The organism is Pseudomonas sp. 05N432, from assembly GCF_056396945.1.
The window spans coordinates 109,821-166,339 of the sequence record NZ_JBFTMM010000009.1 but is presented as its reverse complement, the minus strand read 5'-3'; the positions used below and the strand labels follow the sequence as shown (position 1 = coordinate 166,339).

The following is a 56,519-nucleotide window of genomic DNA, read 5'->3' as shown; positions in this document are numbered from 1 at the left end:
ATGCACCAGTACATCCCGCCGTTCTATGCGGTTCACCGCACCGAGCTGTTGCGTGACTGGTACGCGCTCATGCCAGAGAACACCATCTTCGAATGGCAGGAAATCGGCCATGCGTACTACATGCTGGCCATGGCCAAGGCGCGCATTCTGCCGATCCCGTATGTGGTGCGAGAGGTCAATTACCTTGAGTCGGAGCACAACACCGAGATCTACAGCACCCTGACTCTCGCCGATGCCAAGTCGGTAGCGGATCGTGAAGCGTTCGCCCAATTGCTGGCGACGTTGCCGAGTAGCCGCACCGGTCTTGACGCGGAGCAGGCCAGGCAGTTGGCACTGGACAGCTTCGAGGCGCTGGCCGACAGCCTGCGCAACCGTCGGGCGTTGACTGCCGAGCCGATTTTCGAATCGCGCTGGAACAATGTGCAGAAGGGGCCAGACCGCCAATTCGGGCTTTTGCAATATGTCGAAATGCCTTTCTACAATCAAAAGTTCTTCGACCTGTTGAGCCAGTTCGAATTTCTGCTTCACGCCATGCCGGCCGGCCGCGTTCAGCTTCAGGGGCTCGAAGGTATCTGGACGATGCAGGCTGATATGATGCGGCCCCGCAACAACGACACCCCTGAAAGCGTTATCGAGCGACTGGGGCACGCGTACGGCAGCAACCCGTTCAACCGTCAGGTGGTCAAGCGCCTGGCGCAGCAGTTGGAGCTTCTGGGCGAAGCGGACGACGCGCGGGACATGTTTGCCTGGGCCGAGCGCCTGGACGCGGTGACGACCCAGGGCAACGACGAGGTGTTCGGTGCCATGCGCTCCGGCCGCCTGCTCAAGTGGCTGGCGGCGCGTAGTCCGGACGCTGACGAAGTGGCGGCGACGTCACGTTATCTGACCGCCCACAACGGCGGTCCACAGTTTGGCATTCTGGTGCTGGACCTCGACAACGACGCGGCCAAGCTGCAGATCACCCTCGACAGTTTGCTGGAAGGTCATAACCACGCCTTCAAGATCGTGGTGTTCACCACCGGTGAGCCGCTGGCGGCAACGACGGTGCACAACACGCTGCATTTCGTTCGCGTAACCCCGGCCAACCATGTCGACAAGCTCAATCAGATCGCGCGTCAATCGCCGTGCGACTGGTTGTTGCTGACCGAGGCCGGTGATGAGTTCACCGTCGGCGGTCTGCTGCGCGCCGGTCTGGAATTGCACGCCGCGCCCGACTGCCGAGCGGTTGCAGCGGACGAGATCCAGCGTGACACCTCTGGTGCGCTGATCGATGTGTTCCGCCCAGGTTTCAACCTTGATTTGCTGCAAAGCCTGCCAGCATTGATGGCCCGGCACTGGCTGATCCGCAGGGATGTGCTGTTGGAGGCGGGCGGTTACCAGGCCGACTTCAGCAAGGCGCTGGAGTTCGACCTGCTGCTGCGCATCATCGAGCAGGGCGGCCTGGCCTGGCTGGCTCATCTGGACGAACCGTTGCTGATCGCCCGGGCACCGGTGCTGGAAGAAAATGCCCACGAACGTCAGGCGTTGATCCGTCACCTTGCGACCCGTGGCTACAAGGCGCAAATCAGCTCCGCCGAACCCGGTACCTATCAAATTGATTACCGTCATACCGAGCGTCCGCTGGTGTCGATCATCGTGGCTAGCCAGGACAACCTGGCACAGCTGCAACGTTGCCTGACCGGCATTGTGCAACGAACCCGCTACACCCGTTACGAAGTGCTGATCGCCGATAACGCGAGCCAGTCACCGGACATCCTGCAATGGCTGGACGGCCTCGGGCAGCCGGGCGACAAGGTTCAAGTCCTGCGGGCGCACGAGCGTCTCAGCCTGTCGGCGTTGTACAACGAGGCCAGTCAGAAGGCCCAGGGTGAATACCTGGTGCTACTGGCGGCGGACAGTGAAGTGGTCAACCCGAACTGGCTCGAATCCCTGCTCAACCAGGCCCAGCGACCGGAAGTCGGGGTGGTTGGCGCCAAACTGCTGGATCACGACGGCAAGGTGACTCAGGCCGGGCTGATTCTGGGCATGAACGATGGCGTCGGTTCGGCGTTCGTTGGCGAGTCCAAGGATGCCAAAGGCTATATGAACCGTCTGGTGCTGGAGCAGAACTATTCGGCCGTTTCGGCCGTATGCCTGATGATCCGCAAAGCGCTGTTCGACGAGGTTGGCGGGCTGGACGAACAGGCATTTGCCAACGCCTACGGCGATGTCGACCTGTGCCTCAAGGCTGGTCAGGCCGGCTATCTGGTGGTGTGGACACCGCAAGTGCAGGTTATCCATCCTGGCACCTTGCCCGATGCACCGCAGGCGCTTGCGGCCTTGCGCGAAAAATGGGCCGGGCCGTTCCAGCACGATCTGGCGTACAACAAGAACCTCGCCCTGACCGGCAAGGGTTTCACCCTTGGCAATCCGACCAGCGTGGATTGGGCGCGGTTGCTGGTTTAAGTCTGGCGTAACGGTAGCGGGGCACTACACATGTTCAATGGCAAATTGATTTCCAGCCCGGGCAGCCGTCGGGGATGTCTGGATGGGGTATGGATGATCGGGTTCCGGTCATGCTGACCTATCAGATTCCTTATGGTTGCCAGAGTATCGAACAAGCGGATATCGATGCAGTGGTGCAAGTGCTTCAATCGCCCTGGTTGACCCAGGGCCCAACCATTGCGCGTTTCGAGAGCGCGATGGCCGAGCATTGCCAGGCGGATTTTGCGGTGGCCGTGTGCAATGCCACGGCGGCGTTGCACATTGCCTGCCTGGCGGCAGGGTTAGGGCCGGGGGATCGGTTATGGACCAGTCCGAATACCTTCGTCGCGTCCGCTAACTGTGGGCGCTACTGCGGCGCCGAGGTGGACTTTGTCGACATCGATCCGTTGACCTTGAACCTCGACGCCCGGTTGCTGGCAGCGAAACTTGAAGTTGCCGAGGCCGCTGGGAAGTTGCCCAAGGTTGTCGTGGCGGTGGCCTTTGCCGGTCAAAGCTGTGACATGCGCACCTTGGCCGCGCTGGCTGAGCGTTACGGCTTTATCTTGATTGAAGATGCTTCCCATGCGGTGGGTGCGTCCTATCTCGGGCGGCCGGTGGGCTGTGGCGAGTTTGCGGCAATGACGATTTTCAGCTTTCATCCGGTGAAGATCATCACCACGGCCGAAGGCGGGATGGTTTTGACCAATCGACCGGAGTTGGCCGAGCACCTGCGGCGCCTGCGCAGTCATGGGATCACCGGCGATCCGGCACAGATGGACGTGCCTGATCACGGGTTGTGGTATTACCAGCAACTGGAACTCGGCTTCAATTACCGGATGACCGACCTGCACGCGGCATTGGGGTTGTCACAGATGGCCAGGCTTGACAGCTTCGTCGCCAAGCGACGTCAATTGGCCGCCCGTTATGATCGTTTGCTGGCGGATTTGCCGCTGGTATTGCCGGTCGCCCAGGCTGGCACGCAATCGGCGTGGCATCTGTACGTGGTGCGTTTGCGGCTTGACGAGATCAGCGTCACGCAACGCGAAGTATTCGATACGCTGAGGGCTGCCGGGATCGGTGTAAACCTGCACTATATCCCCGTGCACCTGCAGCCGTATTACCGCAAGTTGGGCTTTGAAGACGGTGATTTCCCAGAAGCCGAACGTTATTTCAGTGAGGCAGTCAGCTTGCCACTGTTCCCGCTTCTGAGCGATGAGCAGCAGGACTATGTGGTTGAACAACTTCGAAGTGTCGTCGGTTAAACGACGTTCCGTGACCCGATGACGAGTGAGAAACATGCGTGAGTTAAGCGAGCAAGAAGTTTTCTGGCAGGGCGAGTTTGGCGATGAGTATGTGGCTCGCAACCAGGGACAGGCATTGATCGCTGCCAACCTGGCGTTGTTTTCCAAGGCGCTGGCGAGAACCACGCGCCTTGACAGTCTGCTGGAGTTGGGCACCAATACCGGCAACAACCTGCGCGCCTTGCATCAGCTGTTGCCTGGCTGTGCCTTGCAGGGCGTCGAGATCAACGCCAAGGCCTGCGAGCAGGTGCGGGCCCTGGGAATTGCGGAAGTCTGGCAGGGGTCGCTGTTTGACTTTCCTCGCGAGCGGTCTTTCGAGTTGACCTTGAGCAAAGGCGTGTTGATTCATCTGGCGCCGGAGTTATTGCCGGCGGCCTATGCACAGCTCTATGAGCTGAGCCGACGGTATATCCTGATTGCCGAGTATTACAACCCGGTACCGGTAGAGGTGTCGTATCGCGGCAACAGCGGCAAGTTGTTCAAACGCGATTTTGCCGGTGAAATGCTTGATCGCTATGATGACTTGCAACTGCTGGATTACGGGTTTGGTTACCACCGCGACCCGCAATTCCCGGTGGACGACATCACCTGGTTTCTTCTGGAAAAACGCCGTTGAGCAACGTCGCCATCATCCCGGCCCGCGGTGGCAGCAAACGCATACCGCGCAAGAACCTCAAGCTGTTCGACGGCGTGCCGATGATCGTCCGTTCGATTAAAACTGCTCTCGATTCGGGGTTGTTCGCCCAGGTGGTGGTCAGCACTGACGATGATGAAATCGCCGACCTGGCCCGCGCCAGTGGTGCGCAGGTGCCGTTCATGCGTCCGGCAACCCTGGCCGATGATTTCACCGGCACGGCGGCGGTGATTGTCCATGCACTGGAAGAATTGCATCGACAGGGCCGCAACTTTGATTACGCCTGTTGTATTTACGCCACCGCGCCACTGCTGCAAACGCGGTTTTTGCAACAGGGTTTGCAGCAACTGGAACTGCACCCGGACAAGTCGTTCGCGTTCTCGGTGTGCGACTTCGGTTTCCCGGTGCAGCGTGCCCTGACCCTTGACGATCAGGGCGCCTTGAGTGCGCTGTATCCGGAATTCCGTAACACGCGTTCCCAGGATTTGCCGCCGGCCTATCAGGACGCCGGGCAGTTCTATTGGGGGCGCAGCAGTGCCTGGTTGCGCGGCGATGTGTTGTATTCAACCCGGAGCCTGCCGGTGATCCTGCCGCGCTATCTGGTGCAGGACATCGACACCCTCGAAGACTGGAAGCGCGCCGAGTACTTGTACACTGCACTGAAGGCTGGCGGTGAATTGCAATGAGAGTGCTGATCCGCGCCGATGCCTCTCCGACCATTGGCAGCGGCCACATCGCCCGCTGCCTGACCTTGGCCAGAGCCTTGCGCCGGATGCGAGTGCACGTGGCATTCGCCTGTCGCCGGTTGCCGGGGCATCGGCTCGACAGTCTTGCCGCTGAAGGCTTTGAAACTTTCGCGCTGCCGGAGCGCTATCCCGACGAAGACCCGCAGCAAGCCATCGAGAGCATGCTGCCGTGGCAGGCGGACATTGCCGCGCTGGGGCAAGCTCTGGAGCAGCAGGCGGCGTTCGACTGGATCATTGCCGACCATTACGGCCTCGATCACCACTGGCAGACCGCCGCCCGTCGCTGGGCACCACGGATCGGTGCAGTGGATGATCTGGCGACGCGCACCTACAGTGTCGATCTGCTGCTCAACCAGAATCTTTCCGGCACGCCAGAGGCCTATGCCTCGCTGCTTGCCCCCGGATGCCAGACGTTGCTGGGTCCGCGCTTCGCAATGTTGCGCGATGAATTCTGCTGCCCGGCGATTGAAATCAAGCCCCGGGCCAAACGCGTATTGGTGAACTTCGGAGGCTTCGATGCGGCGAAGCAGACTCACCATGCAATGCTCGCGTTGAGCGATTTCCCTGAGCTGGAAGTCGATTTCGTCGCCGGTGCCGACAACCCGGCGTGGGAGCAGATGCAGGCGCTGGCGGCCAGTCGCCCGAACTGGCGTCTACAGCGTTTTGTCAGCGACTTTTACCGGCTGATGACCGAAGCCGACCTGTTTATCGGTGCCGGTGGTGGCACCAGTTGGGAACGGGCGGCCATGGGGCTACCGACGATTTGTATTGCGGTGTCGAATAATCAACAGGCCAATGGCGAGGTCATGGCGACTTCGGGCGCCCATGTGTTCCTGGGTACGCGAGAGCAGGTCAGTGTCGAGCAGCTGCGCCAGGCCATCGGTTTTGTCGCAGGCAATCGGGGCCTGCGTCAGAGTCTGGCCGAACACTCACGGCGATTGGTCGATGGCCGAGGTGCACAGCGGGTCGCGGCAGCGCTGGTCGGTGCGGTGCTGCCGGTGCGCAAGGCGACGCAAAATGATGCGCGCCTGTTGTTTGACGGACGTAATGCCGAGGCGGTACGGCGCTGGTCGCTGGACAACCGCAGCATCGACTGGCAAGCACACCAGGCCTGGCTGGCGGCGAGTTTGAGCAATGAGCAGCGCTTGCTGTTGATTGCCGAGGCCGGTGATGGCCCGGTTGGCGTGTTGCGCTATGACCTTGAAGGGGGGAGCGCCGAAGTCTCGATTTATTTGTTCGAAGGCCGCTTCGGTCTGGGCTGGGGCAGGGCGCTGCTGGCCCGCGGCGAAGCCTTCGTGACGGCCCATTGGCCGCAAGTAGGCGCCATCACCGCACAGGTGTTGCCTGCCAACCGGCCGTCGCTGAGCCTGTTTCGCGAAGCAGGATTTACCCAGAGCGCTTGCGTGTTCACGCGCGTATTGAAGGAACACTGACATGACTAGCTTCAAGATTGGCGACCGCATGATCGGTGCCGATGCGCCGCCATTCATCATCGCCGAGATGAGCGGCAACCATAATCAGTCGCTGGAAGTCGCATTGCAGATCGTCGAAGCGGCGGCCAAGGCCGGTGCGCATGCCTTGAAATTGCAAACCTACACCGCCGATACCATGACCCTGGACCTGGATGAAGGTGAGTTTTTCATCAAGGACCCCAACAGCCTGTGGGCCGGCACTTCGCTGTATGCGCTGTATGAGAAGGCGCAAACGCCGTGGGAATGGCATGCACCGATCTTTGCCCGAGCCAAAGAGTTGGGCATGTTGGCATTTTCGACGCCGTTCGATGACACCGCCGTGGACTTTCTCGAAAGTCTCGACGTGCCAGCCTACAAGATCGCCAGTTTCGAGAACACCGATCTGCCCCTGATACGTCGGGTCGCCGCCACTGGCAAGCCGCTGATTATTTCTACCGGCATGGCCAGCATCGCCGAGCTGGATGAAACGGTGCGTGCGGCACGTGCGGCCGGCTGCAAGGACCTGGTGTTGCTCAAATGCACCAGCACCTACCCGGCCACGCCTGCCAACAGCAATGTGCGAACCATCCCGCACCTGCGCGAGCTGTTCGGTTGCGAAGTGGGGCTGTCCGATCATTCTATGGGCGTCGGTGTCTCGGTGGCGGCCGTGGCCCTTGGGGCGACGGTGGTGGAAAAACACTTCACCCTGGACCGGGCTGCCGGAGGCGTCGACGCGAGTTTCTCGCTGGAACCGGCCGAACTGGCCAGCCTGGTGGTCGAGACCGAGCGCGCCTGGCAGGCCATGGGCCAGGTGCATTATGGCGTCACGGAGGCCGAGCAGAAGTCGCTGGTGTATCGTCGTTCGCTGTACGTTGCCCAGGACATGGCCGCCGGTGAAGTGTTCACGTCAGAGAATCTGCGAGCCATTCGCCCGGGGCTGGGGCTGGCCCCCAAACACGCTGAAAGCATTATCGGACGACGTGCACGCGGGCCTTTAAAGCGCGGCACAGCGCTGACCTGGTCGCTGATCGAATGAGCGCTTGTGTGGCTGATTGCGGAAAATAGCGTGACCTGCGAGTCATAACGGGCATCTTCACTGTATTGTATTGATCGGAAAGATGGCGCCTGGCCGGTAACCGGCTCAGTGATAGCCCTTTAGGCTTTCCGTGGTTGCCCGTTGCGGGCAACGCAAAATCTATGTGTCGGCGCCCCTCGATTCGTGCGAACGGGGGTATTCAGCTGTTTATTATTGGGAAGCCGTAATGATTGGCATAAAGAGCATTGCGAGCTACGTACCTGTAGCCGGCGTGGACAATTACGCACAAGGTGCAAAATTCGAAAAGGATGAGGAATTCATCCTGGGCAAGATCGGTTCCGCTTTCCTGCCGCGTAAAGACGTCGGGCAGGAAACTTCGGACCTGTGTGTCGAAGCGGTCAATACGTTGTTTGCCAACAACCCTGAACTCAAGCGCGAATCGATCGATGTGCTGATCGTCGTCACCCAGAACGGCGACGAAGAAGGTCTGCCGCACACCGCAGCGATCGTTCAGGACAAGCTCGGCCTGCCCACCACCGTTGCCGCTTTCGATATCTCCCTGGGCTGCTCCGGCTACGTGTACGGCATCTACGCGATCAAGGGCTTCATGGAAGCCGCGGGCCTGAAGAACGGCCTGTTGGTGACCGCCGACCCTTACTCGAAGATCGTCGACCCCGAAGACCGCAATACCACCATGCTGTTCGGTGATGCCGCCACCGCGACCTGGATGGGCGAAGATGCTGCGTGGCAGTTGGGCAAGGCCAAGTTCGGCACCGACGGTTCTGGTGCACCGCACTTGAAAGTCACTGACGGGGTGTTCTTCATGAACGGTCGTCAAGTGTTCAACTTTGCCTTGCTGAAAGTCCCGGCGCATTTGCACGAGTTGCTCGACGAGTCCGGTCTGCACGCCGACGATATCGATGCGTTCTGCATCCACCAGGGCAGTGCGGCGATTGTTGACGCCGTGGCGCGGCGTTTTGAAGGTGATCCGGAGAAATTCATCAAGGACATGGTCGAGACCGGTAATACCGTGTCGTCGAGCATTCCGTTGCTGCTGGAAAAACACGTACTCGACGCCAAATGGAAGCGCGTAGCGCTGAGCGGTTTTGGTGTAGGGCTCTCGTGGGGTTCGGCAATTATTTATCGCCCATGAACTAGAACCTGTGGCATAAAAAATAGCGTTCAAGGTGTAACCTTGAACGCTATTTTTTTGCCTGAATGAATATCGAGGCCGCATGAGCGACAGCGTTGAAGACAATTTCCAGGTAATAGAGCGTCGCTGGCCGGCGCTGCATGTACGGTTGATGACTGAAGACAGCGCGGCGGTTCAGGCTGAGCTGGTGGAGGGATTGGGCTCGACCCTGAGCATTGCCGGCATCCAGCTGACCAGTCGCCATGACCGTACGCGCGAGGCTCGGCTGCAAGCGGCCAGCCTGCCGCCGGCGAGCCCTGTGGTGCATGTCTACGGCACGGGGCTGGGTGACTTGCCATGTGTATTGCTTGAAAGTACCGAGCTTCAACGTTTGTACGTACATATCCTCAATGGCGCGATTTTCTCGTTGACGCTGCAGTTGCTCGATCAGCGGCAGTGGCTGAGTGATCCTCGGGTCGAGTTGATCTATGCCGGCGACTTGTCGGACATCCACCTGCCGTTTTTTGCATTACCGTCCGAGATGCTGCTGGCAGATGATTTCAATGCCAAGATTCGGGATCGGCTGATCAGCGAAGTGCACCTTGCCTTCAATAATCGTGAGTTCGATCCGCAGTCTCCAGCGATCATTGAGCGGCTGGAAGATAGTCGTGAGCTCGTCAGCCGTGATCGCGATGTGGCCGAGTTGTTCGGTACCTGTGCAGGTCGGGAAGTCTATGTGATTGGCACAGGGCCAAGTCTCGAGCTGCATTTCGATCAGCTCCGGGCGATACGCGAGCGTGATCAGCGGCCGTTGTTCATCAGTGTCGATACGGCGTACCGCCCATTGCGCGAGCATGGCATCCGACCGGATCTGGTGGTCAGTATCGACCGACGCATCAGCTTCAGGCACTTGCCGCCCGAGGACACCGGCAACATCCCCTTGATCTACCTGCCAATGAGCGACCCGCAGGTGTTGAAGGCCTGGCAGGGTACGCGTTACGTCGGCTATTCCGCCAGCCCGGTCTATGCCGCTATACGCCAGGAAATCAGCAAGGCTGAACTGTATGTCGGTGGCAGCGTGATTCATCCTGCCGTGGATCTGGCGGTGAAGATGGGGGCCGACCGGATTACCCTGTTCGGTGCCGACTTTGCGTTCCCGATGAACAAAACCCATGCCGGCTGGAGCGATGGCGATCTGGGGCCAGGAGTGAACCAGGCCAAACACTGGGTGCTTGATGGGCATGGAGTGCGGGTCAGGACGCAGTTGAACTTTCGCAGTTATCTGTGTGAGCTGGAGCGCTACATCGCCGGACATCCGCAGGTGCGATTTTTTAACAGCAGCCGGGCAGGGGCGATGATCGTGGGAACGACGTTCAACCAGGAGTTCGTGCAATGAGCGGGCTTGCACAATGCATTATCGATTGCCGGCAGTGCGCCGGGTTGTTTCGTCTGGGACGTGATGTCGAGGCCGCGCTGACCATGGTCGATGTGTTCGACAAGGTGCAAGGCCTCTTGAGTCAGGCCCCTGAAGATATCCAGTTGCAATGGGCGCAATTGCTCATGTCGATGCTGGCTTCCCAGGAAGCGCAGGACTGGTTGGGGCTGGCCGACACCATGGAGTATGAATTGATCGACTTGCTGGAGGCGAGTCACGCTCACCTCTGAACCGTTTTTGCCGGCCAGGCGATCTCCTCGCTCCTCTGTCGCCGGCATTTCCCTGACGTCATTTTTCTCTCGTGGGTCTCGTGCAAGCCTTTGTTTCCGAGGGGATGGCAGTGTGATGGCAATTATTTTTAAAAAAGCCCTCAAGCAACCTGCAATCGCGACGATAACTACTACGAAGGTTCTCTAGGCCACACCCGGCGGTTGCCAGGGCCGGAAGCCGCAGTACCCAACCAACGAGGAATTCACCATGTCTTTAGGCGTAAACACTAACGTCGCTTCTCTGTCTGTTCAGAAGAACCTGAACAATGCCGCTAACGCTCTGCAGACCTCCATGACTCGTCTGTCTTCCGGCCTGAAAATCAACAGCGCCAAAGACGACGCTGCCGGCCTGCAGATCGCTACCCGTATGAGCAGCCAGATCCGCGGTCAGACCGTAGCTATCAAAAACGCCAACGACGGCATCTCGATGGCTCAGACTGCTGAAGGCGCTCTGCAAGAGACCACCAACATTCTGCAACGTATGCGTGAACTGGCTGTCCAGGCACGTAACGGCACCAACGGCACAGCTGACCAGGCCGCGACCAACGCGGAATTCACTCAGATGTCCGACGAGCTGACTCGTATTTCCCAGGCTACTAACCTGAACGGCAAAAACCTGCTGGACGGTTCCGCTGGCAGCATGACCCTGCAAGTGGGCTCCAACACCGGTACTGCCAACCAGATCACCCTGACCCTGAGCACCAAGTTCGACGCCGTCAGCCTGTCGGTAGGTAGTGGTACTACTGTTCTGACCGGTGCTACCAGCGCTGCTGCTGGTTCCGCCATCGACGGCGCGATCACCGCAATCGACGCTGCAATCGCCTCCGTTGGTGCTGTTCGTGCAAACCTCGGTGCTGCACAGAACCGTCTGACCAGCACCATCTCCAACCTGCAGAACGTCAACGAAAACGCCACCGCTGCACTGGGTCGCGTACAAGACACCGACTTCGCAGCAGAAACTGCTCAGCTGACCAAGCAGCAAACCCTGCAGCAAGCTTCCACCTCGGTTCTGGCTCAAGCCAACCAACTGCCTTCCGCTGTACTGAAGCTGCTTCAGTAATTTCGGAATGAGTTTTAGCGGGGGAGTGTGCTGGTCACGCTCTCTCGCTTTTTACGTTTAGAGGTGATGGATATGGACATGAGCGTGAAGCTGAACTTGTCTTACCCGACTGCTCAGCCGGCAAGTACGACGGTCGATAAAGCGGCTGCAGCACCTCGTAGCAGCAGTGACAGTGTTCAGGCTGTGGCTGGAAGTAAGGACGCGGACGCGCAGAAGCTGAAACTGGCCGTGCAAGAGATCGAGAAGTTCGTACAGTCAATCAAGCGCAACCTGGAGTTCTCTATCGATGAGGCTTCCGGCAGGGTGGTTGTGAAGGTGATTGCCACTGAGTCGGGTGAAGTGGTGCGACAAATCCCTTCCGAAGAAGCATTGAAGCTGGCGGACAGTTTGAATTCGGCGAGCAACGTACTGTTCGACGCAAAAGCCTGACAACTGGCATGAATAGTGGTTGCACGTTCATTTGACGGCGTGAGTGGTCAAAAGACTGGCGACAGACAGAAAGGGAGAAGCACATGGCAAGTCCAATTTTACCGGGTACAGGTCTGGGTTCCGGCCTGGATATCGGTTCGATCGTTACGGCCTTGGTCAACAGCGACAAGTCGGCCAAGCAGACTCAGATCACCACTCAAACCTCGCTCAATACCTCGAAAATTTCCGGTGTGGGTTCGCTCAAAAGTGCTTTGGCCGCTTATCAGGCCGCCATGGACAAGCTCAATAGCTCGACAAGCCCTGCGTTTGGCGGGTTTGCGGCTACCTCGTCGACGCCGGCGACCTTGACCGTGACTTCTGATAACACCGCCGTCAACGGTACTTACAATATTAAAGTCAACAACCTGGCTACCGGTTCCAAAGTTGCCAGTGCTTCATTTGCAGGCGGTGCTACCAGTGCCATTCCGACTGGTACTTTGCAAATCAGTCAAAATGGCACTGCCTATAACGTCGCTATCCCGTCCGGTGCGACGCTGCAGTCTACTCGTGATGCGATTAACACCACGCTGACAGCCAAAGGCATCACGGCCAACATCGTCACTGACAGCAACGGTTCGCGTCTGGTGATCGGGTCGACCACAACGGGTGCAGGCTCGGATCTGACCGTCAGCGGTATTGCCGGTCTGGCAATCGACGGCACCCAGGTGATGGGTGCGAACCCTTCTGCTTCCAGTTCCGGTACGATCGGTGCGCTGGCAACTGATGCGAGCCTGACAATTGATGGCCTGACAGTGACCAGCAAAACCAACACCGTCAGTCAGGCCGTGGGCGGCTTGAGCATGACGCTGGTTGCGCCAGGTACCTCGACGGTAACTGTGGCGACCAACACCAGCGGTTTGCAGACGTCGATACAGTCGTTTGTCGACGCCTATAACACACTGGTGAAGACGGTGACCTCTCTGACCCAGGCCTCGGCCGATGCCAATGGCAAACTGACCGTCGCTGCCGCGCTGACCGGTGACTCGGTGCCTCGTTCAATAATTGCCGATATTCGCGGTCAGTTGGTGACGCCTGGGCCGGGGGGGCAATTGGCGGTGTTGTCGCAATTGGGTATCACGACCGATCAGAAGCTCGGTACGCTGAACTTTGACTCAACCAAGTTCACCGCTGCGATGACTACCCAGGGCTTGAGTAGTCAGGTTCAGACGCTGTTCACCGGCACCAACAGCACCAATGGCCTGCTGGCCCGGATGGGTGCGGCGATCAAGCCTTACTTGCAGACCGGTGGCATTCTTGATCAGCGCACTACCAGCCTGAACAAGCAGAAAAGCGATCTGGCCAATCAGCAGACGGCGCTGGACTTGCGCGTTACCACACTGACCGCAACGCTGACGGCCAAGTACAACGCCATGGACCTGTTGGTCGGGCAGATGAAGGCGACGTCGACCAGTATCACCTCGTTCTTCACCTCCTTGAACGCACAGAAGTCCGGCGGCTAATCTTTAGCCAGCGCCAAAAACCCGGCTGCGTTTTTAACGCGCCGGGTTTTTGCCTTTTGAATTTAAAGTTTTTTGACTCGTAGACGATACATTGGTTATACGAGCCCTTGAGTTGTGATGAGGTAGAGCATGAATCCGATGTTAGCCCTTCGGCAATATCAGAAAATTGGAGCACAGGCGCAAACCTCCGAAGCCAGTCCGCACCGCTTGGTGCAGATGTTGATGGAGGGTGGGCTGGATCGTATTGCTCAGGCCAAAGGCGCCATGGAGCGAAAGGATATTCCGGGCAAAGGTGTATTCATCAGCAAGGCCATCGGCATCATTGGCGGCCTGCGTGAAGGTCTGGACCTTGAGAACAAGGCGGATGAAGTAGGCGAGCTGGATAATCTCTACGTCTACATGATGAAGCGTCTGGCGGAGGCCAATATCAAGAGCGATCCGAAGATCCTCGACGAAGTCGCCAGTTTGCTGGGGACGGTCAAGGAAGGCTGGGATGCCATCGCAGCGCCAGGTCCGCAGTTTTAAGGAGATCACCATGAGTCTTGTACTGCAGCGTATCGAACAAACCCGTGAAGCCCTGGTCGATGCATTGGCCGAGCGTAACTGGGAAGCTATCGGTCAATTGGACCTGGATTGCCGTTCCTGCATGGAAGACGTTTTGAGTGAGGCTTCGCTGGATGAGGTGGCGTTGCGCGATAATCTCGAGGAGTTGCTGGGGGTCTATCGACAGTTGCTGGAGGCGGCGACGGGAGAGCGTCAGGCAATATTCGATGAGATGTCGCAGATCCATCAAGCACAGAACGCGGCAAAGGTTTACCATCTGTTCGGTTAATGCTCAGTTAATCCGACCGTAGTGCGCCATAAATTTGACTGTGCACGGTTTTTTGACTTAACTAGTGGCTGTTTGAAGATTTCAGGCGTCTATCAGGCTTAACGTGCCTGCAAGCGTCTAGCTTGCCCACTCATTTCGGGCATTGAGTTGACTAGGGAAGTTGCTATTGCATGTGGCGTGAAACCAAAATTCTGCTGATTGATGACGATAGCGTCCGCCGCCGTGATTTGGCGGTGATTTTAAATTTTCTGGGCGAAGAAAATTTACCCTGCGGTAGCCATGACTGGCAGCAGGCAGTCGGCTCTTTGTCATCAAGTCGTGAAGTCATTTGCGTCCTTATCGGGACGGTAAATGCACCTGGCTCTCTTCCGGGCTTGTTAAAGACACTCGCTACCTGGGATGAGTTCCTTCCGGTTTTGTTAATGGGCGATAATTCTTCCATTGACCTGCCGGAAGACCAGCGTCGCCGGGTACTTTCCACACTGGAAATGCCGCCCAGCTACAGCAAGTTGCTCGACTCCCTGCACCGCGCCCAGGTTTATCGCGAGATGTACGACCAGGCCCGTGAGCGTGGTCGTCACCGTGAGCCCAATCTGTTTCGTAGCCTTGTCGGCACCAGCCGGGCGATTCAACACGTCCGCCAGATGATGCAGCAAGTGGCCGACACCGATGCCAGCGTGCTGATCCTCGGTGAGTCCGGTACGGGCAAGGAAGTGGTCGCGCGCAACCTGCACTATCACTCCAAGCGGCGTGACGCGCCGTTCGTTCCGGTCAACTGTGGTGCGATTCCGGCCGAGCTGCTGGAAAGCGAACTGTTCGGCCATGAGAAAGGCGCCTTTACCGGGGCCATCACCAGCCGCGCCGGGCGCTTTGAGCTGGCCAACGGCGGTACGCTGTTTCTCGATGAGATCGGCGACATGCCATTGCCGATGCAGGTCAAGCTGCTGCGGGTATTGCAGGAGCGCACCTTTGAGCGCGTGGGGAGCAACAAGACCCAGAGCGTCGATGTGCGGATCATTGCCGCGACCCACAAAAATCTCGAAAGCATGATCGAGGTTGGCAGCTTCCGTGAGGACCTGTACTACCGCCTCAATGTTTTCCCGATCGAGATGGCGCCGCTGCGTGAGCGTGTCGAAGATATTCCGTTGCTGATGAACGAGTTGATCTCGCGCATGGAGCACGAGAAGCGCGGTTCCATTCGCTTCAACTCGGCAGCGATCATGTCGCTGTGCCGTCATGGCTGGCCGGGCAACGTCCGTGAGCTGGCCAACCTGGTCGAGCGCATGGCGATCATGCACCCGTACGGCGTGATCGGTGTGGTCGAATTGCCGAAGAAATTCCGTTATGTCGATGACGAAGACGAACAATTGGTCGATAGCTTGCGCAGTGATCTTGAAGAGCGGGTAGCCATCAATGGCCATACCCCGGACTTCAGCGCTAACGCCATGCTGCCGCCAGAAGGTCTGGACCTCAAGGACTACCTCGGTGGTCTGGAGCAGGGCCTGATTCAGCAGGCGCTGGATGATGCCAATGGCATCGTGGCGCGTGCTGCCGAACGCCTGCGCATTCGCCGTACCACTCTGGTCGAGAAGATGCGCAAGTACGGCATGAGCCGTCGCGAAGGTGATGAGCAGGCGGATGATTGACGCCTGTTTTTCAACTCACTGAATAATGGGCGGTTTTTTTTAGGCACGGGTATTGCTACGTCCCTCGCAACGTTCCGTTTAACTGACGGTCAGCCAAGCGAGAGAGCACGATGCCCCACGCCGCCCAAATGTCTCCTGTCTCCGAAACCTCGGGGCAATCGTCCCCTGTAGAGCAGGCAAGTCGGCTTGGCCTTGAGCAGGCGTTCGCGCTGTTCAGTCAGATGTCGAGCCAACTGACCGATTCCTACAGCATGCTTGAAGCTCGGGTCACCGAGCTCAAGGGTGAACTGGCAGTGGTCAGTGCTCAGCGCATGCAAGAGCTGGCCGAAAAAGAACGCCTGGCCAACCGGCTGCAAAACCTTCTCGACTTGTTGCCCGGTGGCGTCATCGTCATTGACGCCCAGGGCATGGTGCGCGAAGCCAATCCGGCGGCCTGCGAGCTGCTGGGTCTGCCGCTCGAAGGCGAGTTGTGGCGTCATGTGATTGCCCGCTGCTTTGCACCACGCGAAGACGACGGTCATGAAATTTCCCTGAAGGATGGTCGACGCCTGTCGATTGCCACGCGCTCGCTGGATGCCGAGCCGGGCCAGTTGGTGCTGCTCAACGACCTGACCGAAACCCGGCACTTGCAGGACCAATTGGCTCGCCATGAGCGCTTGTCGTCCCTCGGGCGGATGGTCGCCTCCCTGGCGCATCAGATTCGCACGCCGCTGTCCGCGGCATTGCTGTACGCCAGCCATTTGACTGAGCAAGAGTTGCCGGTCGCTACCCAGCAACGGTTTGCCGGGCGTTTGAAAGAGCGCCTGCATGAACTCGAACATCAGGTGCGGGACATGCTGGTGTTCGCTCGCGGCGAGCTGCCGTTGACTGATCGAGTGACGCCCGGGGCGCTCCTGCAATCGCTGCAAGCGGCGGCATCGACGCATGTTCAGGATTATCCGGTGCGCTGGCAGTGCGACAGTCATGCCGGGGAGTTGCTGTGTAATCGCGACACGCTGGTCGGCGCGCTGCTGAACCTGATTGAAAATGCGATTCAGGCCAGTGCGGGCGACGTCCGTCTTAAAGTTCATCTATACACTCGTGAAAACACCCTTCGGCTGTGTGTCAGCGATAACGGCGGCGGTATCGACCCTGCCGTGCTGGCGCGCCTGGGTGAGCCGTTTTTCACCACCAAAACTACCGGTACCGGCCTTGGCCTGACCGTGGTCAAGGCGGTGGCCCGTGCTCATCAGGGAGAATTGCAGATGCGCTCGCGGCCGGGCCGTGGTACGTGTGCGGTGGTGGTCTTGCCGTTGTTTTCCAGCGCTCAAGGAGTGGAAAGAGGCTGATGGCAATCAAGGTTTTACTGGTTGAAGATGACCGCTCGCTGCGCGAAGCGTTGACGGATACGCTGCTGCTGGCCGGTCACCACTACACCGCTGTGGGCTCGGCTGAAGACGCCCTGGAAGCGGTGGCGAGCGAGTCATTCAATCTGGTGGTCAGTGACGTCAACATGCCGGGCATGGATGGTCATCAGTTGTTGGGTTTGTTGCGAATTCGTCAGCCGCAGTTGCCGGTCTTGCTGATGACCGCGCATGGTGCGGTCGAGCGCGCCGTCGATGCGATGCGTCAGGGGGCGGCGGACTATCTGGTCAAGCCCTTCGAGCCCAAGGCGTTGCTGGATCTGGTGGCGCGCCATGCCCTGGGTTGTCTCGGTGCCGCAGAGGGCGAAGGTCCGGTGGCGTTCGAGCCGGCGAGTGCGCAGCTGCTTGAGTTGGCAGCGCGTGTGGCGCGCAGTGATTCGACGGTGTTGATCTCGGGTGAGTCGGGTACCGGCAAGGAGGTGCTGGCGCGTTACATTCACCAGCACTCGCATCGCGCCAGTCAGCCGTTCATTGCGATCAATTGTGCGGCGATCCCGGACAACATGCTCGAGGCGACCTTGTTTGGTCATGAGAAAGGCTCGTTCACCGGCGCTATTGCGGCCCAAGCCGGCAAGTTCGAGCAGGCCGATGGCGGGACCATTCTGCTCGACGAAATTTCCGAAATGCCCCTGGGGCTTCAGGCCAAGCTGCTGCGCGTGTTGCAGGAGCGTGAAGTCGAGCGCGTGGGCGCACGCAAGCCTATCGCGCTGGATATCCGGGTGGTTGCGACCACTAACCGCGATCTGGCGGGCGAAGTGGCGGCAGGGCGCTTTCGTGAAGACCTTTACTATCGCCTGTCGGTGTTTCCGCTGGCCTGGCGTCCGTTGCGTGAACGCACCGCCGATATCTTGCCGCTGGCCGAGCGTCTGCTGGCCAAGCACGTCAATAAAATGAAGCATGCCGCTGCCAGGCTGTCGCCGGAAGCTCAGGCTTGCCTGATCGGTTATCCGTGGCCGGGCAACGTGCGCGAGCTGGATAACGCCATTCAACGGGCGCTGATTTTACAACAGGGTGGTTTGATTCAGCCGCAGGACTTTTGCCTTGCGGGGCCGGTCGCTTGTGCGCCACTGCCGACATTGGCGCCGGTTCCGATGTCGTCACGAGTGCTTGAGGTCGAGGCGCCGCAAGGCGATTCAGTGGGCGCACTGGGCGATGACCTGCGGCGTCGCGAGTTTCAGATGATCATCGATACGTTGCGTTCCGAGCGCGGGCGGCGCAAGGAAGCGGCCGAGCGCCTGGGTATCAGCCCGCGGACCTTGCGCTACAAGCTGGCGCAAATGCGCGATGCGGGAATGGATGTCGAAGGTTATTTGTTCGCGACCTGAACCGTATCTGTAGCAACTGCCTCGCGGGCTCGGCAGCTGCTACAGATACGGTGATCCGTGTCGGACTTTTATGAAGTGTCGCCATGGAGCTGGCACCCTTGTTGCTAACACCACTCTATCCGCCGAGTGAGTGTCAAAAAATTGCGGGTCGTCAGAGAGAGTAGACCATGAGCCAAGGTATTGAATTTAATCGGTTGATGTTGGACATGCGGTCCATGCAAATGGACGCCATGGCTCAGCCGAAAGCGGCAGTCGCGGTGCCGGAAATGGGCGGTAGCAGCTTTTCCGACCTGCTCGGCAAGGCCGTCAACAAGGTCAACGACACTCAGCAGGCTTCGAACCAGCTGGCCAATGCTTTCGAAATTGGCAAAAGCGGCGTCGACCTGACAGATGTAATGATTTCCTCGCAGAAGGCCAGCGTGTCTTTCCAGGCGTTGACCCAAGTGCGTAACAAGCTGGTTCAGGCATACCAAGACATCATGCAGATGCCGGTTTAAGGACGAGATTGAGTCATGGCAGAAGCAGTCGCCGATAACGTTCCGGCCAAGGTCACGCCAGCAGACGGCAAACCGCCGTTGTTTGGTCTGTCCTTCCTGGAAAACCTCTCCGAGATGACCATGCTGCGTCAGGTGGGCCTGTTGGTTGGCCTGGCTGCGAGCGTGGCGATTGGTTTTGCCGTGGTGCTGTGGTCGCAGCAACCCGACTATCGACCGCTGTATGGCAGCCTTGCCGGTATGGACGCCAAGCAGGTCATGGCAACCCTGGCCGCCGCTGACATTTCCTACACGATTGAACCCAACTCCGGTGCCTTGCTGGTCAAGGCCGATGATGTGTCGCGTGCGCGGCTCAAGCTTGCCGCTGCTGGTGTCACTCCCAGCGACGGCAATATCGGTTTTGAAATCCTCGACAAGGACCAGGGCCTTGGGACCAGTCAGTTCATGGAGGCGACCCGTTATCGTCGTGGCCTTGAGGGTGAACTGGCACGGACCATTTCCAGCCTGAACAACGTCAAGGGTGCCCGTGTGCACCTGGCGATTCCGAAAAGCTCGGTATTCGTGCGTGATGAACGCAAGCCAAGCGCATCGGTGCTGGTCGAGCTGTATTCCGGTCGCTCGCTGGAACCGGGTCAGGTCATGGCCATCATCAACCTGGTCGCGACCAGTGTTCCCGAGTTGAGCAAGTCGCAGATCACCGTCGTCGACCAGAAGGGCACCTTGCTCTCCGATCAGGCGGAAAACTCTGAACTGACCATGGCCGGCAAGCAATTCGATTACAGCCGCCGCATGGAAAGCATGCTCACTCAGCGTGTGCACAATATTCTGCAGCCAGTGCTGGGTAACGACCGCTACAAGGCTGAAGTCTCCGCCGACGTGGATTTCAGTGCAGTCGAGTCGACTTCGGAGCAGTTCAACCCGGATCAGCCAGCCCTGCGCAGCGAGCAATCGACTTCCGAACAGCGCACCGCCAGCAACGGTCCGCAAGGCGTTCCCGGTGCACTGAGCAACCAGCCGCCATCGCCGGCTTCGGCGCCACAAACTACCGGTGGCTCGAGCGCTTCCGCGGGCATGGTCCAGCCAGGTCAGCCGCTGCTGGATGCCAACGGCCAGCAAATCATGGACCCGGCAACCGGTCAGCCGATGCTGGCACCGTACCCGGCAGACAAGCGTCAACAATCCACCAAGAACTTCGAGCTCGACCGTTCCATCAGCCACACCAAGCAACAGCAGGGCCGATTGAATCGTCTGTCGGTTGCGGTCGTTGTGGATGATCAGGTCAAGGTCAATGCGGCCAACGGTGAAACCACCCGTGCGCCGTGGAGCGCCGATGAATTGGCGCGCTTCACGCGTCTGGTGCAGGACGCCGTCGGTTTTGATGCCAGCCGTGGCGACAGCGTCAGCGTGATCAACGTGCCGTTCTCGGCCGAGCGTGGCGAAGTCATCGCTGACATTCCGTTCTACTCGCAGCCCTGGTTCTGGGATGTGGTGAAACAGGTTCTCGGCGTGTTGTTCATCCTGGTGCTGGTATTCGGCGTGCTGCGTCCGGTGCTCAACAACATCACCGGCGGCGGTAAAGGCAAGCAGTTGGCGGGTCTGGGCAGCGATATGGAGCTCGGTGGCATGGGCGGCCTGGACGGCGAACTGGCCAACGACCGCGTCAGCCTCGGTGGCCCGCAAAGTATTCTGCTGCCTAGCCCGAGCGAAGGCTATGACGCACAGTTGAACGCAATCAAGAGCCTGGTGGCCGAAGATCCGGGTCGTGTGGCTCAGGTCGTGAAAGAGTGGATTAACGCAGATGAGTGATAACCGAGCCGCTATCGCCAAACTCAGCCGGGTCGACAAAGCCGCGATTCTGCTGCTGTCCCTGGGTTCAACCGATGCTGCGCAAGTGCTGCGCCACATGGGGCCCAAAGAGGTCCAGCGTGTGGGTGTGGCCATGGCGCAAATGGGCAACGTGCACCGCGAGCAGGTCGAGCAGGTGATGAGCGAGTTCGTCGACATCGTCGGCGATCAGACCAGCCTCGGCGTCGGCTCCGATGACTATGTGCGCAAGATGCTCACCCAGGCGCTGGGCGAAGACAAGGCCAACGGCCTGATCGACCGAATTCTGCTGGGTGGCAATACCAGCGGTCTGGACAGCCTGAAGTGGATGGAGCCGCGTGCCGTGGCGGACGTGATCCGTTACGAGCACCCGCAGATCCAGGCTATCGTCGTGGCGTATCTCGACCCGGATCAGGCCGGCGAAGTGCTCGGTAACTTCGACCATAAAGTACGCCTCGATATTATTTTGCGCGTGTCTTCGCTGAACACCGTACAGCCTGCCGCGCTGAAAGAGCTCAACCAGATTCTCGAGAAGCAATTCTCCGGCAACTCCAACGCCGCGCGCACCACCCTGGGTGGTATCAAGCGTGCAGCCGACATCATGAACTTCCTCGACAGCTCGATCGAAGGTCAGCTGATGGACTCGATCCGCGAAGTCGACGAAGACCTGTCCGGTCAGATCGAAGACCTCATGTTCGTGTTCAACAACCTGTCCGACGTCGACGACCGCGGGATTCAGGCATTGCTGCGCGAAGTCTCCTCGGACGTGCTGGTGCTGGCCCTCAAGGGCTCGGACGAAGGCGTCAAGGAAAAGATCTTCAAGAACATGTCCAAGCGGGCGGCCGAATTGCTCCGCGACGACCTCGAGGCCAAGGGCCCGGTCCGCGTCAGCGATGTGGAAACCGCACAGAAAGAAATCCTCACCATTGCCCGCCGTATGGCCGAAGCCGGAGAAATCGTTCTCGGCGGCAAGGGCGGCGAGGAAATGATTTAACGCCATGGCATCCAAGAGTGATGAGTCGCCCACCGATCTGATCCGTGCGCGTGATGTCCGCGGTTTTGATACCTGGTCGTTGCCCAGCTTCGACCCGCACGTTCCGGAGCCTGAACCCGAGCCCGAGCCCGAGCCGCCGGAGATGGAAGAAGTGCCGCTGGAGGAAGTCCAGCCACTGACCCTCGAAGAGCTCGAAAGCATTCGTCAGGAAGCCTACAACGAAGGCTTCGCCACCGGTGAGCGAGAAGGTTTTCACAGCACCACGCTCAAGGTTCGTCAGGAAGCTGACGTGGCCCTGAGCGCGAAGCTCGCCAGCCTTGAATTGCTGATGGGCAATCTGTTCGAGCCGATTGCCGAGCAGGATACGCAGATCGAGAAGTCCCTGGTCGGGCTGGTCCGGCACATTGCCAAACAGGTGATTCAGCGCGAACTGGCCATCGACTCGACGCAAATCGAACACGTCATGCGCGAAGCCCTGAAATTGCTGCCGCTAGGTGTGGGGAATGTGCGTCTGTACATCAACCCGCAGGACTTCGAGCAGGTCAAGGCATTGCGTGAACGCCATGAGGAGACCTGGCGCATCGTTGAAGACGAAGCCATGTTGCCGGGCGGATGCCGGGTCGAGACCGAGCACAGCCGCATCGACGCGACCGTAGAAACCCGTATCACGCAGATCATGGCCAAGCTGTTCGATCAATTGCACGATCAGGCTCTGCATCCGGCCGAGGCGGATTTGACGCTGGAACTACCCGTCAGCGAAAAGCCATCTGCCGCAGCACTTGAGCCAGAGCCGGAAATCGCTGATGCGCCTTGATCGCACCAGCTTCGGCAAGCGCCTGAGCACTTATGCACAGGCCACCGAGTTGCCCGGCCAACCGATCCTCGAAGGGCGCTTGCTGCGCATGGTCGGCCTGACGCTCGAAGCCGAGGGCCTGCGCGCCGCCATGGGCAGCCGTTGCATGGTAATCAACGACGACAGTTATCACCCGGTACAGGTCGAAGCCGAAGTCATGGGTTTCTCTGGCAACAAGGTGTTTCTGATGCCGGTCGGCAGTGTCGCCGGCATCGCCCCGGGCGCCAGGGTGGTGCCCTTGGCCGATGCCGGGCGCTTGCCGATGGGCATGAGCATGCTCGGGCGGGTACTGGATGGCGCCGGCCGTGCGCTGGACGGCAAGGGCGGAATGAAAGCCGAAGACTGGGTGCCGATGGATGGTCCCACCATCAACCCGCTCAAGCGCGACCCCATCAGCCAGCCGCTGGACGTGGGTATTCGCTCCATCAACGGATTATTGACAGTCGGTCGCGGTCAGCGCCTCGGTCTCTTCGCCGGCACCGGCGTCGGCAAGAGTGTGCTGCTGGGCATGATGACCCGCTTCACCGAGGCCGACATCATCGTGGTCGGGCTGATCGGCGAGCGGGGGCGCGAGGTCAAGGAATTCATCGAGCACATCCTCGGTGAAGAGGGGCTCAAGCGTTCCGTGGTGGTGGCGTCGCCTGCGGACGATGCGCCGCTGATGCGTCTACGCGCTGCGATGTATTGCACGCGAATCGCCGAGTATTTCCGCGACAAGGGCAAGAACGTCCTGTTGCTGATGGATTCACTGACCCGTTTTGCTCAGGCGCAACGGGAAATCGCCCTGGCCATCGGTGAGCCGCCGGCGACCAAGGGTTATCCGCCATCGGTATTCGCCAAACTGCCGAAACTGGTGGAGCGTGCCGGTAATGCCGAGGCGGGCGGCGGTTCGATTACTGCGTTTTATACGGTGTTGTCCGAGGGCGACGACCAGCAGGACCCGATCGCCGATGCCGCACGGGGCGTGCTCGACGGGCACATCGTCCTGTCGCGACGCCTGGCGGAAGAGGGGCATTACCCGGCGATCGACATCGAAGCGTCCATCAGTCGGGTCATGCCGTCGGTGGTCAGCCCGGACCACATGACCCGTGCGCAGTACTTCAAGCAGTTGTGGTCGCGTTATCAGCAAAGTCGCGACCTGATCAGTGTCGGCGCCTATGTGGCGGGCGGCGATCGGGAAACCGATCTGGCGATCTCGTTGCAGCCGCAATTGGCCAAGTACCTGCGTCAGGGCCTGAACGACAGCATCAACCTGGGCGAGAGCGAGGCATACCTTGGCTCGATCTTCGCCCCGGCGGCTGGCGGCTAACACCTCATGGCCCAGAGCCGGTCGGCGCGCCTGGCGCCCGTGGTCGATATGGCTGAAAAGGCCGAAAAGACCGCTGCCCAGCGCCTGGGACACTTCCAGGGCCAGGTGCGATTGGCCGAAAGCAAGCTCGCCGACCTCGAAAACTTCCGCCTCGAGTACCAGGAACAATGGATCGTACGCGGCAGCAGTGGCGTCTCGGGGCAATGGTTGCTGGGGTATCAGGGCTTTCTCGCGCAACTCGGCACGGCGATCGATCAGCAGCGCCAAAGCCTGGCCTGGCACCAGAACAACCTGAACAAGGCGCGTGAGACCTGGCAGCAGGCGTTTGCCCGGGTTGAAGGGCTGCGCAAGCTCGTGCAGCGCTACATTGATGAGGCTCGCCAACTCGAAGACCGGCGCGAGCAAAAACTGCTTGATGAGCTTTCCCAGCGTTTGCCGCGCCACGACCCGTATTGRGCGATCTTTTGACCTTGCTCATGCTCCCTGCAAGTGCTAAACCTTCTACACGTTGCCAATGACAGGGAAGCCGCAGCATGTCAGTCGTTACAGAAGTATCTCCGGATGGGCAAAAACTCACGATTTCGGTCAAGGGGCGGTTCGATTTCGCCAAGCATCAGGAATTTCGCGAGTCCTACGAGCGTCCCGACGGGCAGATGCCAAACTCGGTGGTGGTCGACTTGAAAGAGGCGACTTACCTCGACAGCTCGGCGTTGGGTATGTTGCTGCTGTTGCGTGATCATGCTGGCGGAGACAACTCCGATATTCGCGTGGTCAACAGCAGTTCCGATGTGAAGAAAATCCTCGCCATCTCCAATTTCGACAAGCTGTTCGACATCACTTGATCGTCATGTCGACGCTGCCCGAACCGCTGACCGTGCTGATCGCAGAAGACAGTGCGGCCGATCGCTTGCTGCTGTCGAGTATTGTTCGTCGTCAGGGGCATGAGGTGTTGGCTGCGGCCAGCGGCGCCGAGGCGGTTGAGCTGTACCAGCAGCAGCGTCCGCAACTGGTATTGATGGACGCGATGATGCCGGTGATGGATGGTTTCGAAGCGGCGCGACAAATCAAGCTGCTGGCTGGCGAAACGCTGGTGCCGATCATCTTCCTGACCTCGCTGACGGAAAGCGAAGCCTTGGCGCGTTGCCTGGAGGCGGGTGGCGACGACTTTCTGGCAAAACCCTATAACCAGGTGATCCTCAGCGCCAAGATCAAGGCGATGGATCGTTTGCGGCGCTTGCAGGCGACGGTCCTGGAGCAGCGCGATCTGATCGCCAGGCACCATGAGTACCTGCTCAATGAGCAGCGGGTGGCCAAGGCGGTATTCGACAAGGTCGCTCACTCCGGTTGCCTGAGCGCTCCCAATATCCGTTATTCACAATCCCCTTATGCACTGTTCAACGGCGATCTGTTGCTGGCGGCATTTACGCCTGCCGGTGACATGCATGTGCTGTTGGGGGATTTCACCGGTCATGGCCTGCCGGCAGCGGTCGGCGCCATGCCGCTGGCGGAAGTGTTCTACGGCATGACTGCCAAGGGGTACGGTCTGTCGGAAATGCTGTGCGAGATGAACGCCAAGCTCAAGCGTATCCTGCCGGTGGATATGTTCTGTTGCGCGACCCTGTTGTGCCTGAGTTTTCAGCGTCGTTCAGTAGAGGTCTGGAACGGCGGTATGCCGGATGGTTATCTGCATGATATCGCCAACGACAAACGCACCGTATTGCCGGCGCGGCATCTGCCACTGGGCGTGTTGAGTGCGCAAGCCTTTGATGATCGCACCGAGGTGTTCCCGATGGCCCTCGGCGACCGGGTGTTCCTGTTGTCGGACGGCGTGATCGATACCTGTGATGCCGACGACCAGTTGTTTGGTGTCGAGCGGTTGCAGCAGGTGTTTGCCGACAATCGCCAGCCAGACCGACTGTTCGAGGAGATCGAGCAGGCGCTGCGGGATTTCCGTGGTGAGGCGCGTGACGATGTCAGCATGCTCGAGGTTCGCCTGCTCGAGGCCTCGCAACTCACGCCGCCGGCCATGGTGTATTCCGACAGCAGTGTGTCTTGCCCGCTGGATTGGTCGGTGAGTTTTGAATTTCGTGCTGACTCGCTCAGGCGCTTCAACCCCTTGCCTTATCTGATGCAATTGTTGCTTGAGGTGCATGGGTTGCGGGCGCAAAGCGGGGCGCTTTACAGTGTGCTGGCCGAGCTCTATTCCAATGCGCTGGAGCATGGTGTACTGGGCCTGGATTCGAGTATCAAGCGCGATGCCTCCGGGTTTGCGCGGTATTACGAGCAGCGCAATGCGCGTCTGGAGGCGCTTGAGGATGGCTACCTGCGGCTGCATATGCAGTTGTCGCCGCAAGGTGCGGGAGGCTGTCTGGTGGTGGAAGTCGAAGACAGTGGCGCAGGGTTCGACGTGCAGCGGGTCATGGCTCGACCGGTCGACGATGGCCGTTTGTCGGGTCGTGGTGTGAGTCTGATTCGTCAGTTGAGCCATAACGCCAGTTGGTCGGACAATGGCCGGCGTGCCCGCGTGGAGTTTTCCTGGGAGGCTCAGGCATAATCCGTGCATTCTTGATCAAGGAGCGAGCAAGTGACTGACATTCATCTGGATCACGACGTACTGAGTGCGCTGCAAGAAGTCATGGAGGATGAGTACCCGATACTTCTGGATACTTTCCTTCAGGACTCCGAAACACGTTTGACCCAACTTCGCGAAACTCAGGACCCCGACCAGTTGCTCAGTGCCGCCCACAGCTTCAAGGGCAGCAGCAGCAACATGGGGGCTACGCGCCTGGCTGAACTGTGCAATGAGCTGGAGCAGCGAGCCAAACAAAAAAGCCTTGCGGGAATTGAAGAGCTGGTCGGAGAAATCGACGGCGAATTTGCCATTGTCCGACGCTTGTACCGTGAAGAGCGCCAGCGTTTTCATTGTTGAAAGCACCATCGTTGCAGGTTTTTCCAGCGCCTGAGCAAACCTGGCTCGACCCTTGCAGCTTTGTTTCTCAACTGTACCTACGATCCCAGTGCAGCGGAGACCGTTATGCCCCTCGCCCCGAATTCGCTTCTTCAGGCCGCCTCGCAGGCCAAGACCAAGGTTGCGTCTGCCAGCGTGCCTGTCACTGCGCCGGCAGCGCCTGCAGAGCCCCGGGACAAGGCTGCAAGCTTTTCTCAGGTCTATGCCAGGCAGGCGCAAGCTACCCCGGCGTCCAGTACTGACGGGGCCGGTAAAAACGTGCGTGACAAAGTGGCGGACAGCACCGGCAAAAAAGTGGCGCCTGACAACAAGTCTGCCGCCCCGCAGGCGAGCGTTGCCGATAGCGGCAAATCTTTGCCTGCCGACAAACCGGCGGATACCAGCGACAAGGCCGCAAGCGACAAGGCCACAAGCGACGTAAGTGGCGCGAGCGATTCGGCAGCAGCCAAGGATGCCCCGGTAGCTGATAGCACTCCGCTCGACCCCACTCTCGATCCGGCATTGGCGCAGGCGGTGCAGCCGACGCCGGTGCCAGTGCCGGTACCTGATCCGCAAGCACCGCCAGTGGTCGCTCAGGTTCAGACCCAGCCTCAGGTCGATCCGGCTCTTGCGGCGACGGTGACGCCTGCACCGGCTCAGCCTGTGGCTGCGACTGATCCTTCGTTCGATCCTGCATCCGATCCTTTGGACGCGATGCCGGCCGTGCGCCTGGCACTGGAGCAAAGTGGTCACGTGTCGGCCTCCAGCCAGTCCCCGACCAAAGCGACACCGGATCAGGCCGATGGCGAGCCCACTGCAGCGCAGAACTTTGCCAATGGCATGGCGAGCATGCTTGACGTGCAAGCCAGCAAGGACAGCACCAGCCAGGGCGGCGAAAAGTCCTTCAGCGGTTTGATTGACGACGGGCTCAAGGATTTGAAATCGGCGACCAGTGACACGCGCGTTGACGATTTTGCCAATCGCCTGGCAGCGTTGACCCAGGCCGCCACGCCAAAGACCGCGAATGCGTTGCCGGTGAATCAACCGATCGCCATGCATCAGAGCGGCTGGACCGAGGAAGTGGTCAATCGGGTCATGTATTTGTCGAGTGCCAACCTCAAGGCGGCTGATATTCAGCTTCAGCCAGCGGAATTGGGTCGCCTGGATATTCGGGTGAACATGGTTCCCGACCAGCAGACTCAAGTGACCTTCATGAGTGCTCACGTTGGCGTGCGTGAGGCGCTGGATAGCCAGATGCATCGTCTGCGCGACATGTTTGCCCAGCAAGGCATGGGGCAGGTCGATGTCAACGTGTCCGACCAGTCCCGCGGCTGGCAAGGGCAAGGGCAGCAGCAGGCCCAGCAAGGCCAGGGCGCCGGCACGACTGCCATCGGTGGTCGTCTGGGCTCGGCGGATGAAGAGTTGGCGGCAAGCGTGGCTGAAGCTGCCGCCAGCACGACCAGCGTCATTGGCTCCAGCGCAGTCGATTACTACGCCTGACGAGTTGCAGCAACCCGAACAGATCGCAGCCTTCGGCAGCTCCTACGCCCCGCCTTTGTAGGAGCTGCCGAAGGCTGCGATCTTTTGATATCGGCATTAGCCGACCGCTACACCATTTTCCCTCCTGACACTTCTGGCATAACACTTGCTCTTGCCTTGCCGTGCACCTGTGAAAACTCGAATAGTGACGGATTATTGGCATGGCGAAGAGCGAAGCAGCAGTGAAAGACCCTGCCGGGAAAGGCAAACTCAAGCTTATTCTCGTGATTGTGCTGGCCGTGCTGCTGGCGATCGGTCTGTCCGTGGGGGCGACCTGGTACTTCATGCACAGCGCTCAGAGCAAGCCTGCGCCTGCAGCCGAAACCGCCAGTAATGCCAAGCCTGCGGCGATTTATGAACCCATGGCTCCGGCCTTCGTGGCCAACTACAACCAGAATGGCCGTCAGCGCTACATGCAGGTGAGCATTACCCTGCAGGCGCGTAACCAGGCCGATCTGGATGCGCTGAAAGTGCATATGCCGGTGATTCGCAACAACCTGGTCATGCTGTTCTCCGGACAGAGTTTCGACACCCTGGCGACTCCGGTCGGTCAGGAAATGCTGCGCCAGAAAGCCACTGCCAGTGTGCAGGAAGTCGCGCAGAAAGAAGTCGGCAAAGTCGTTATCGACCAGTTGCTGTTTACCAATTTCGTACTGCAGTAGGAACACGACATGGCCGTGCAGGACCTGCTGTCCCAGGATGAGATCGATGCGCTGTTGCATGGCGTCGACGATGGTCTGGTACAGACCGACAACGCTGCTGAACCGGGCAGTGTCAAAAGCTATGACCTGACCAGTCAGGATCGCATCGTCCGTGGACGCATGCCGACCCTGGAAATGATCAACGAGCGGTTTGCCCGTTACACGCGCATCAGCATGTTCAACATGTTGCGGCGTTCGGCGGATGTCGCTGTGGGTGGTGTGCAGGTGATGAAGTTCGGCGAATACGTGCATTCGCTGTACGTACCGACCAGTCTCAACCTGGTCAAGATCAAGCCGTTGCGCGGTACCGCATTGTTCATCCTCGACGCCAAACTGGTGTTCAAGCTGGTGGACAACTTCTTCGGCGGTGACGGTCGTCACGCCAAGATCGAAGGCCGTGAATTCACCCCGACCGAATTGCGCGTCGTGCGCATGGTGCTGGAGCAGGCCTTCGTTGATTTGAAAGAAGCCTGGCAAGCGATCATGGAAGTCAATTTCGAGTACATCAACTCGGAAGTGAACCCGGCCATGGCCAACATCGTCGGGCCGAGCGAAGCGGTGGTGGTCTCGACCTTCCACATCGAACTCGACGGCGGCGGTGGTGATCTGCACGTGACCATGCCGTACTCGATGATCGAGCCGGTCCGCGAAATGCTCGATGCCGGCTTCCAGTCGGACCTCGACGATCAGGACGAACGTTGGGTCAACGCCCTGCGTCAGGACGTGCTCGACGTCGACGTGCCGATCGGTGCCACGGTTGCCCGTCGTCAGTTGCGTTTGCGGGACATCCTGCACATGCAGCCAGGGGATGTGATCCCGGTCGAGATGCCGGAAGAGATGATCATGCGCGCCAACGGCGTGCCGGCCTTCAAGGTCAAGATGGGCTCCCACAAGGGCAACCTGGCGTTGCAAGTGATCGAGCCGATCGAGCGACGCTGATCTGCGTTCGCACACATTCGCTTTTAATTGACGGTTTCCAATTGATTGGTTGCCCGCTGAGGACAAATGATGGCTGACGAAATGAATACCCAGGACGACCAGGCGCTGGCCGATGAATGGGCTGCGGCGCTCGAAGAAACAGGTGATGCCGGACAGGATGATATTGACGCCTTGCTGGCCGCCGATGCGGCGAGTTCGTCGTCCTCCAATCGTCTGGCCATGGAAGAGTTCGGCAGCGTGCCGAAGAACCACGAGCCAGTGACCCTCGACGGTCCTAACCTGGACGTGATTCTGGACATCCCGGTGTCGATTTCCATGGAAGTCGGCAGCACCGATATCAACATTCGTAACCTGCTGCAGCTCAACCAGGGCTCGGTGATCGAACTTGACCGTCTGGCCGGCGAACCGCTGGACGTGCTGGTCAATGGCACGCTCATCGCTCACGGCGAAGTGGTGGTGGTCAACGAGAAGTTCGGCATCCGCCTGACCGACGTGATCAGCCCAAGCGAACGCATCAAGAAGCTGCGCTGAGTGAAGGCGTTTCTCGGCGTATTGCTGGCCTTGCCGCTCAGTGCGTGGGCGGCGGAACCGGTAGCGGCGGTCGCGACACCAGCGGTCGGCAGCGGCGTGGCCGGGCAGTTGACTCAACTGGTGCTGGGGTTGCTGCTGGTGCTGGGCCTGATCTTCTTCCTAGCCTGGTTGTTGCGCCGTGTTCAGCAGGCGGGTCCTGCCGGCAAAGGGCAGGTGATCGAGCTGATCGGCTCGCGCGCCCTCGGGCCGCGTGATCGCCTGGTGCTGGTGCAAGTTGGTAACGAACAGATTCTGCTTGGGCTGACCCCGGGCACCATTACCCCGTTGCATGTGCTCAAGGAGCCGGTGCAAGTGCCGAGCACCGAGCAGGCGACCCCCGAGTTTGCCCAGCGCCTGATGGAGTTGCTGGGTAAAGATAAGGATAAGAAGTAATGCCGTTGCGCATCCTGTTGGCACTGGTCCTGATGCTGGCCGCGCCGTTGGCGTTCGCTGCCGACCCGCTGTCGATCCCGGCGATCACCCTGGGCACGAACGCCAATGGCGCTCAGGAGTACTCGGTCAGCCTGCAAATCCTGCTGATCATGACCGCGCTGAGCTTCATCCCGGCGTTCGTCATGCTGATGACCAGTTTCACCCGGATCATCATCGTGTTCTCGATCCTGCGTCAGGCCCTGGGTTTGCAGCAGACACCATCGAACCAGATCCTCACCGGCATGGCGCTGTTTCTGACCATGTTCATCATGGCGCCGGTCTTTGATCGGGTGAATCAGGATGCCTTGCAGCCGTATCTGGCCGAGAAGCTGACGGCTCAGGATGCAGTCGCCAAGGCGCAAGTACCGATCAAGGACTTCATGCTGGCGCAGACCCGTAGCAGTGACCTTGAGCTGTTCATGCGCCTGTCCAAACGCACCGACATCGCGACGCCGGATCAGGCGCCGCTGACCATTCTGGTGCCGGCCTTCGTGACCTCGGAGCTGAAGACCGCGTTCCAGATCGGCTTCATGATCTTCATTCCGTTCCTGATCATCGACCTGGTCGTTGCCAGTGTGCTGATGGCCATGGGCATGATGATGCTCTCGCCGCTGATCATTTCGCTGCCGTTCAAGATCATGCTGTTTGTGCTGGTGGATGGCTGGGCGTTGATCATCGGTACGCTGGCGAGCAGTTTCGGCGGTGTTTAGACAGAGTGGGCGGGTAGGGCGATATGACTCCTGAAGTTGCGGTAGACCTGTTCCGTGAGGCGCTTTGGCTGACCACCATGATGGTCGCCATATTGGTCGTTCCGAGTTTGCTGGTGGGGCTGCTGGTGGCGATGTTTCAGGCGGCCACGCAGATCAACGAACAGACCCTGAGCTTCCTCCCGCGTTTGCTGGTGATGCTGATCACGCTGATCGTTGCCGGTCCGTGGCTGATACAAACCTTCATGGAATACATACTGCGCTTGTACACCAGTATTCCGCAGTTGATCGGCTAAACCATGTCATTGCTGGCGCTGACCGATGCGCAAATCAGTACCTGGGTGGCCAGCTTCATGCTGCCGCTATTTCGGGTTGGCGCGGTGCTGACGACCATGCCGGTCTTCGGCACGACCCTGGTGCCCAGGCGTATCCGGCTGTATTTCGCAGTGGCGATAACGGTGGTCATTGCGCCGGGCCTGCCGCCTATGCCGCAGGTCAATCCGCTGGACTTGAGTGGTCTGCTGCTGATTGCCGAACAGATACTGATTGGCGCGCTGCTGGGGTTTTCCTTGCAGTTGTTCTTTCAGGCGTTTGTGGTGGCCGGGCAGATTGTTTCGATTCAGATGGGCATGGGCTTCGCGTCCATGGTCGACCCCACCAACGGCGTGTCGGCGGCCGTCATCGGGCAGTTCTTGACGATGTTGGTGACGTTGCTGTTTCTGGGGATGAATGGCCATCTGGTGGTGTTTGAAGTCCTCACGGAAAGCTTCACCACCCTGCCGGTGGGCAGTGGCATGCTGGTCAATCATTTCTGGGAAATGGCCGGCAAGATGGGCTGGGTGCTGGGGGCGGCGATGCTGCTGGTATTACCGGCAATCACCGCGCTACTGGTGGTCAACATTGCCTTCGGGGTCATGACTCGCGCGGCGCCGCAACTGAATATCTTCTCTATCGGTTTTCCGCTGACCCTGGTGCTGGGTCTGGTGATTTTCTGGGTCAGCCTGGGGGACATTCTCAACCAGTATCAACCGCTGGCCACCGAGGCCTTGCAGTTGTTGCGTGATATGGCACAGGCGCGCTGAGTCATGGCTGAAAGCGAGAGCGGTCAGGACAAGACAGAAGACCCCACGGACAAACGCAAAAGGGACTCCCGTGAAAAGGGCGAGATCGCGCGCTCCAAAGAACTCAATACGTTGGCGGTGATGCTGGCCGGTGCGGGCGGATTGCTGATCTATGGCGGCGGTCTGGCGCTGGATCTGCTGGAAATCATGCGCCTGAACTTCTCCCTGCCGCGTGAAGTGGTGCTGACTCCGGATGCCATGGGCCTGTATTTGCTGAAGTCGGGCAAGATCGCGATTATCGCGGTGCAACCGGTGCTGCTCACTTTGTTGCTGGCGGCGATCATTGGTCCGATTTCCCTGGGCGGTTGGTTGTTCGCCGGCAGTAGCCTGGCGCCCAAGTTCAGTCGAATGAACCCGGCCAACGGCCTCAAGCGGATGTTTTCGTCCACGGCGTTGATCGAGCTGCTCAAGGCCCTGGCAAAATTCCTGTTGGTGCTGTTCGTCGCGCTGAGCGTGCTGCGCTCGGACATTGACGACTTGTTGCGAATCGCCCATGAGCCACTGGAGCAGGCGATTATTCACAGTGTGCAGCTGGTGGGCTGGAGCACCTTGTGGATGGCTTGCGGGTTGATTCTGATCGCGGCGGTCGATGTGCCGGTTCAGCTTTACCAGAGTCACAAGAAGCTGCTGATGACCAAGCAGGAAGTGCGTGACGAGCACAAGGATCAGGAAGGTCGCCCAGAGGTCAAGCAGCGGATTCGTCAGTTGCAGCGCGAGATGTCCCAGCGGCGGATGATGGCGGCCATTCCTGAGGCCGATGTGGTCATTACCAACCCGACCCACTATGCGGTGGCGCTCAAGTACGATCCGGAGAAGGGTGGGGCGCCGATGCTGGTGGCCAAGGGCAGCGACTTCCTGGCGCTGAAGATCCGCGAAATCGCGGTGGCTAATGAGGTTTTGCTGCTTGAGTCGCCGGCTCTGGCGCGTTCGATTTATTACTCCACCGAGCTTGACCAGGAAATTCCTGGTGGGCTCTATCTGGCGGTTGCTCAGGTGCTGGCTTACGTTTATCAGATCCGCCAGTACCGTGCCGGCAAGGGTAAGCGTCCGGATCCGCTCAAGGATGATTTGCCGATTCCACCGGATCTGCGCCGCGATTCCTGACCGGCTTATCTCTTGACGGTGTACTCCGATAAAAACTATGGGAGCTGGCTTGCCTGCGAAGGCGGCCTGACAGCCGGCCTATCTCTTGCAGATGTACCCCAATCAAAATTGTGGGAGCGAGCCTGCTCGCGATGGCGGCCTGACAGCCGGCCTATCTCTTGCAGATGTACACCAATCAAAACTGTGGGAGCGAGCCTGCTCGCGATGGCGGCCTGACAGCCGACCAATCTCTTGCAGGTGTACATATCCATTCCTGCGGTAACGGCCACTTAGGGTTTCGCCCTGACGGCGACTCCCTTTGGCAAACGCCCCAAAGGAAGCAAAGGTCTTCGCCCCAAGCGTACGGCACCTCGCCTAGGCTCGGCGTCCCCTCGTTCCGGCATTCATCAGGGGGCATCGCCTACGGTCTGCTGCGCGACGACCTCCTCTCGATGTGTCCGGCTGCGCCGTACGGCGCTGCGCGCCCACCCCCTGATGAACACCTCCACTCGGCCTCCCGAAGGGGCGGGTAGATCAAAAGCAAAGCACGGCGGCCTGACAGCCGGCCTGAGTGGTGGGGGCGTGCTACTGCATTGTGGGGGGCGATATCCGTAGGAGCTGCCGAAGGCTGCGATCTTTTGATCCTGGCGGCCTGAAAGCCGACCTGACTTTTGCAGGTGTACACCCATCAAAACTGTGGGAGCGAGCCTGCTCGCGAAGGCCGCACCGCGGTGTATCAGGAAAACCGCTAATAGCCGTTTGAGCTGATGACCAAACACCTGAAAGCCCCGCCTTCAAGAGAAGCGCGGGGCTTTTTATTCAATCGCGATTATTACCTGGCGCCCCCAGCACTTTCACCACGTCATCGATGACGGCTTTGCTCATCTCCTGCAAGTAGTGGGAGGCCCAGGCATAGCGGTCGGTTTTGCGCTCCATCGCTGCATCTTCGGCCAGCATCCTGGAGAGGTGGAGCAGGTCGGAGACATGGGACAAGGCAGTGAGCAGAGGGACGCCACTGTTGACGCGGAACAGGGCTTGATCGTTGTGGATGGAGAAGGGGGTGAGGCCGGCGGTTTTTAATTCGTGGAGGTGCGAAGATTTGTTCATGGTGAGGTTCTCGTTTACTGGTTAGAGCGGCCTCGTTTACTCATCGGGTTTCCATGCCCGGTCGCTGATTTGGCAGCGACCACTGAAGACTAGCGATGCCACTTCCGAGGGGCAACCTTGAAAGCCTGTCGGACAAATCCCTGTGTTTTCTGGATTTGTAGCTGAATTCTTAGGATGGGCGTTGAATATTCCGGCCTCTTCGCGAGCAGGCTCGCTCCCACAGGGGATTTGTGGGCGGCGCAGATCAACTGTGGGAGCGAGCCTGCTCGCGAAAGCGTCTTCCCAAGCGCTGCCGGACCCTTTGCTGAACGCGCTGTTTCAAGCCCCGCGCAAAAGTTGGAAGGCTTCTTGCAATAGCCGGCCTGCGCCCGCTTCAGGCGTCAAAAGTTTGCTTCAAGGAACGGGGAATACCGGTGGATCGCTCTCAGTTAATCAACAGTGCCCGCAGCAACCTGGCAGACCTCAGTCGAGGCAATCTGGGTGTGCCGCTGTTGCTGTTGGTCATGCTGGCCATGATGATGTTGCCGGTCCCGCCGTTCCTGCTCGATGTGTTCTTCACTTTCAACATTGCGCTGTCGATCGTTGTGCTGCTGGTCTGTGTCTACGCCTTGCGGCCGCTGGATTTTGCGGTGTTTCCGACCATTCTGCTGGTCGCCACGCTGCTGCGACTGGCGTTGAACGTGGCTTCGACCCGGGTGGTGATGCTCCACGGTCAGGACGGCCATGCCGCCGCCGGCAAGGTGATCCAGGCCTTCGGCGAGGTGGTGATCGGCGGTAACTACGTGGTCGGTATCGTGGTCTTCGCGATTTTGATGATCATCAACTTCGTCGTGGTGACCAAAGGTGCCGGGCGGATTTCCGAGGTCAGTGCGCGTTTTACCCTCGATGCGATGCCGGGCAAGCAGATGGCCATCGACGCCGACTTGAACGCCGGCCTGATCGACCAGCCCGCAGCCAAGCTGCGTCGTATGGAAGTGGCCCAGGAGGCCGAGTTCTACGGTTCGATGGACGGTGCCAGCAAGTTCGTGCGCGGTGACGCCATCGCCGGTCTGCTGATTCTGTTTATCAACCTGATTGGCGGTATGGCGGTCGGGATCTTCCAGCATGGCATGAGCTTCGGCGATGCCGGCAAGGTCTACGCGTTGTTGACCATCGGTGACGGTTTGGTGGCGCRATTGCCATCACTGCTGCTGTCTACCGCCGCGGCAATCATGGTGACCCGTGCTTCCGGTTCGGAAGACATGGGTAAGCAGATCAATCGGCAGATGTTCGCCTCGCCCAAGGCGTTGGCGGTGGCGGCCGGTTTGATGGCGGTCATGGGCCTGGTGCCAGGCATGCCGCACTTCTCCTTTCTCAGCATGGCCGCCGTCGCAGCGGGCGCCGCGTATCTGTTCTGGAAAAAGCAGAACATCGTCAAGGTTCAGGCTCTGGAAGAGGTCAAGCGCCAGCAGGAGCTGCTGCCGTCGCCGGCACGGGCCATGGAAACCAAAGAGCTGGGCTGGGATGACGTGACCCCGATCGACATGATCGGCCTGGAAGTTGGTTACCGGCTGATTCCGCTGGTGGATCGTAACCAGGGTGGTCAGTTGCTGGCGCGGATCAAGGGCGTGCGCAAGAAGCTTTCCCAGGATCTGGGCTTCCTGATGCCGACCGTGCACATTCGCGACAACCTCGACCTGGCGCCAAGTGCCTACCGCCTGACCCTGATGGGGGTGATCCTCGCCGAGGCGGAGATTTATCCGGATCGGGAACTGGCGATCAACCCCGGGCAGGTCTACGGCACGCTCAATGGCATCACCGCCAAAGATCCGGCCTTTGGCCTGGAGGCAGTCTGGATCGAAATCAGTCAGCGTCCGCAGGCGCAGTCCCTGGGTTACACCGTGGTTGATGCAAGTACGGTGGTGGCGACTCACCTCAACCAGATTCTGTACAAGCACTCCAGCGAGCTGATCGGCCACGAAGAAGTTCAGCAACTCATGCAATTGCTGGCCAAAAGCTCGCCAAAACTGGCCGAGGAGCTGGTGCCAGGCGTCGTTTCGCTGTCGCAGCTGCTCAAAGTGCTGCAAGCCTTGTTGGCCGAACAGGTTCCGGTTCGCGACATTCGCAGCATTGCCGAAGCCATCGCGAACAATGCCGCCAAGAGTCAAGATACTGCCGCTCTGGTGGCGGCCGTTCGCGTTGGCGTATCGCGCGCTATCGTCCAAAGCATTGTAGGCACTGAGTCCGAGCTGCCTGTGATCACCTTGGAGCCAAGGTTGGAACAAATATTGCTCAATAGTCTTCAGAAGGCAGGACAAGGCTCGGAAGAGGGTGTTCTGCTGGAGCCAAGCATGGCAGAGAAGCTGCAACGTTCGTTGATCGACGCCGCGCAGCGTCAGGAAATGCAAGGTCAACCGGTGATTCTGCTCGTAGCAGGTCCGGTACGCGCGATGCTCTCGCGGTTCGGACGTCTGGCAGTGCCGGGGTTGCATGTGTTGGCGTATCAGGAAATCCCTGACAACAAGCAAGTGACCATCGTTGCGACAGTAGGGCCCAACGGCTGAGGTAGTGGTTTATGCAAGTTAAGCGTTTTTTCGCCGCCGATATGCGTCAGGCCATGAAGCTGGTTCGTGATGAGCTGGGCGCTGATGCGGCCATTATCGGTAATCGCCGGATTGCCGGTGGTGTCGAGCTGACGGCTGCCCTGGATTACAAGCTGTCGGCACTGGCACCGCGTGTACCGAACATTGAACTCGAAGACGAGTTGCGCAAGACCCAGTCGCGGATCGTCACGGCTCAGGCCGAATTGAGCCTGCGTGGCGACGGTGAAGGTGACGCGAGCGTCGGCACCAATCGCCAGTTGTTTGCCGGCCTGCCGCTGACTGCTGCGGAACCGTTGATCGAGCCGACCTTTGCTGAGCGGCCGCGTCCTGCTCCAGCGCCTGTGCATTCTGCCGGGGTTGATCCGCGGGCTTTCGACTCGATGCGTTTCGAACTCAATGGCCTGCGTGAACTGCTCGAAGTGCAGTTGGGTTCGCTGGCCTGGAATCAGTTGCAAGGCAGTCGCCCGCAGCAAGCCAACCTGTGGCGTCGCCTGCAACGCATTGGCCTGTCCGGTCCGTTGTCGCGCGATCTGCTGGAACTGATTACTGAAATTGAAGAGCCCCGCCAGGCCTGGCGCATGCTGTTGGCGCACCTGGCGCGGATGATCGTGACTCCCGAGATCGAACCACTGGAAGAGGGTGGCGTGATCGCCATGGTCGGCCCTGCCGGCATGGGCAAAACCACGACGCTGGCCAAGCTGGCCGCGCGTTACGTGCTCAAGTACGGCGCGCAGAACATCGCATTGGTGAGCATGGACAGCTTCCGCATCGGTGCCCAGGAACAGCTCAAGACCCTGGGGCGTATCCTCAATGTCTCGGTGACTCACGTCGACCCGGGCCAGTCCCTGGCGCAAGCCCTTGATCCGCTGTTGCGCAAGCGTGTGGTATTGATCGACACCGCCGGCCTGCAGGCCAGTGATCCGGCGTTGCGCATGCAGCTGGAAAGCCTGGCCGGTCGCGGGATCAAGTCGAAGAATTATCTGGTGCTGGCCACTACCAGCCAAAAGCAGGTACTGACTGCCGCCTATCACAGTTACAAGCGGTGCGGGCTAGCAGGCTGCATTCTGACTAAACTGGATGAAACAGCGAGCCTGGGCGAGGTGTTGAGCCTGGCAATCAGCCACGAATTACCTGTCGCTTATCTGACCGACGGGCCACGGATCCCGGATGATCTACATTTACCGCGCCGGCATCAGTTGGTCAGTCGCGCCGTTAGCGTGCAGATGCAGGAAGAACCCAGCGAAGAAGCCATGGCTGATATGTTCGCTGACCTCTACCACAGCCCGGCCAAGCGTGTCGGCTGAGGTAATAATGAATAGATTTGTATCTACATCGATGGCCTGCCATGCATTGTTCACAAGTGAGCGCGCAGCCAGTCATGTAGTCCGCGTCTAAGCAAGACAAGGTAAAGAACGAACATGGGCAGCATGCATCCCGTACAGGTGATCGCAGTGACCGGCGGCAAAGGTGGCGTCGGGAAGACTAATGTGTCAGTGAACTTGTCCCTGGCTCTTGCTGAGCTCGGCCGGCGCGTCATGCTGCTGGACGCCGATCTGGGGCTGGCGAACGTCGACGTCCTGCTGGGGCTCACGCCCAAGCGTACGCTGGCCGACGTCATCGAAGGCCGCTGTGAACTGCGCGATGTATTACTTCAGGGGCCGGGCGGAATTCGCATTGTTCCAGCAGCGTCCGGTACCCAGAGCATGGTTCACCTGAGCCCGGCCCAGCACGCTGGCCTGATTCAGGCATTCAGCGACATCGGCGATAACCTCGACGTATTGGTGATCGACACGGCGGCGGGTATTGGTGAGTCGGTCGTGAGTTTTGTTCGCGCAGCCCAGGAAGTATTGCTGGTGGTTTGCGACGAGCCGACGTCGATTACTGACGCCTACGCGCTGATCAAGCTGCTCAACCGCGATTACGGCATGAACCGCTTCCGCGTGCTGGCCAACATGGCGCAAAGCCCGCAGGAGGGACGAAATCTGTTCGCCAAGTTGACCAAGGTCACGGATCGCTTCCTCGACGTCGCCTTACAATACGTCGGTGCGGTGCCTTACGACGAATGCGTGCGCAAGGCGGTGCAGAAGCAGCGCGCCGTGTATGAAGCGTTTCCTCGTTCCAAGTGTGCGCTGGCATTCAAGGCCATCGCGCAGAAAGTCGATACCTGGCCGTTGCCCGCCAACCCGCGTGGGCACCTGGAGTTTTTCGTCGAGCGTCTGGTGCAGCAAACTGCGGGTCCGGTTCTATGACAGCCAGTGGTTACAACCTGTACAAGAAGTCGGCGCGTGACGCGCAGTACGAACTGATCGAGCGTTACGCGCCACTGGTAAAACGTATTGCCTATCACCTGTTGGCGCGCCTGCCGGCCAGTGTTCAGGTCGAGGACCTGATCCAGGCAGGCATGATCGGTTTGCTTGAAGTGTCGACCAAATACGATGCGAGCAAAGGTGCGAGTTTCGAGACGTACGCGGGGATCCGTATCCGTGGCGCGATGCTCGATGAAGTCCGCAAGGGTGACTGGGCGCCACGCTCGGTACACCGCAATACCCGGATGGTGAGTGATGCGATTCGCTCAATTGAAGCTAAAACCGGGCGTGACGCTAAAGATCACGAGGTTGCGGCCGAACTCCAATTGAGTCTCGACGATTATTACGGGATTTTGAATGACACCTTGGGCAGTCGCCTGTTCAGCTTCGACGATCTGTTGCAGGACGGCGAGCATGAAGGGCTGCACGAGGATGGCGCGAGTGCTCATCTCGAACCGTCGCGTGACCTGGAAGATGAACGCTTCCAGGCTGCGCTGGCGGATGCGATTGCCAACTTGCCGGAGCGTGAGCGACTGGTGTTGGCGCTGTACTACGACGAAGAGCTGAATCTCAAGGAAATCGGTGAGGTCCTGGGGGTCAGTGAATCCCGGGTCAGCCAGTTACACAGCCAGTGCGCAGCCCGTTTGCGGGGGCGTTTGGGGGAGTGGCGAGCGCGCTGACAGCAGTGTGGGGACACTGCGAACGAAACAGGCAGGGTGTAACGCTGTGCCGGTCTTCATCCGTTGTGCTCCAGACAGTCGTCGAGTGCTCTGCCTGATTGATTGAATGGCGTGTTCAGGTGCTGAACGCGTTTAAGACTGCTTGGAGGTCGAATTGGACAAGAACATGAAAATCCTCATCGTTGATGACTTCTCAACGATGCGGCGGATCATCAAGAACCTGTTGCGTGACCTTGGGTTCACCAACACGGTCGAGGCGGACGACGGTATTACCGCCATTCCCGTTCTCAACAGCGGGAGCATCGACTTTCTGGTAACGGACTGGAACATGCCTGGCATGACCGGTATCGACTTGCTGCGCCACGTGCGCGCCGATGAAAAGCTCAAGCACCTGCCGGTGCTGATGGTCACCGCCGAAGCCAAGCGCGAGCAGATCATCGAAGCCGCTCAAGCCGGTGTAAACGGCTATGTGGTCAAACCCTTCACGGCCCAGGCGTTGAAAGAGAAGATCGAAAAAATATTCGAACGCATCGGTTGATGTGCTGAGCCACTGCGCCACGGGGGAGCTATGGAGCAAAGAGAATCTTCACAGGGCGATTTCGAGTCGACCCTGAAAAAACACGCTCACGAACTGGTCGAAAGCCTTGAAAAGGGCAGGTTCGGTGACGCTGTGCAACTGATCCATGAGCTCAATCAGACCCGTGACCGTGGCCTGTACCAGGAGGTGGGCAAGCTCACTCGCGAGCTGCATAGCGCGATCGTCAATTTTCAGATTGACCCGAACATGCCGCAAGCCGAGGAAGTCTCACAGATCACGGATGCCACTGAGCGCCTGTCCTATGTGGTCAAGCTGACCGAAGCGGCCGCAAACCGGACCATGGATCTGGTCGAGAACAGTACTCCGCTGGTCAATGGCCTGAGCACTGACGCCCAGGCCCTGAGCGCGGACTGGGGGCGTTTCATGCGCCGCGAAGTCGGTGCCGAGGAATTCCGCGAACTGGCCCGGCGTGTCGACGGTTTCCTGACGCGTAGCGTCGAGGAGAGCCAGGTCGTCTCGGGCAACCTCAACGATATTCTGCTGGCTCAGGATTACCAGGACCTGACCGGTCAGGTGATCAAGCGCGTGACTCAATTGGTCACCGAAGTAGAAAGCAACCTGCTCAAGCTCGTGCTCATGGCCAGTCAGGTAGACCGCTTTGCGGGCATCGAACATGACCATGAAGCGATGCTGGCTGAAAAAGATCCGCAAAAACATCTCTCTCAGGGTGAAGGTCCGCAGATTCATGCCGATAAAAGAGAAGACGTTGTGTCCGGTCAGGACGATGTGGACGATTTGTTATCCAGCCTAGGATTTTAGAGTTTTAGCATTTTAGGTTTTTTAGGTTTTTAGACCTTTAGGAGCACCCCCTTAATGAGCTTCGGCGCCGATGAAGAGATCCTTCAGGATTTCCTGGTTGAGGCCGGCGAGATTCTAGAGCAACTGTCCGAACAGCTGGTGGAGCTGGAAAGCCGACCAGATGATGCGGATTTGCTCAATGCAATTTTTCGCGGTTTTCACACTGTAAAAGGGGGCGCCGGCTTCCTCCAGCTCAACGAGCTGGTGGAGTGCTGTCACATCGCCGAGAACGTGTTCGACATCCTGCGCAAGGGTGAGCGTCGCGTCGACTCGGAACTGATGGACGTGGTTCTCGAAGCGCTGGACGCGGTGAACAGCATGTTCAGCGAAGTCCGCGAACGTGCACCGATCACCGCGGCTACACCGGAACTGCTGGCGGCTCTGGCCCGTTTGGCCGAGCCTCAAACAGCCGATGTGGCGCAACCAGTTGCAGAAGTGGTTGAAGCACCTGCCGCTGAAAGCGAATCGGGCGACATCACCGACAATGAATTCGAACTGCTGCTGGACTCGCTGAACGCGGTCAAGGCGCAAGCCGAGGCGGGGACGCCTGTAGCCCCGGCACCTGAAGCGGCTGCCGGCAGCGATGAAATCACCGATGCCGAGTTCGAGTCATTGCTCGACCAATTGCACGGCAAAGGCCAGTTCGCCCCTGATGCAGTGGCGGCAGCCCCTGCCGCACCGGCTGCCCCGAAAGCGGCAGGCGACAGCTCCGACATTACCGATGACGAATTCGAAGCACTGCTCGATCAGTTGCATGGCAAAGGCAACTTCGCCGTTGATGCTCTGGAATCGGCAATTGCTGCCGTTCCGGCGCCTGCGGCACCTGTGGCTGCAGCCGCGGGTAGCGATCTGATCTCTGATCACGAGTTCGAATCGCTGCTCGACGAATTGCATGGCAAAGGCAAGTTCACGGAGGTCGGCACGGCTGCTGCTTCGGTGGCGGCGCCAGTTGCCAAGGCTGCAGCGCCAGTACCTGTGGCTAAAGCGCCCGAGCCAAAAGCCGAAGCGCCTAAACCTGCTGCCGCTGCTGCACCGGCCCCAGCTCGCGCACCGGCCTCACCGCCCCCGGAAAAACCGGCCAGTGAAGCCGAGACCACGGTACGTGTGGATACCGCGCGTCTCGACGAAATCATGAACATGGTCGGCGAACTGGTACTGGTGCGTAACCGCTTGGTCCGTCTGGGCCTCAACAGCGGCGACGAAGCCATGTCCAAGGCCGTGTCGAACCTCGACGTGGTCACGGCCGACTTGCAGACCGCAGTCATGAAGACCCGGATGCAGCCGATCAAGAAAGTCTTCGGGCGCTTCCCACGACTGGTTCGCGACCTCGCGCGCCAGTTGAAGAAAGAGATCAACCTGGAGCTGGTCGGCGAAGAAACCGACCTCGACAAGAACCTCGTCGAGGCCCTGGCCGACCCGCTGGTCCACTTGGTGCGTAACTCGGTCGACCACGGTATCGAAGAACCGGCCGATCGTGAGGCGATGGGCAAACCTCGCAGCGGTAAAGTGATTCTGTCCGCAGAACAGGAAGGCGATCACATCCTGCTGTCCATCTCTGATGACGGCAAGGGTATGGACGCTGATGTCTTGCGCGGTATCGCCGTGAAGAAAGGCTTGATGGACAAGGATGCGGCGGACCGTCTCAGCGAGTCCGACTGCTTCAACCTGATCTTCGCGCCGGGTTTCTCGACCAAAACCGAGATCTCCGACGTGTCCGGTCGTGGCGTGGGCATGGATGTGGTGAAAACCAAGATCGCCCAGCTCAACGGCACCATCAATATCTACTCGACCAAGGGCAAAGGCTCGAAGATCGTCATCAAGGTCCCGTTGACCCTGGCGATCATGCCGACGTTGATGGTCATGCTCGGCAACCAGGCCTTTGCTTTCCCGCTGGTCAACGTCAACGAGATTTTCCATCTCGACCTGTCGCGCACCAACGTGGTCGACGGTCAGGAAGTGGTAATTGTGCGGGACAAGGCGCTGCCATTGTTCTACCTCAAACGCTGGCTGGTCAGCTCCGCCGCTCATGAAGAGCAGCGTGAAGGCCACGTGGTGATCCTTTCGGTGGGCACACAGCGGATCGGTTTCGTCGTCGATCAGTTGGTGGGTCAGGAAGAAGTGGTCATCAAGCCATTGGGCAAAATGCTCCAGGGAACCCCGGGCATGTCCGGCGCCACCATTACCGGTGACGGCCGCATCGCCTTGATTCTCGATGTTCCGAGCATGCTCAAGCGTTACGCCGCACGGCGTATTTGATTCTGGTGGAGCGGGGCGACTGAGCCTCGCTCCGTCTAACGGAGTGTTTATGGTAGTCAAAGTCCTGGTGGTGGATGATTCTGGTTTTTTCCGCCGCCGCGTCTCGGAAATTCTTTCAGCAGATCCGAGTATCCAGGTTGTCGGCACGGCGACCAACGGTAAAGAGGCGATCGATCAGGCCCTGGCCCTCAAGCCAGACGTGATCACCATGGACTACGAGATGCCGATGATGGATGGCATCACAGCGGTGCGGCACATCATGCAGCGCTGTCCTACCCCGGTTTTGATGTTCTCCTCGCTGACGCACGAAGGCGCTCGGGTCACTCTCGATGCACTGGATGCCGGCGCGGTGGACTTCCTGCCGAAGAATTTCGAAGATATCTCGCGCAATCCCGAGAAGGTCAAGCAACTGCTGTGCGAAAAGGTTCACAGCATTTCGCGCAGTAACCGTCGTTTCAGCGCCTACAGCGCTCCGGCTCCAGCCGCCGCGCCAGCCCCGGCACCGGCCCCGTCGAGTTTCGGCAGCAGTGCGCCGGCGCCTGTGCGTCCGGCCCCGACGCCGATTCCTGCGCGTGCGCCGGTTGCCAGCACATCGTCGCCGGCACCGAAACGCAAAGCCTACAAACTGGTTGCCATTGGTACGTCAACCGGCGGCCCGGTTGCATTGCAGCGGGTGCTGACACAGCTGCCGGCAAACTTTCCGGCGCCGATCGTGCTGATCCAGCACATGCCGGCGGCCTTCACCAAGGCTTTCGCCGAGCGTTTGGACAAACTCTGCCGCATCAGCGTCAAGGAAGCCGAGGATGGTGACATCCTGCGTCCGGGCCTGGCCTTGCTGGCACCGGGTGGCAAGCAAATGATGATCGACGGCCGTGGCGCGGTGAAAATCCTCCCGGGCGACGAGCGTCTGAACTACAAGCCGTGCGTGGATATCACCTTCGGTTCGGCGGCCAAGTCCTACGGCGACAAAGTTCTGGCGGTGGTCCTGACCGGCATGGGCGCCGACGGTCGCGAAGGCGCGCGTCTGCTCAAGCAGGGCGGYAGCGCGGTCTGGGCCCAGGATGAAGCCAGTTGCGTGATCTACGGCATGCCGATGGCGATCGTCAAAGCCGATCTGGCTGACGCGATCTACGGCCTCGACGATATTGGCAAGCACCTGGCCGAGGCGTGCATCTGATGGATGTCTTAAGCCTCATCGGGATCATCATGGCGTTCATCGCCATTATTGGTGGCAACTACCTGGAAGGCGGTCATCTCGGTGCCTTGGCCAACGGCCCGGCAGCATTGATCGTGCTTGGCGGGACCATTGGCGCTGCGCTGTTGCAGTCGCCGATGAGTGCCTTCAAGCGCGCCATGCAGATTCTTCGCTGGATCCTCTTTCCGCCTCGCGTCGACTTGGCGGGCGGCATCGACCGAGTGGTCAACTGGAGCCTCACCGCGCGCAAGGAAGGTTTGCTCGGTCTTGAAGGGGTGGCGGACAGCGAACCGGACAGCTACTCCCGTAAAGGCTTGCAACTGCTGGTCGACGGCGCTGAGCCCGAGTCGATTCGCAGCATTCTGGAAGTGGATTTCTACACCCAGGAAAGCCGTGACATCGAAGCCGCCAAAGTCTTTGAAAGCATGGGCGGCTATGCGCCGACCATCGGTATCATCGGTGCGGTCATGGGCCTGATTCATGTGATGGGCAACCTGGGTGATCCGTCGCAACTGGGCAGCGGCATTGCCGTGGCCTTCGTCGCGACCATCTACGGTGTGGCCAGTGCCAACCTGGTGCTGTTGCCGATTGCCAGCAAGCTCAAGTCCATCGCGTTGCGGCAGTCGCGTTATCGCGAAATGTTGCTGGAAGGTATTTTGTCGATCGCCGAAGGTGAAAACCCACGCTCCATCGAGTTGAAGCTTCAGGGCTTCATGGACTAAGGGAATAACCTCATGGCTCGTCGTCGCCAGCATGATGAACACGTCAACCACGAGCGCTGGCTGGTGTCCTACGCGGACTTCATCACACTGCTGTTCGCCTTTTTCGTGGTGATGTACTCCATCTCTTCGATCAACGAAGGCAAGTACAAGGAAATTTCCGAAGCGCTGGTCGGGGTCTTTACCAACTCTGACCATGCCCTCAAGCCGATCCCTATCGGCGACGAGCGTCCGAAGACGGTCACCCCGGCCAAACCGCTGGTCAAGGACAGCGAGCAGATCGATGCCGGCATCGCCCAGGCCAGCAAGGATCCGCTCAAGAGCATTGCCGATGACATCAGTGCGGCGTTTGGCGATTTGATCAGCTCCAATCAGATGACCGTGCGTGGCAACGAGTTGTGGGTCGAGATCGAACTCAACTCCAGCCTGTTGTTCGGCAGCGGCGATGCCATGCCCAGCGATATCGCGTTCAACATCATCGACAAGGTCGCGGCCATTCTGAAGCCGTTCGACAACCCGATTCACGTTGAAGGTTTCACCGACGATCAACCGATCCGCACGGCGCAGTACCCGACCAACTGGGAGCTGTCCTCGGCCCGCTCGGCGAGCATCGTGCGCATGCTTGCCATGCAAGGTGTCAACCCCGGGCGTCTGGCCTCGGTGGGGTACGGCGAATTCCAGCCAGTGGCCAATAACGCGACCGCCGAAGGGCGTGCGCGTAACCGGCGCGTGGTGTTGGTGGTGTCGCGAAATCTCGATGTACGCCGCAGCCTGACCGGTACCGGAACCGCTAATGCAAAACCGGACGCCGCGTTGAAGCGTGCTGGCACACAAACTGCACCGACGACTATCAAGTCGCCGGGACACGAGAGTGCCGTCAATTCTCCGTCACCCGGCTTATAACGTTGAGCTATTTCTCGGTTGTGTTGATTCGACCGGGAGGAACAATCTGAATGAGAGTCTGGGCAGTTGCCAATCAAAAGGGTGGTGTCGGTAAAACCACTTCCTCCATCGCTTTAGCCGGTTTGCTGGCTGAGGCGGGCAAGCGCGTGGTTGTGGTCGATCTCGACCCGCACGGCTCCATGACCAGCTACTTCGGTTACGACCCTGACAGCTTGGAACACAGCAGCTACGACCTGTTTCTGCACAAGGGCAGCGTGCCGCAAGGCTTGCCCGGGCAGCTGTTGCTGCCGACCAGCGACGAACGTATTTCCCTGTTGCCGTCGAGCACCGCGCTCGCCACCCTCGAGCGCCAGTCGCCGGGGCAGAGTGGCCTGGGCCTGGTGATCGCCAAGAGCCTGGCGCAATTGTGGCAGGACTTCGATTACGCGTTGATCGACAGCCCACCGTTGCTTGGTGTGCTGATGGTCAATGCCTTGGCGGCCAGCCAGCAGCTGGTGATCCCGGTGCAGACCGAGCACCTGGCGGTGAAAGGTCTGGAGCGCATGGTCAACACCTTGGCGATGATCAACCGTTCACGTAAACAGGCGCTGCCGTTCAGCATCGTGCCGACCCTGTTCGACCGTCGCACCCAAGCCTCGCTGGGAACCTTGCGGGTGCTGCGCGACATGTACCCGGAAGAAATCTGGCAAGGCTACATCCCGGTCGATACCCGACTGCGTGACGCCAGCCGTGCCGGCCTGACTCCTTCGCAGTTCGACGGCAAAAGCCGTGGAGTGCTGGCTTATCGTGCGTTGCTCAAACACTTGCTGGCCCAACAACTTGTTCCGCAGGTGGCTTGAGGTGAATCTTTTCTCTGCCGGGGTGGGGTGCCAATGAGCCGGCCAGTAAAAATTACCAGCCGACCACAACTGGCGTTGCAGTCCTATCTGGATGCGTTGTTGCAAGACGCGACCGAGGAGTGGTCGTCAGAAGTCGAGGTGTTACCCGAGGTTGTAGAAGTCGTCGAGGTCGTCGAAGCCATTGAGGCGCAAGGCGCACTGGACGAGTTCCAGGCGGCGGTGCTCGAAGAGCAGGCTCGCGATGCACAAAAGCCAGCGGTTGCACCTCCCGTTGTAGCGCCGGTTGCCGAGGCGCCCGTTGTCGTGCCGGTACTGGAAGCACCGGCACCGATTCTGGCGCCGGTTTCAACGGTCGCTCCCTTGCTCAAGGCGCTGGTTGAGCCAGTGGTTGAAGTCCATCTGCCGCCGAGCAACACGCCACCGCCGGTGGTCGGCGATGACCGGCCAAGCTGGGCTGCCGAACCGTTTGAATGCCTGTTGTTCGACGTCGCCGGTTTGACCCTCGCCGTGCCGCTGGTGTGCCTCGGTTCGATTTACTCGTTGGCCGGTCATGAGCTGACGCCGTTGTTCGGTCAGCCGGAATGGTTCCTCGGGATTCTGCCAAGCCAGGCCGGCAACCTGAAGGTGCTGGATACCGCACGCTGGGTCATGCCCGATCGTTATCGCGATGACTTCCGCCAGGGCCTGCAATACGTGATCTCGGTTCAGGGCTACGAGTGGGGGCTGGCGGTGCATCAGGTCAGCCGCTCGTTGCGCCTGGACCCGAATGAAATCAAATGGCGCAGCCATCGGGGCCAACGGCCATGGCTGGCCGGGACGGTGATCGAGCACATGTGTGCGTTGCTGGATGTCTCGGAGCTGGCGGAGTTGATCGCCAGCGGTGGTGCCAAGCACATGGGCGGCGGCAAGCCGGCCCACAAACCTACATAACAAGCAGCTGGCCGCATACACAGTGCGGCCGGGCAGAACACACACCGCCACAGGCGGTTTTTCGAGGGGTCAGGGTATGAATGATAAGGCGTCGTCTGCAAAGGGTTCCGAAGATCCGATCCTGCAATGGGTAACCTTCAAGCTGGACAATGAAACCTACGGCATCAACGTGATGCGCGTTCAGGAAGTCCTGCGCTATACCGAAATTGCTCCGGTTCCGGGTGCGCCAAGCTACGTGCTGGGCATCATCAACCTGCGTGGCAATGTAGTGACTGTCATCGACACCCGCCAGCGCTTCGGCCTGGGCACTGTCGAAGTCAGCGACAACACCCGTATCGTGATCATCGAAGCCGACAAGCAAGTGGTCGGGATCATGGTCGACAGCGTGGCCGAAGTGGTTTATCTGCGTCAGTCCGAGATCGAAACCGCACCTAACGTCGGTAACGAAGAATCGGCCAAGTTCATCCAGGGCGTGTGCAACAAGAACAACGAGTTGCTGATCCTGGTCGAGCTGGACAAGATGATGAGCGAAGAAGAGTGGTCGGAACTGGAGAGTATCTGATTGATTCTCGAGGTTGCTGTCATTGTACTGGGGCTCCTGTGGGCAGGAACCCTGGCGATGTTCCTGGCTTACACGCGCAAACAGCGAGAGCTGGCAGCGCTGCAAGCCCAGGGCGATGCGTTGCGAGATCAGCGCATCAAGGACCTGGCCAAGCGCGTCGACGACTACCAGAACGGTAACGTGCGCATGGGTGAAGACCTGCATGAACTGCGTGCGGTGGTCGGCCCCTTGCCGGACAAGCTGGCCCAGCTTGAGCAGCGCGACCCGTCGAGCCTGTCATTCGCCCAGGCAGCCCGCCTGGTGGGGATGGGCGCCAGCGTCGACGAATTGACCCAGTCCTGCGGCCTGACCCAGGCAGAGGCGGAGTTGATGAGCAAGTTGCACAAGAACTGATTTTTGCGATTGGGCTGAGATTGCCATCGCGAGCAGGCTCGCTCCCACAATGAATTGGCGGCGTTCACACATTTTGTGTCCACCACCGATCCCTTGTGGGAGCGAGCCTGCTCGCGATGGCGTCCTCGAAGTCTCAGTAATCCTCCCCGCGTTCTGTCACATCCCGCTCCACTATCGTCTCCTCAGAACCAAACCCTTGCGGAAACTTGCCCTTCAGTTTCCACGCAAACGCAATAATCTCGGCAATCGTGCGGTAGAGCTCTTCAGGGATGCTTTCACCCAACTCCATCCTCGCCAGTAACTTCACCAGCTCGGCATTCTCATAAATCGGCACTTCATAGTCGCGGGCGATCTTCAGAATCGCTTCGGCCAGTTCGTCATCGCCTTTGGCGGTGAGCGTTGGGGCGCGGCTGCCGTCGTATTTGAGGGCGATGGCCTGGCGCGGTGGCGTGGGGTTGTTCATGCGGTTTCGTCGACCCAGCGTTGTTCGAGACGGGTTTGATTGCCTTGGGGCGGTGTACCGAGGTGGCAGTTCAGGTCGCCCACATTCAGGCCCGATGCCAGCAGCTGCGCGCGCAAGCCATCCAGGTTGCTCTCGATCAGGCTGGCGGTATAAGGCCGTTCGGCCCAGAGCTGGCTGGAGAGTTTGCCCTGGGCCAGCTGTGCCTGGATCTGCAACGGCCCGAGCGGTTCCATGTCGAACGCCAGCTCGACTCGCCAGAGCCGTTGTTTCGGCTCGCGCTCGACGGATTTCTCGTGTTGTTCCTTCTCGGGGGTGTCCTCGCGTTGAAACTTGACCTGCAACGGCACGATGTCTTGCAGGTTACGCATGGGGATTTCCAGCTGCCAGGTGGTTTGCAGCTTGCCATCCTCGGTCATGCCGGTCTGTTCCAGGCTCGACAACTGATGGCTCTGCAGGCGCGAAACGGCTGCGGCGGCCAGGCGCAGCAAATGCTCCAGATCGCCTTCACCTTCCAGGCTTTGCAGCAACCGCGAGGGCAGGGGGAAGTTGCTCGGCTGCGGTTTGGCGCTGACCTGCCCGAGGGTGCCGAGGGCACTGCGGACAAAGCTTGGTAGCACCTGGGCCAGGGTGTTGGCGGCGATGACTGCGTTGAAACTGGTATTGGCCGGCAGGTCGGGGGCCAATTGTGCGATCAATCGCAGCAAATTGCCTTTCAGGTCCGGTGTCAGGGCCGGGTTCTGTCCGGTGAGCAGTTTGCTTTCCAGAAACAGCCCGCTGTTGACCAGCGCCTGCGCCAAACCTTTGGGGGTGCTCAGTTGCTGAACGTCTGGCAGGTCGGCGAGCAGTTTGTCGACGGCGGCGCGCAGGTCGTCGGCGGTGGTGTCGGAGGCTGGCAGGTTTTGCAGGGCATCGATCAGCCCGCTCAATGAGCCTTGGCGACTTTGCTGGGCCAGCAGTTGTTGACTCACCGCCAGTTGCTCCTGACGACTGGCCAGTGGCACGAAGCTCAGGCTTTGCGCGCCCTGGACCAAGGCGCTGAGCAGGCTGCCGATACGTAACGGCTGCGGGCTGTCGATGCTCAGGGTGCTGCCACTGAGCGCGGTATTGAGCACACTCACCAGCGAGCGATAGACCGCCGGCTGCCCCGGTGTTTGCGGCATCAGCTGGGTCGTCAGGACTTTACCTTGCAGCAAGGTGCCGACCGGCAGTTGTGAGGTGTCGAGACGGGTGAGGGTGGCGATGTTGGAGGCGATGGCCTGTTGCACAGTAATCGCCAGACTGCCGGCTGAAGGTTGGCTGACCGTCAGGTTGGTACCTTGAGGCAGAGGCTGGTTGCTGGTGGCTTGCACGGTGGTCTGACGGCCACTGTCCAGAGTGACCTTGAGCAGCAGCTGGAAAGTCTGGTCGTTCTGTTTGAGCGACAGCACTTCAGCGCTGGCGCTTTGGCCCGCGGCGATCAAACCTTCCACCGGGGTCTGCAACTTGAGCAGCTCACCACCGACCACGAGCGGGCGCGAGGTGGCCGGCGTCATCGCGGGCAGTGGAAGGATGTTCATGTCGCCGGTCATCAAGTCACACCCTGTCGAAATTGCCCTCTTGAGAGTAGGACATGACATGTATAATGCCGCCCGTCTTCGGGAGGCGTGTCAAAAACATCGCAATTGTTTGACGCAGCTCTCTAGAACAGGCCGTCAATGCATCTATGCTGCATCACTTTAACGGCCGCTCCATTGCCGACTTGAACCGTAAAGGCCCGTGATCTCTTGACCAGCCCTCTACTAGAAGCCGTAGCGCTCGCCTGTGAGCGAGACTGGCGGATGCTCTTCGAAAACCTCGAGTTGCGTCTGGGCCGCGGTGACATGTTGCAGATCAGCGGCCCCAACGGCAGCGGCAAGACCAGCCTGCTGCGCCTGCTTGCCGGTTTGATGCAGCCGACCAGTGGCCAGGTATTGCTCAACGGCCAGCCATTGAACACGCAACGCCCGGAGCTGGCCCACAACCTGTTGTGGATCGGCCATGCCGCCGGAATCAAGGACCTGCTGACCCCTGAAGAGAACCTCAGCTGGCTGTGCGCGTTGCATCAGCCGGCGACGCACGAGGCGATCTGGCAGGCGCTGGCAGCGGTAGGACTGCGCGGTTTCGAAGATGTTCCTTGTCACACCCTGTCCGCGGGTCAACAACGTCGCGTGGCCCTGGCCCGCTTGTATCTGGACAGCCCGGCGTTGTGGATTCTCGACGAACCATTTACCGCGCTGGATAAACAAGGCGTCGCCCAGTTGGAAGAACACCTGGCCGCACACTGCGAGCGAGGCGGCATGGTGATTCTGACTACTCACCATACGTTGACCCGGATGCCGGCCGGTTACCGCGACATCGATCTGGGGCAGTGGGCCGTATGAGTGTTTTTGCACTGTTGGTCGCCCGTGAGGCGCGTTTGTTGTGTCGTCGTCCTGCCGAGCTTGTCAACCCTCTCGTGTTCTTCGCCATCGTTGTCTCAATGTTTCCATTGGCGGTCGGACCTGAGACACAATTGTTGCAAACCTTGTCACCGGGGCTGGTCTGGGTCGCGGCCCTTTTATCGGTTCTGCTCTCGCTGGACGGGCTTTTCCGCAGTGATTTCGAGGACGGATCCCTTGAACAGTGGGTCCTTTCGTCGCACCCCTTGCCTCTTCTGGTTTTGGCAAAGGTGCTGGCACACTGGGCGTTTTCCGGCTTGGCACTGGTGTTGCTTGCCCCGTTATTGGCGTTGATGCTCGGTTTGCCTGCCGCCTGTCTGCCGGTTTTGCTCTTGTCGCTGTTGCTCGGTACACCGGTATTGAGCTTGCTCGGTGCGGTGGGCGCGGCGCTGACGGTCGGATTGAAGCGCGGCGGTTTGTTGCTGGCGTTGTTGATTCTGCCGTTGTACATCCCGGTGTTGATTCTCGGCAGTGGCGCCTTGCAGGCAGCCTTGCAGGGTATGCCGGCAACCGGTTATTTGCTGTGGCTTGGTAGCCTGACCGCCCTGGCGATAACCCTGACACCCTTTGCAATAGCCGCTGGCCTGAAGATCAGCGTCGGCGAATAATGAGGTCTGGTTAAATTTTAACCAGTAAAGACCCTGGTTCTTTGTGATGGCGAAGAACAACCGTGATGGAAACAGCAATGAACTGGACCTGGTTTCATAAGCTCGGCTCGCCCAAATGGTTTTACGGCATCAGCGGCAAACTGCTGCCCTGGCTGAGTGTCGCGGCGTTGCTGCTGATCGGCGTCGGCGTGGTCTGGGGCCTGGCCTTCGCGCCGCCGGACTACCAGCAAGGCAACAGCTTTCGAATCATCTACATTCACGTACCGGCCGCCATGCTGGCGCAGTCCTGCTACGTGATGCTGGCGGTCTGCGGCATTGTCGGGCTGGTGTGGAAGATGAAACTGGCGGACGTCGCCCTGCAATGTGCAGCGCCGATCGGTGCCTGGATGACCGCCGTGGCGCTGGTCACCGGAGCGATCTGGGGCAAACCGACCTGGGGTTCGTGGTGGGTCTGGGATGCACGACTTACGTCCATGCTGATTCTGCTGTTTCTGTACTTCGGTCTCATTGCACTGGGCAACGCCATCAGCAATCGTGACAGCGCGGCCAAGGCCTGCGCGGTGCTGGCGATTGTCGGCGTGATCAACATCCCGATCATCAAGTACTCGGTGGAGTGGTGGAACACCCTGCATCAGGGCGCCACCTTCAGCCTCACCGAAAAACCGGCAATGCCGGCCGAAATGTGGCTGCCGTTGCTGCTGACGGTGCTGGGTTTCTACTGTTTCTTCGGCGCCGTGCTGTTGCTGCGCATGCGCCTTGAAGTGCTCAAGCGCGAAGCCCGTGCCAGCTGGGTCAAGGCCGAAGTACAAAACAGCCTGGAGGCCGCGTAATGAGTTTTGCTTCATTCGGCGACTTCCTCGCCATGGGCCATCACGGTCTTTATGTCTGGTCGGCTTATGGCATCTGCCTGGCGGTACTGGCTCTCAACGTGGCTGCGCCGATCCTGGCCCGCAAGCGTTACCTGCAACAAGAGGCGCGCCGTCTGCGCCGGGAGAACAGCAAGTGAATCCGCTGCGTAAAAAGCGTCTTGTCATTATTTTCGCGATCCTGGTCGGTGTCGGCGCAGCTGTCGGCCTGGCCCTCAGTGCCTTGCAGCAGAACATCAACCTCTTTTACACACCGACCCAGATCGCCAATGGCGAAGCCCCGCAAGACACGCGCATTCGTGCTGGCGGCATGGTCGAGAAGGGCTCGCTGCAACGCTCCGGCGATTCGCTGGACGTGAAATTCATCGTCACCGACTTCAACAAATCCGTGACCATCACCTACCGCGGCATCCTTCCGGACCTGTTCCGCGAAGGGCAGGGCATCGTTGCGCTGGGCAAACTGAATGCAGACGGCGTGGTGGTGGCTGACGAAGTGCTGGCCAAGCACGACGAGAAATACATGCCGCCGGAAGTGACCAAGGCGCTCAAAGACAGTGGTCAATCCGCTCCAACACCCGCGAAGGAGGGTTGATCCATGACCTCAGGCATCTTCATTCCCGAGTTGGGCCATCTGGCGATGATTCTCGCCCTGTGCTTTGCCGTCGTTCAGGCCACCGTGCCGTTGCTCGGTGCCTGGCGCGGTGACCGCATGTGGATGGGCCTGGCCCAGCCAGCGGCCTGGGGCCAGTTCACCTTTCTGCTGTTCGCCTTCGGCTGCCTGACCTACGCCTTCATGACCGATGACTTTTCGGTGGGGTATGTCGCCAACAACTCCAACAGCGCCTTGCCGTGGTACTACAAATTCAGCGCGGTGTGGGGCGCCCACGAAGGTTCCTTGCTGCTCTGGGCCTTGATTCTCGGCGGCTGGACCTTCGCCGTGTCGATCTTCTCCCGGCAACTGCCGCAGGTCATGCTGGCTCGCGTGCTGGCGGTGATGGGCATGATCAGCACCGGTTTCCTGCTGTTCCTGATTCTCACCTCGAACCCGTTCGCACGGGTTCTGCCGCAGATTCCCACTGACGGTCATGACCTCAACCCGTTGCTGCAAGACATTGGCCTGATCGTTCACCCGCCGATGCTCTACATGGGCTATGTCGGTTTCTCGGTGGCGTTCGCCTTTGCGATTGCGGCCTTGCTTGGCGGTCGACTGGATGCGGCGTGGGCTCGTTGGTCGCGGCCCTGGACCATCGTCGCCTGGGCTTTCCTCGGTATCGGCATCACCCTCGGCTCCTGGTGGGCCTACTACGAACTCGGCTGGGGCGGCTGGTGGTTCTGGGACCCGGTGGAAAACGCCTCGTTCATGCCTTGGCTGGTCGGTACGGCGCTGATTCACTCGTTGGCGGTGACTGAAAAACGCGGTGTGTTCAAAAGCTGGACTGTGTTGCTGGCCATTGCCGCGTTCTCGCTGAGCCTGCTGGGGACCTTCCTGGTGCGTTCCGGTGTGCTGACCTCGGTGCACGCGTTTGCCTCGGACCCTGCGCGGGGCGTGTTCATCCTGATTTTCCTGCTGTTTGTGGTTGGCGGTTCGCTGACGCTGTTCGCCCTGCGCGCGCCGGTAGTCAAGAGCCATGTCGGCTTCAACCTGTGGTCGCGTGAAACCCTGCTGCTGGGCAATAACCTGGTGCTGGTAGTCGCGGCTTCGATGATTCTGCTCGGTACCTTGTATCCGCTGGTGCTCGATGCCCTGAGCGGCGCCAAGATGTCGGTCGGCCCGCCGTATTTCAATGCGTTGTTCATTCCGTTGATGGCGTTGCTGATGGTGGTGATGGCCGTCGGTGTGCTGGTGCGCTGGAAAGACACGCCGGTGAAATGGCTGATGAACATGCTGACTCCGGTGTTGCTCGGCAGCGCTGCTTTGGCGGTCGTCGCCGGGATCGCTTATGGCGACTTCAACTGGGCCGTGCTGGCGACCTTCATGCTTGCGGCCTGGGTGTTGCTGGCCGGTGTGCGTGACATTTTCGACAAGACCCGCAACAAGGGCCTGATCAAAGGCCTGCCGAGCCTGAGCCGCAGCTATTGGGGCA

Annotated in this window: 58 protein-coding genes (2 of these 58 cut by a window edge); 55 read left to right on the top strand and 3 right to left on the bottom strand. The window is 59.5% G+C overall.

All coding sequences use genetic code 11. The features are described from left to right. From AC1DHT_RS12090 to flhB, 35 genes are all read left to right on the top strand, one after another. On the top strand, positions 1–2,445 hold the 3' portion of the coding sequence (locus AC1DHT_RS12090) for a TIGR00180 family glycosyltransferase (RefSeq protein ID WP_427539108.1). 486 nt of this gene lie to the left of the window's left edge; the window shows 2,445 of its 2,931 coding nt (coding positions 487–2,931); the start codon falls outside the window, past its left edge; its stop codon occupies positions 2,443–2,445. Between the two features lie 110 nt (positions 2,446–2,555). Continuing rightward, the gene (gene pseC, locus AC1DHT_RS12085; RefSeq protein ID WP_442114730.1) at positions 2,556–3,725 is read left to right on the top strand and encodes a UDP-4-amino-4,6-dideoxy-N-acetyl-beta-L-altrosamine transaminase; all 1,170 of its coding nucleotides are present in this window, start codon (positions 2,556–2,558) and stop codon (positions 3,723–3,725) included. Between the two features lie 34 nt (positions 3,726–3,759). After that, positions 3,760–4,380, top strand: a complete 621-nt coding sequence (locus AC1DHT_RS12080; RefSeq protein WP_427539105.1) for a pseudaminic acid biosynthesis-associated methylase — start codon at positions 3,760–3,762, stop codon at positions 4,378–4,380. Beyond that, positions 4,377–5,084, top strand: a complete 708-nt coding sequence (gene pseF, locus AC1DHT_RS12075) for a pseudaminic acid cytidylyltransferase (RefSeq protein WP_427539102.1) — start codon at positions 4,377–4,379, stop codon at positions 5,082–5,084. The genes AC1DHT_RS12080 and pseF overlap by 4 nt, the downstream gene beginning before the upstream one ends. Beyond that, a complete protein-coding gene (gene pseG, locus AC1DHT_RS12070; protein WP_427539099.1) occupies positions 5,081–6,577 on the top strand; it encodes a UDP-2,4-diacetamido-2,4,6-trideoxy-beta-L-altropyranose hydrolase in 1,497 nt (498 codons plus the stop codon). Before pseF ends, pseG begins: the two co-directional genes overlap by 4 nt. 1 nt (position 6,578) lies before the next feature. Then, positions 6,579–7,631, top strand: coding sequence for a pseudaminic acid synthase (pseI, locus tag AC1DHT_RS12065; RefSeq protein WP_427539096.1), 1,053 nt, complete (start codon positions 6,579–6,581; stop codon positions 7,629–7,631). A gap of 226 nt (positions 7,632–7,857) precedes the next feature. Beyond that, positions 7,858–8,784, top strand: a complete 927-nt coding sequence (locus AC1DHT_RS12060) for a ketoacyl-ACP synthase III (protein ID WP_427539093.1) — start codon at positions 7,858–7,860, stop codon at positions 8,782–8,784. Between the two features lie 82 nt (positions 8,785–8,866). Further along, on the top strand, positions 8,867–10,159 hold the full coding sequence (locus AC1DHT_RS12055; RefSeq protein ID WP_427539090.1) for a motility associated factor glycosyltransferase family protein: 1,293 nt from the start codon (positions 8,867–8,869) through the stop codon (positions 10,157–10,159). Continuing rightward, positions 10,156–10,428 carry a hypothetical protein gene (locus AC1DHT_RS12050; protein WP_427529922.1) on the top strand — a complete coding sequence of 91 codons (273 nt, stop codon included), beginning with the start codon at positions 10,156–10,158 and terminating at the stop codon, positions 10,426–10,428. Before AC1DHT_RS12055 ends, AC1DHT_RS12050 begins: the two co-directional genes overlap by 4 nt. A gap of 247 nt (positions 10,429–10,675) precedes the next feature. Continuing rightward, entirely contained in the window at positions 10,676–11,527 is an 852-nt protein-coding gene (locus AC1DHT_RS12045) for a flagellin domain-containing protein (protein WP_123583989.1), read from the top strand. Positions 11,528–11,599: 72 nt separating this feature from the next. Continuing rightward, complete coding sequence (locus AC1DHT_RS12040) at positions 11,600–11,956, top strand: flagellar protein FlaG (RefSeq protein WP_427539087.1); 357 nt, start codon at positions 11,600–11,602, stop codon at positions 11,954–11,956. An 83-nt stretch (positions 11,957–12,039) separates the two neighbouring features. Continuing rightward, entirely contained in the window at positions 12,040–13,455 is a 1,416-nt protein-coding gene (gene fliD / locus AC1DHT_RS12035; RefSeq protein WP_427539084.1) for a flagellar filament capping protein FliD, read from the top strand. Positions 13,456–13,584: 129 nt separating this feature from the next. Next, positions 13,585–13,980 (top strand): flagellar export chaperone FliS, encoded by a 396-nt coding sequence (fliS, locus tag AC1DHT_RS12030; protein ID WP_427529926.1) that lies wholly within the window; start codon positions 13,585–13,587, stop codon positions 13,978–13,980. 10 nt (positions 13,981–13,990) lie between these two features. Beyond that, positions 13,991–14,287 carry a flagellar protein FliT gene (gene fliT / locus AC1DHT_RS12025; RefSeq protein ID WP_427529928.1) on the top strand — a complete coding sequence of 99 codons (297 nt, stop codon included), beginning with the start codon at positions 13,991–13,993 and terminating at the stop codon, positions 14,285–14,287. 170 nt (positions 14,288–14,457) lie between these two features. Next, positions 14,458–15,933: a sigma-54 dependent transcriptional regulator gene (locus tag AC1DHT_RS12020; RefSeq protein ID WP_103315610.1), complete on the top strand. Its 1,476-nt coding sequence runs from the start codon at positions 14,458–14,460 to the stop codon at positions 15,931–15,933. 128 nt (positions 15,934–16,061) lie between these two features. Beyond that, positions 16,062–17,261, top strand: coding sequence for a sensor histidine kinase (locus AC1DHT_RS12015; protein ID WP_427539081.1), 1,200 nt, complete (start codon positions 16,062–16,064; stop codon positions 17,259–17,261). After that, the gene (locus AC1DHT_RS12010) at positions 17,261–18,661 is read left to right on the top strand and encodes a sigma-54-dependent transcriptional regulator (protein ID WP_427539078.1); all 1,401 of its coding nucleotides are present in this window, start codon (positions 17,261–17,263) and stop codon (positions 18,659–18,661) included. Before AC1DHT_RS12015 ends, AC1DHT_RS12010 begins: the two co-directional genes overlap by 1 nt. A 167-nt stretch (positions 18,662–18,828) precedes the next feature. Further along, the gene (gene fliE / locus AC1DHT_RS12005; RefSeq protein WP_427529933.1) at positions 18,829–19,158 is read left to right on the top strand and encodes a flagellar hook-basal body complex protein FliE; all 330 of its coding nucleotides are present in this window, start codon (positions 18,829–18,831) and stop codon (positions 19,156–19,158) included. 15 nt (positions 19,159–19,173) lie between these two features. Next, the gene (fliF, locus tag AC1DHT_RS12000) at positions 19,174–20,961 is read left to right on the top strand and encodes a flagellar basal-body MS-ring/collar protein FliF (RefSeq protein ID WP_427539075.1); all 1,788 of its coding nucleotides are present in this window, start codon (positions 19,174–19,176) and stop codon (positions 20,959–20,961) included. After that, positions 20,954–21,973 carry a flagellar motor switch protein FliG gene (gene fliG / locus AC1DHT_RS11995; RefSeq protein ID WP_019692390.1) on the top strand — a complete coding sequence of 340 codons (1,020 nt, stop codon included), beginning with the start codon at positions 20,954–20,956 and terminating at the stop codon, positions 21,971–21,973. The genes fliF and fliG overlap by 8 nt, the downstream gene beginning before the upstream one ends. A 4-nt stretch (positions 21,974–21,977) precedes the next feature. Continuing rightward, the gene (gene fliH, locus AC1DHT_RS11990; RefSeq protein ID WP_427539072.1) at positions 21,978–22,787 is read left to right on the top strand and encodes a flagellar assembly protein FliH; all 810 of its coding nucleotides are present in this window, start codon (positions 21,978–21,980) and stop codon (positions 22,785–22,787) included. Further along, complete coding sequence (gene fliI, locus AC1DHT_RS11985; RefSeq protein WP_427539069.1) at positions 22,777–24,135, top strand: flagellar protein export ATPase FliI; 1,359 nt, start codon at positions 22,777–22,779, stop codon at positions 24,133–24,135. Before fliH ends, fliI begins: the two co-directional genes overlap by 11 nt. Positions 24,136–24,141: 6 nt before the next feature. After that, positions 24,142–24,603, top strand: coding sequence for a flagellar export protein FliJ (gene fliJ / locus AC1DHT_RS11980; protein ID WP_477761364.1), 462 nt, complete (start codon positions 24,142–24,144; stop codon positions 24,601–24,603). Positions 24,604–24,668: 65 nt separating this feature from the next. Further along, a complete protein-coding gene (locus AC1DHT_RS11975) occupies positions 24,669–24,977 on the top strand; it encodes an STAS domain-containing protein (RefSeq protein WP_427539063.1) in 309 nt (102 codons plus the stop codon). A 5-nt stretch (positions 24,978–24,982) separates the two neighbouring features. After that, the gene (locus AC1DHT_RS11970) at positions 24,983–26,689 is read left to right on the top strand and encodes a SpoIIE family protein phosphatase (RefSeq protein ID WP_442114726.1); all 1,707 of its coding nucleotides are present in this window, start codon (positions 24,983–24,985) and stop codon (positions 26,687–26,689) included. Positions 26,690–26,719: 30 nt separating this feature from the next. Next, complete coding sequence (locus tag AC1DHT_RS11965; RefSeq protein WP_427539057.1) at positions 26,720–27,064, top strand: Hpt domain-containing protein; 345 nt, start codon at positions 26,720–26,722, stop codon at positions 27,062–27,064. A 105-nt stretch (positions 27,065–27,169) separates the two neighbouring features. Beyond that, on the top strand, positions 27,170–28,582 hold the full coding sequence (locus AC1DHT_RS11960; protein WP_427539054.1) for a flagellar hook-length control protein FliK: 1,413 nt from the start codon (positions 27,170–27,172) through the stop codon (positions 28,580–28,582). Between the two features lie 200 nt (positions 28,583–28,782). Beyond that, a complete protein-coding gene (gene fliL / locus AC1DHT_RS11955; protein WP_216741851.1) occupies positions 28,783–29,283 on the top strand; it encodes a flagellar basal body-associated protein FliL in 501 nt (166 codons plus the stop codon). A gap of 9 nt (positions 29,284–29,292) precedes the next feature. Next, on the top strand, positions 29,293–30,261 hold the full coding sequence (fliM, locus tag AC1DHT_RS11950; RefSeq protein ID WP_010456950.1) for a flagellar motor switch protein FliM: 969 nt from the start codon (positions 29,293–29,295) through the stop codon (positions 30,259–30,261). A 69-nt stretch (positions 30,262–30,330) separates the two neighbouring features. Next, on the top strand, positions 30,331–30,792 hold the full coding sequence (fliN, locus tag AC1DHT_RS11945) for a flagellar motor switch protein FliN (RefSeq protein WP_427539050.1): 462 nt from the start codon (positions 30,331–30,333) through the stop codon (positions 30,790–30,792). Then, positions 30,793–31,224, top strand: a complete 432-nt coding sequence (gene fliO, locus AC1DHT_RS11940) for a flagellar biosynthetic protein FliO (protein WP_103315621.1) — start codon at positions 30,793–30,795, stop codon at positions 31,222–31,224. Further along, positions 31,224–31,973 carry a flagellar type III secretion system pore protein FliP gene (fliP, locus tag AC1DHT_RS11935; RefSeq protein WP_427539046.1) on the top strand — a complete coding sequence of 250 codons (750 nt, stop codon included), beginning with the start codon at positions 31,224–31,226 and terminating at the stop codon, positions 31,971–31,973. Before fliO ends, fliP begins: the two co-directional genes overlap by 1 nt. Positions 31,974–31,996: 23 nt before the next feature. Then, entirely contained in the window at positions 31,997–32,266 is a 270-nt protein-coding gene (fliQ, locus tag AC1DHT_RS11930) for a flagellar biosynthesis protein FliQ (RefSeq protein WP_054596295.1), read from the top strand. A 3-nt stretch (positions 32,267–32,269) separates the two neighbouring features. After that, on the top strand, positions 32,270–33,052 hold the full coding sequence (fliR, locus tag AC1DHT_RS11925) for a flagellar biosynthetic protein FliR (RefSeq protein ID WP_427529953.1): 783 nt from the start codon (positions 32,270–32,272) through the stop codon (positions 33,050–33,052). 3 nt (positions 33,053–33,055) lie between these two features. Then, complete coding sequence (gene flhB / locus AC1DHT_RS11920; RefSeq protein WP_427539043.1) at positions 33,056–34,195, top strand: flagellar biosynthesis protein FlhB; 1,140 nt, start codon at positions 33,056–33,058, stop codon at positions 34,193–34,195. 798 nt (positions 34,196–34,993) lie between these two features. Here flhB and AC1DHT_RS11915 read toward each other — a convergent pair. Further along, entirely contained in the window at positions 34,994–35,281 is a 288-nt protein-coding gene (locus AC1DHT_RS11915; RefSeq protein ID WP_427539040.1) for a DUF3077 domain-containing protein, read from the bottom strand. Between the two features lie 413 nt (positions 35,282–35,694). On the opposite strand from AC1DHT_RS11915, the gene flhA reads away from it, so the two are divergent. The 14 genes from flhA (at position 35,695) to AC1DHT_RS11845 (ending at position 50,042) form a co-directional block, all read left to right on the top strand. After that, on the top strand, positions 35,695–37,824 hold the full coding sequence (gene flhA, locus AC1DHT_RS11910; RefSeq protein WP_477761363.1) for a flagellar biosynthesis protein FlhA: 2,130 nt from the start codon (positions 35,695–35,697) through the stop codon (positions 37,822–37,824). Positions 37,825–37,835: 11 nt separating this feature from the next. Next, positions 37,836–39,167 (top strand): flagellar biosynthesis GTPase FlhF, encoded by a 1,332-nt coding sequence (gene flhF / locus AC1DHT_RS11905; RefSeq protein ID WP_427529958.1) that lies wholly within the window; start codon positions 37,836–37,838, stop codon positions 39,165–39,167. A 114-nt stretch (positions 39,168–39,281) separates the two neighbouring features. Then, a complete protein-coding gene (gene fleN / locus AC1DHT_RS11900; protein ID WP_019692370.1) occupies positions 39,282–40,112 on the top strand; it encodes a flagellar synthesis regulator FleN in 831 nt (276 codons plus the stop codon). Beyond that, positions 40,109–40,849 carry an RNA polymerase sigma factor FliA gene (fliA, locus tag AC1DHT_RS11895; RefSeq protein ID WP_007894214.1) on the top strand — a complete coding sequence of 247 codons (741 nt, stop codon included), beginning with the start codon at positions 40,109–40,111 and terminating at the stop codon, positions 40,847–40,849. Before fleN ends, fliA begins: the two co-directional genes overlap by 4 nt. A 166-nt stretch (positions 40,850–41,015) precedes the next feature. Further along, the gene (locus AC1DHT_RS11890; RefSeq protein WP_008006721.1) at positions 41,016–41,387 is read left to right on the top strand and encodes a chemotaxis response regulator CheY; all 372 of its coding nucleotides are present in this window, start codon (positions 41,016–41,018) and stop codon (positions 41,385–41,387) included. A 30-nt stretch (positions 41,388–41,417) separates the two neighbouring features. Then, entirely contained in the window at positions 41,418–42,206 is a 789-nt protein-coding gene (locus AC1DHT_RS11885; protein ID WP_054596301.1) for a protein phosphatase CheZ, read from the top strand. 54 nt (positions 42,207–42,260) lie between these two features. Further along, the gene (locus AC1DHT_RS11880; RefSeq protein WP_427539034.1) at positions 42,261–44,501 is read left to right on the top strand and encodes a chemotaxis protein CheA; all 2,241 of its coding nucleotides are present in this window, start codon (positions 42,261–42,263) and stop codon (positions 44,499–44,501) included. A gap of 49 nt (positions 44,502–44,550) precedes the next feature. After that, positions 44,551–45,678, top strand: coding sequence for a protein-glutamate methylesterase/protein-glutamine glutaminase (locus tag AC1DHT_RS11875; protein WP_427539031.1), 1,128 nt, complete (start codon positions 44,551–44,553; stop codon positions 45,676–45,678). Continuing rightward, entirely contained in the window at positions 45,678–46,418 is a 741-nt protein-coding gene (locus AC1DHT_RS11870; RefSeq protein ID WP_054596304.1) for a flagellar motor protein, read from the top strand. Before AC1DHT_RS11875 ends, AC1DHT_RS11870 begins: the two co-directional genes overlap by 1 nt. Before the next feature lie 12 nt (positions 46,419–46,430). Further along, positions 46,431–47,318: a flagellar motor protein MotD gene (gene motD, locus AC1DHT_RS11865; RefSeq protein WP_427539028.1), complete on the top strand. Its 888-nt coding sequence runs from the start codon at positions 46,431–46,433 to the stop codon at positions 47,316–47,318. A gap of 50 nt (positions 47,319–47,368) precedes the next feature. Then, positions 47,369–48,157, top strand: coding sequence for a ParA family protein (locus tag AC1DHT_RS11860; RefSeq protein ID WP_054596306.1), 789 nt, complete (start codon positions 47,369–47,371; stop codon positions 48,155–48,157). A 33-nt stretch (positions 48,158–48,190) separates the two neighbouring features. After that, positions 48,191–49,087 carry a CheW domain-containing protein gene (locus AC1DHT_RS11855; protein WP_427539024.1) on the top strand — a complete coding sequence of 299 codons (897 nt, stop codon included), beginning with the start codon at positions 48,191–48,193 and terminating at the stop codon, positions 49,085–49,087. A gap of 76 nt (positions 49,088–49,163) precedes the next feature. Beyond that, positions 49,164–49,649 (top strand): chemotaxis protein CheW, encoded by a 486-nt coding sequence (locus AC1DHT_RS11850; protein ID WP_019692361.1) that lies wholly within the window; start codon positions 49,164–49,166, stop codon positions 49,647–49,649. Further along, entirely contained in the window at positions 49,650–50,042 is a 393-nt protein-coding gene (locus tag AC1DHT_RS11845; RefSeq protein WP_427539021.1) for a DUF2802 domain-containing protein, read from the top strand. It begins immediately after the preceding gene. A gap of 133 nt (positions 50,043–50,175) precedes the next feature. On the opposite strand, the gene AC1DHT_RS11840 is transcribed toward AC1DHT_RS11845, so the two are convergent. Together AC1DHT_RS11840 and fliK are read right to left on the bottom strand one after the other, a co-directional pair. Next, positions 50,176–50,505 (bottom strand): EscU/YscU/HrcU family type III secretion system export apparatus switch protein, encoded by a 330-nt coding sequence (locus AC1DHT_RS11840; protein ID WP_427539018.1) that lies wholly within the window; start codon positions 50,503–50,505, stop codon positions 50,176–50,178. Further along, complete coding sequence (gene fliK, locus AC1DHT_RS11835) at positions 50,502–52,073, bottom strand: flagellar hook-length control protein FliK (protein WP_427539015.1); 1,572 nt, start codon at positions 52,071–52,073, stop codon at positions 50,502–50,504. Before fliK ends, AC1DHT_RS11840 begins: the two co-directional genes overlap by 4 nt. Before the next feature lie 249 nt (positions 52,074–52,322). Between fliK and ccmA the strand changes: the two genes are divergently transcribed. From ccmA to AC1DHT_RS11805, 6 genes are all read left to right on the top strand, one after another. Next, positions 52,323–52,904 (top strand): cytochrome c biogenesis heme-transporting ATPase CcmA, encoded by a 582-nt coding sequence (ccmA, locus tag AC1DHT_RS11830; RefSeq protein WP_427539012.1) that lies wholly within the window; start codon positions 52,323–52,325, stop codon positions 52,902–52,904. After that, positions 52,901–53,569: a heme exporter protein CcmB gene (gene ccmB / locus AC1DHT_RS11825; RefSeq protein WP_427539009.1), complete on the top strand. Its 669-nt coding sequence runs from the start codon at positions 52,901–52,903 to the stop codon at positions 53,567–53,569. The genes ccmA and ccmB overlap by 4 nt, the downstream gene beginning before the upstream one ends. Before the next feature lie 77 nt (positions 53,570–53,646). Next, positions 53,647–54,399 carry a heme ABC transporter permease gene (locus tag AC1DHT_RS11820; protein WP_054596312.1) on the top strand — a complete coding sequence of 251 codons (753 nt, stop codon included), beginning with the start codon at positions 53,647–53,649 and terminating at the stop codon, positions 54,397–54,399. Continuing rightward, entirely contained in the window at positions 54,399–54,575 is a 177-nt protein-coding gene (gene ccmD, locus AC1DHT_RS11815) for a heme exporter protein CcmD (RefSeq protein WP_019692354.1), read from the top strand. Before AC1DHT_RS11820 ends, ccmD begins: the two co-directional genes overlap by 1 nt. Then, on the top strand, positions 54,572–55,027 hold the full coding sequence (ccmE, locus tag AC1DHT_RS11810) for a cytochrome c maturation protein CcmE (RefSeq protein WP_427529977.1): 456 nt from the start codon (positions 54,572–54,574) through the stop codon (positions 55,025–55,027). The genes ccmD and ccmE overlap by 4 nt, the downstream gene beginning before the upstream one ends. A 3-nt stretch (positions 55,028–55,030) precedes the next feature. Further along, on the top strand, positions 55,031–56,519 hold the 5' portion of the coding sequence (locus tag AC1DHT_RS11805; protein WP_427539005.1) for a heme lyase CcmF/NrfE family subunit. 500 nt of this gene lie beyond the right edge of the window; the window shows 1,489 of its 1,989 coding nt (coding positions 1–1,489); the start codon lies at positions 55,031–55,033; its stop codon lies off the right edge, out of view.

What these genes read in the sequence shown, in the direction of transcription:
- pseC (WP_442114730.1), top strand. Translation starts at nt 2,556, where the DNA reads ATGCTGACCTATCAGATTCCTTATGGTTGCCAGAGTATCGAACAAGCG.
- AC1DHT_RS12080 (WP_427539105.1), top strand. Translation starts at nt 3,760, where the DNA reads ATGCGTGAGTTAAGCGAGCAAGAAGTTTTCTGGCAGGGCGAGTTTGGC.
- pseG (WP_427539099.1), top strand. Translation starts at nt 5,081, where the DNA reads ATGAGAGTGCTGATCCGCGCCGATGCCTCTCCGACCATTGGCAGCGGC.
- pseI (WP_427539096.1), top strand. Translation starts at nt 6,579, where the DNA reads ATGACTAGCTTCAAGATTGGCGACCGCATGATCGGTGCCGATGCGCCG.
- AC1DHT_RS12060 (WP_427539093.1), top strand. Translation starts at nt 7,858, where the DNA reads ATGATTGGCATAAAGAGCATTGCGAGCTACGTACCTGTAGCCGGCGTG.
- AC1DHT_RS12055 (WP_427539090.1), top strand. Translation starts at nt 8,867, where the DNA reads ATGAGCGACAGCGTTGAAGACAATTTCCAGGTAATAGAGCGTCGCTGG.
- AC1DHT_RS12050 (WP_427529922.1), top strand. Translation starts at nt 10,156, where the DNA reads ATGAGCGGGCTTGCACAATGCATTATCGATTGCCGGCAGTGCGCCGGG.
- AC1DHT_RS12045 (WP_123583989.1), top strand. Translation starts at nt 10,676, where the DNA reads ATGTCTTTAGGCGTAAACACTAACGTCGCTTCTCTGTCTGTTCAGAAG.
- AC1DHT_RS12040 (WP_427539087.1), top strand. Translation starts at nt 11,600, where the DNA reads ATGGACATGAGCGTGAAGCTGAACTTGTCTTACCCGACTGCTCAGCCG.
- fliD (WP_427539084.1), top strand. Translation starts at nt 12,040, where the DNA reads ATGGCAAGTCCAATTTTACCGGGTACAGGTCTGGGTTCCGGCCTGGAT.
- fliS (WP_427529926.1), top strand. Translation starts at nt 13,585, where the DNA reads ATGAATCCGATGTTAGCCCTTCGGCAATATCAGAAAATTGGAGCACAG.
- fliT (WP_427529928.1), top strand. Translation starts at nt 13,991, where the DNA reads ATGAGTCTTGTACTGCAGCGTATCGAACAAACCCGTGAAGCCCTGGTC.
- AC1DHT_RS12020 (WP_103315610.1), top strand. Translation starts at nt 14,458, where the DNA reads ATGTGGCGTGAAACCAAAATTCTGCTGATTGATGACGATAGCGTCCGC.
- AC1DHT_RS12015 (WP_427539081.1), top strand. Translation starts at nt 16,062, where the DNA reads ATGTCTCCTGTCTCCGAAACCTCGGGGCAATCGTCCCCTGTAGAGCAG.
- AC1DHT_RS12010 (WP_427539078.1), top strand. Translation starts at nt 17,261, where the DNA reads ATGGCAATCAAGGTTTTACTGGTTGAAGATGACCGCTCGCTGCGCGAA.
- fliE (WP_427529933.1), top strand. Translation starts at nt 18,829, where the DNA reads ATGAGCCAAGGTATTGAATTTAATCGGTTGATGTTGGACATGCGGTCC.
- fliF (WP_427539075.1), top strand. Translation starts at nt 19,174, where the DNA reads ATGGCAGAAGCAGTCGCCGATAACGTTCCGGCCAAGGTCACGCCAGCA.
- fliG (WP_019692390.1), top strand. Translation starts at nt 20,954, where the DNA reads ATGAGTGATAACCGAGCCGCTATCGCCAAACTCAGCCGGGTCGACAAA.
- fliH (WP_427539072.1), top strand. Translation starts at nt 21,978, where the DNA reads ATGGCATCCAAGAGTGATGAGTCGCCCACCGATCTGATCCGTGCGCGT.
- fliI (WP_427539069.1), top strand. Translation starts at nt 22,777, where the DNA reads ATGCGCCTTGATCGCACCAGCTTCGGCAAGCGCCTGAGCACTTATGCA.
- AC1DHT_RS11975 (WP_427539063.1), top strand. Translation starts at nt 24,669, where the DNA reads ATGTCAGTCGTTACAGAAGTATCTCCGGATGGGCAAAAACTCACGATT.
- AC1DHT_RS11970 (WP_442114726.1), top strand. Translation starts at nt 24,983, where the DNA reads ATGTCGACGCTGCCCGAACCGCTGACCGTGCTGATCGCAGAAGACAGT.
- AC1DHT_RS11960 (WP_427539054.1), top strand. Translation starts at nt 27,170, where the DNA reads ATGCCCCTCGCCCCGAATTCGCTTCTTCAGGCCGCCTCGCAGGCCAAG.
- fliL (WP_216741851.1), top strand. Translation starts at nt 28,783, where the DNA reads ATGGCGAAGAGCGAAGCAGCAGTGAAAGACCCTGCCGGGAAAGGCAAA.
- fliM (WP_010456950.1), top strand. Translation starts at nt 29,293, where the DNA reads ATGGCCGTGCAGGACCTGCTGTCCCAGGATGAGATCGATGCGCTGTTG.
- fliN (WP_427539050.1), top strand. Translation starts at nt 30,331, where the DNA reads ATGGCTGACGAAATGAATACCCAGGACGACCAGGCGCTGGCCGATGAA.
- fliP (WP_427539046.1), top strand. Translation starts at nt 31,224, where the DNA reads ATGCCGTTGCGCATCCTGTTGGCACTGGTCCTGATGCTGGCCGCGCCG.
- fliQ (WP_054596295.1), top strand. Translation starts at nt 31,997, where the DNA reads ATGACTCCTGAAGTTGCGGTAGACCTGTTCCGTGAGGCGCTTTGGCTG.
- fliR (WP_427529953.1), top strand. Translation starts at nt 32,270, where the DNA reads ATGTCATTGCTGGCGCTGACCGATGCGCAAATCAGTACCTGGGTGGCC.
- flhB (WP_427539043.1), top strand. Translation starts at nt 33,056, where the DNA reads ATGGCTGAAAGCGAGAGCGGTCAGGACAAGACAGAAGACCCCACGGAC.
- AC1DHT_RS11915 (WP_427539040.1), bottom strand. Translation starts at nt 35,281, where the DNA reads ATGAACAAATCTTCGCACCTCCACGAATTAAAAACCGCCGGCCTCACC.
- flhF (WP_427529958.1), top strand. Translation starts at nt 37,836, where the DNA reads ATGCAAGTTAAGCGTTTTTTCGCCGCCGATATGCGTCAGGCCATGAAG.
- fleN (WP_019692370.1), top strand. Translation starts at nt 39,282, where the DNA reads ATGGGCAGCATGCATCCCGTACAGGTGATCGCAGTGACCGGCGGCAAA.
- fliA (WP_007894214.1), top strand. Translation starts at nt 40,109, where the DNA reads ATGACAGCCAGTGGTTACAACCTGTACAAGAAGTCGGCGCGTGACGCG.
- AC1DHT_RS11890 (WP_008006721.1), top strand. Translation starts at nt 41,016, where the DNA reads ATGAAAATCCTCATCGTTGATGACTTCTCAACGATGCGGCGGATCATC.
- AC1DHT_RS11885 (WP_054596301.1), top strand. Translation starts at nt 41,418, where the DNA reads ATGGAGCAAAGAGAATCTTCACAGGGCGATTTCGAGTCGACCCTGAAA.
- AC1DHT_RS11880 (WP_427539034.1), top strand. Translation starts at nt 42,261, where the DNA reads ATGAGCTTCGGCGCCGATGAAGAGATCCTTCAGGATTTCCTGGTTGAG.
- AC1DHT_RS11870 (WP_054596304.1), top strand. Translation starts at nt 45,678, where the DNA reads ATGGATGTCTTAAGCCTCATCGGGATCATCATGGCGTTCATCGCCATT.
- motD (WP_427539028.1), top strand. Translation starts at nt 46,431, where the DNA reads ATGGCTCGTCGTCGCCAGCATGATGAACACGTCAACCACGAGCGCTGG.
- AC1DHT_RS11860 (WP_054596306.1), top strand. Translation starts at nt 47,369, where the DNA reads ATGAGAGTCTGGGCAGTTGCCAATCAAAAGGGTGGTGTCGGTAAAACC.
- AC1DHT_RS11855 (WP_427539024.1), top strand. Translation starts at nt 48,191, where the DNA reads ATGAGCCGGCCAGTAAAAATTACCAGCCGACCACAACTGGCGTTGCAG.
- AC1DHT_RS11850 (WP_019692361.1), top strand. Translation starts at nt 49,164, where the DNA reads ATGAATGATAAGGCGTCGTCTGCAAAGGGTTCCGAAGATCCGATCCTG.
- AC1DHT_RS11840 (WP_427539018.1), bottom strand. Translation starts at nt 50,505, where the DNA reads ATGAACAACCCCACGCCACCGCGCCAGGCCATCGCCCTCAAATACGAC.
- fliK (WP_427539015.1), bottom strand. Translation starts at nt 52,073, where the DNA reads ATGACCGGCGACATGAACATCCTTCCACTGCCCGCGATGACGCCGGCC.
- ccmA (WP_427539012.1), top strand. Translation starts at nt 52,323, where the DNA reads ATGCTCTTCGAAAACCTCGAGTTGCGTCTGGGCCGCGGTGACATGTTG.
- ccmB (WP_427539009.1), top strand. Translation starts at nt 52,901, where the DNA reads ATGAGTGTTTTTGCACTGTTGGTCGCCCGTGAGGCGCGTTTGTTGTGT.
- AC1DHT_RS11820 (WP_054596312.1), top strand. Translation starts at nt 53,647, where the DNA reads ATGAACTGGACCTGGTTTCATAAGCTCGGCTCGCCCAAATGGTTTTAC.
- ccmD (WP_019692354.1), top strand. Translation starts at nt 54,399, where the DNA reads ATGAGTTTTGCTTCATTCGGCGACTTCCTCGCCATGGGCCATCACGGT.